A 56,692-nucleotide genomic window follows, 5' to 3' on the forward strand; every position below is an offset into this window, starting at 1 on the left:
GCACGGGTGCCGCCGGCGCCGGCAGCGGCACGGGCGCGGGCGGGCAGGGCAGCGGCGCTGGCGGCGGGGGCACGGGCGCGGGCGGCGGCGGTGTGGCCGTGCGTCCCTCGGTCCGTTCGGGCGAGCTTAACACCGCGGCCGATTTTCCGACCCCGCCGGGCGGGCGGCAGACCCGGTTCGGCAAATCGGTCACCGTATCCTTCACCGTTACCACCGACGGCCGGGCGAAGGATTGCAGCGTCGCGCGCAGCGAAGTCGATGCGGAAGCGACCGCGCGGGTGTGCCCGCTGGTGATGCAGAAGATCCGCTTCAACCCGGCCAAGACCGCAGACGGCACCCCGGTCGAGACGCGCTATGGCTATCGCGTCGATTTCCGGCCCGGCTGATGCGGGCGGGCCGGGTAACCGCTTGGCAAAGCCTCGCTGCTAGGGCCGGCCGGTGACTGATACGCGCATCCATCCGGTGATCCTGTGCGGCGGCAGCGGCACGCGGCTGTGGCCGGCAAGCACGCCGGCGCGGCCCAAGCCGTTCCTGCCGCTGCTGGGCGAGAGCAGCCTGTTCCAACAGACGCTGGCGCGCACGGCAGACCCGGCGCTGTTCGCCCCGCCGTTGGTGGTCGCGGGCGGGGCGCACGTCGGGCTGATCGAAGAGCGGTGGGGAGCGGGGGAAGCGGACGCGCGGATCGCGGTCGAGCCTGCCGCCCGCAACACCGCGCCCGCCATCGCGCTGGCGGCCGCGCTGCTACCGGCCGAAGCAGTCATGCTGGTCTGCCCGAGCGATCACCATATCGCCGACCAGGTCGCCTTTCGCGCCGCGACAATCCGCGCGGCAGGCCTGGCGCGCGAGGGCTGGCTGGTCGCCTTCGGGATAACGCCTGACCGCGCGGAAACCGGTTACGGCTATCTCAAGCGCGGGACGCCGTTGGGGGAAGGCGCTTGGCGGATCGACCAGTTCGTCGAAAAGCCCGACCAGGCCCGCGCCGAGGCCTTTCTGGCCGACGGGCAGTATGACTGGAATGGCGGGCTGTTCGCCTTCACCGCTGGCGCGTTCATGGCAGAACTTGGCCGCCAGCGCCCGGAGATGGCCGCGCTGGTGGCCGAAGCGGTCGCCGCCGGACAGCAGAAGGGGGCGCTGTTCCACCCCGCGCCCGCGCCATTTGCCGCCATCACCGGGGAATCGGTCGATTATGCGGTGATGGAGGGCGCGGGCCACGCCGCGATGGTCCCGGCGGCAATGGGCTGGTCCGACATCGGCAGCTGGCGCGCGCTCCACGAGGCGCGCGGTAGCGACGCAGCGGGGAATTACGTCGCCGGGCGGGCCGATCTGGCCGACAGCCGCAATGTCATGGTCGATAGCGACGGGCCGCGCGTTTCGGTTGTCGGGCTGGACAATGTGATCGTGGTGGTGCGCGGGGGCGAGGTACTGGTCACCTCGGCCGAGGGGGCGCAGGCGGTCGGCCGCTTGCCGGGGGCGCGCGGGGAATGACCGGCGCATTGCTGCTGCCGCCCGACCCCCGCGTCGCGCCATGGGGCCGCACCGCGCCGCCCGCCCCCTTCGTCGCGCCGGTGGGCGAGCGGCTGGGCGAGGTCTGGTTCGCGCCGCCGCCGCCGCTGGATCATCTGCTCGCCAAGCTGCTGTTCACCTCGGAAAAGCTCTCGGTGCAGGTGCATCCGCCCGACCATGCCGCGCCCGCTGGAGAGCGCGGCAAGGACGAATGCTGGCTGGTGCTGGCGGCCGAACCAGGCGCGCGGCTGGGCGTGGGGCTGGTCGACGAGGTCGAGCAGAATACGCTCCGGCAGGCGGCGCTCGACGGCAGTGTCGAACAGCTCCTTGCCTGGCATGAGGCGCAGCCGGGCGATTTCCTGTATCTCCCTGCCGGCACCATCCACGCGATCGGGCCCGGGCTGGTGCTGGCGGAAATCCAGCAAGCGAGCGATGTGACCTATCGCTTCTATGATTATGGGCGCGGGCGGCCGCTGCACCTCGATGCGGCGCTGGGCGTGGCGATCCGCCGACCGCATCCCGCCGCGCTGCGCCGCCACGTCGCCAAGGAAGCCGATCTGCGCCTTGTCGATGGCCCGCACTTCATCCTCGACCATCTGGGCAGCGGAGGGGCGGCGATTGCCGGGCCGGCGCTGGTGATGGTGCTGGCAGGAACGCTGGCGGCGGGCAATATCTGCGCTGCCGCCGGACAGGTGCTAATGCTGCAGGACGGCGCTCTCGCCAAAGCCGGCGCCGAGGCAAGGTTGCTGGTCGTGCGCAGCGCCGCCTGAGGCGCTCAGCTCTTGGTGATGAGCTTTTGACCCTGTTGTTCGATCGCGCCGCGCAGCATCGGTTCGACGAAGGACAGCGCCGGCGGCAGATCGACCTGAAACACCACCTGATTGTCCTCGATATCGACATGACCGCGCACGACCTGGCCCATCGCGTTGATAACCATCGCCATCCGGTCCTCGGTCGGCCAGCTGGTCTGGACATCGGCCATCCCGCCTGGAATGTTATCGGCGATCTTGTGGCTGCGGGTCCGCATCCGCTCGCGCACGGTGTCCTTGTCGAGGTTGTGGGGAATCGGCACGCGCATCAGTGTGTATCCTTGGCAGGGGGCGACAGAGCGGGGGCGCCGTCGCCCCCTTCGCCATAGCGGTAATCGAGATAGCGGCCGCGCACGGCAAGATCGTCCAGCGCGCCATCGGCCAGTTGCCGGGTGACGTGGTCGATCTCGCGCGAAATCTTGCCCAGCCCTTCGGTGATCTGCTGGTCGGGCGAACTGCCCGCACGCGTCTCGCTGCGCAGATGGGCGGGCACCTTGCGGTAGGAATCGATCATCTGCGGAAGGTGCTCGCCCACCAGCGCGCGCACCTCGCGCGCCGCGGGATGGTTCTGGTCGATCGTCTCGAGCTGGAGACCCAGCGCATCTAGCTGCACGCCCATATCGCTGACGATCTTGGCCGCCGGGGCCGGCAGCGCGGGCCGCTGCGCTTCGAGCCACAGTTCGGTGCGGCCGACCATTTGCTGGACGTCGCCTTTGTTGAGGTCGGCGCGCGCGGGCACCTTCATTCGCGGATAGACCGAGAACACCGCGATCGCGAAAATCAGGGTCAGCACGGTCAGTACGATGCCGCCAAAGCCGATCCCGTTCAGCACCGTCCCCGCCACGATCGCGCCGATCAGGATCGCCCCGATAGCCAGCAGGATGCGCTTGAGCTTGGCCGCATAATGGCGTGCCTTCAGCTTGGCGCTCTGGTTGCCGATCGACGTGCCGCGCGCGCGGCGGTGGCGGCCGCCGGCGCGGTTGTCGGCCACCAGCGCGCGCGCCTCGCCGATCACGCGGTCGCTGTCACGGGAGAGGTCGGCCACCGGCTCAGCGGCCTTCGATGGTCAACAGCGCGCTTTCCTCGACTCGCGCCTGTGCCTGCGCCTGCCCTTCGGCGCGGGCGATATAGCCCTTCGACTTCTCGACCTCGGCCGACAGGGTGGTGACCGTCTGCTTCATCGAATCGAGCGCGCGCAGCTTGAAGCTGTCGACCTCGTCCATCGTGTCGTAGATATTCTGGAACGCGCGCTGCAGCGTTTCCAAGGGGATCGTGCTGGCGGCGGCCTGTTCGTGGATCTTGCCGGTCTGGTCGCGCAGCATGGTGCTGGTCGAATCGATGATCCCGGCGGTGGTCGAATTGAGCGCGGTGATCTGGTTCAGCACCAGCCGCTGATTGGTCATCGCCTCGGCCACCGTCACCGCCGTCCGCAGCGCGCCGACCGTGGTGGTGCTGGCGCGGTCCACGCCCTTGACCAGTTCGATATTGTTCTTCTTCACCAGGTCGAGCGCGAGATAGCCCTGCACGCTGACCGCCATCTGCGTCAGCAGATCCTGTGTGCGCTGGCGGACGTAGAACAGCGCGGTTTCGCGGATCGTCTTGGCCTTGGCCGGGTCGGTCGCGTCGAGTTCGAGCGCCTTTTCCTCGAGCTTGGTGTCGAGCGCGCGGCTGATATGGATCATCTGCTCGAGATTACCCATCGCCTCCCACAGCTTCTGCCGCTCGACGTCGATCGCGGCATTGTCCATCAGCAGCTCGTCCTTGCCGCTGGCGAGATTGCCGAGGATCGACTGGATGTGCGTCTGCGCGCTCTGATAGCTGCGGAAGTAGGTGTTGAGCTTGTTGCCGAAGGGGATGATGCCGAGGATCTTGCGCGGCGTAGTGAGCTTGCCGCGCTTGCCCGGGTCGAGGTCTTCGACCACGCGGCGCAGTTCGGAAAGGTTGGCGCCGACGCCCTGATCCTTGTCCATCGCCCGCACCGGCCGGTCGAGAAAGCGGTTCGACATTTGCGAGGCGGCGGCGATTTCCTTGCGCCCCATATGGGTCAGCTGATCGACCTTGCGGCCGAATTCGGGCGAATTGGTATCCTGCGCCAGCAGATCGGCCACGAAACTATCGACCTTCTCGTCGAGCTTGGAGCGGACCTCGTCCGCCACGGGGACCAGCCCGGCGGCCTTTTCGGGCGCGACCGTCGGCACCGGATCGGGCGGGGTCAGCGTCAGTTCCAGGTCGGTCGCGGTGGTCGTCTGCGTGGTGGCCATCAGCTATCCCCTTGCTCGTGAAACTGTATTAGGTGCGCAGGGCACCGCTTTCAAGCGCAACGCGCGGGAGACTTGGCGCGGAGCAGGGGGCGGCGTAAAGGCGCCAGCCGAACGAGGCGAAGGGGCGGCCATGACCAGTGAAAGTACGCGCGGGCCAGTCCCTTTCTCCATTCGCGAGTTGAGCGAATGGTGGCGCACCTCGGTCATCGGGACGGTGAACCAGGAAGGTATCGTCGAACTGCGCCGCGAAGATGCCGATCCGTCGGCACGCTTCGTGTTCATGACGCTGATGTCGGCGGGCATCGCAATCCTTGGCCTCATCCTGTCTTCGCCAGCGGTGGTCATCGGGGCAATGCTGATCGCGCCGTTGATGGGCCCGATCATCGGGCTCGGCTTTGCCATGGCGACGGGCGATTATGTCTGGCTCCGCAAGTGCGCCCGCTCCATCGCCGTCGGGGCGCTGCTTGGGGTCGCGTTCTGTGCGCTGATCGTGTGGCTTTCACCGCTCAAGACGGTCACCAGCGAAATTGCCGCGCGGACCCGGCCAAACCTGTTCGATTTGCTGGTAGCGCTGTTTTCGGGAATGGCGGGTGCATACGCACTGATCCGCGGGCGCGAAGGGGCGGTGGTCGGGGTGGCGATCGCTACGGCGCTGATGCCGCCGCTGGCGGTTGTCGGGTTCGGGCTGGCGACGCTCAACTGGACGGTGTTTTCGGGCGCGCTGCTGCTGTTCGTCACCAACCTTGTGGCGATCGCACTGACCGCGGCGGTGATGGCGCGGCTGTACGGGTTCACGACCGCTCTATCCGAACGGCAGTCGCGCGCGCAGAATGCGCTTATCGTAATTGCACTGCTCGCGCTGGCGGTGCCGCTCGGCATCGCATTGCGCCAGATCGCCTGGGAATCGCAGGCCTCGCGCACGATCGAGAGCACCTTGATGGAGCGGTTCGGTAACAAGTCGCGTCTGTCGGGGTTCGACGTCCAGTACGACACCGATCCGGTCGCCATATCCGCGACCGTGCTGACTCCGCAATTGCAGCCCGGGGCGGAAAGCGAGGCCGAGCAGGGACTGGCGGCAAAGCTGGGCCGGGCGGTCGATCTGTCGCTCACCCAGTATCAGGTGGGAACATCGGCCAGCGCGGCCGAGGCGGCGCAACTGGCCGAGGCACGCAGCACCGAGCGTTCGGCCGCAGATGCACGGCAATTGGCCAAGGCGCTGGCACTCGTCGCCGGGGTGGAGGAGAGCGAGGTGCTGGTCGATCCGGCGCAGCGGCGCGCGGTGGCGCGCGCGCAAGCGATACCCGGCGCGGGGCTGGCGACCTATCGCGCGCTTGAACAGCGGGTGGTGGCGCAACTGGGCGAGCGGGGCGAAGGCTGGCGGATAGAGCTGGTGCCGCCGCCGGCCGCCTTGCCGGCGATCGCATTCGACGGCGCGGAGCCCAGCGAAGCGGGCTCCGAAGCGCTCGCGCTCATAGCTTGGGCCGGTACCCGCACCGGTTTGCCGGTGGTGCTGAGCGGCGGAACCCCGGCGACGCGGCAGCGCGCCCTCGAACGGCTGGGGGAAACGGGCGTGGCCGCCTCAGGCGAGGCCGGTGGGGCGCAAATGCAGGCCCGCTGGGCTACCCCGGCGGCAATGTAGGAAAGCGTCTGTACGGGGCTTGAAACGGCCCTGCTTGCGTTTTGTTGGATAGCGCTCTTGCGCCGCCCTTCAGGCGGCGAGATCGATCGGGACCAGCTCCCCGCCGAGATACATCCGTTTCGCCTTGGCGCGGCTCAGCTTGCCGCTGCTGGTGCGCGGCAGGGTGCGCGGCGGGACCAGTTCGACCACGCAGTTCATCCCGGTGATCGAGCGCACCTTGTCGCGGATCTGTTCGCGCAGTTTTAGCCGCTCCTCGGGGTCGGAAACGCGGCAATGGACCAGCACCGCCGGCGCTTCCTCGCCCGTCTCCGTCTCGACCGAGAAGGCCGCGATATCGCCGTGGTTGAAGCCGGGCAGCTGTTCCACCGCCCATTCGATGTCCTGCGGCCAGTGGTTCTTGCCGTTGATGATGATCATGTCCTTCGCCCGGCCGACGATGAACAGATAGCCCTTGGCCATGTAGCCCATGTCGCCCGTATCGAGCCAGGCTCCCTTGCCGTCTTCACTTGGCACCAGCGCCGCGTCGGTCGCTTCCTGATTGCGGAAATAGGAGTGCATCACGCTGGGCCCGCGGCACCAGACCTTGCCGATCTGGTGGTCGCCGCGCGCGGCGCCGTCCTCGGCCCGGACCTCGACCTCCATGTCCTTGACCGGCTTGCCGCAATTGACGATCGCGCGGTAGCGCGCCGGCCGGCTGAGATCGCGCGGGGTGCCCGACAGGCGCTCTTCCTCGACCAGCTCGGCGCGGATCCCTTCGCCCGGCGGCATCACGGTGACGGCCAGCGTCGCTTCGGCGAGGCCGTAGCTGGGGGTGAAGGCGCGCGCCTTGAATCCCGCATCGGCAAAGGCATTGACGAAGCACTGCATCACGTCGGGGCGGATCATGTCGGCCCCGTTGCCCGCAGTGCGCCAGCGCGACAGGTCGAACCGTTCGGCGACATTGCTCTGGCTCGAAATCCGCCGCGCGCAGATGTCATACCCGAAGGTCGGCGAGTACGAGAGCGTGGCGCCCTGATTGCGGCTGATCAAATCGAGCCAGGCCAGCGGGCGGCGGGCGAAATGTTCGGTCTTGAGATAGTCGACCGACATCTGGTTGGCGATCGGCGACAGGAAGCAGCCGACCAGGCCCATATCGTGATACCAGGGCAGCCAGCTGACCACGCGCTCATTGTCGCCCACATCCATCGCATGGGCATGGCCGGCAAGGTTGTTGAGCAGCGCCTCGTGCGTCACCACCACGCCCGTCGGGAAGCGGGTCGAGCCGCTGGAATATTGCAGGTAGCAGATATCGTCGGGCGCCGGCGCCGGGAATGTGCGCAGCGTCGTCTCGCGCTGGCCGAAGCTTTCCCAATCCACCCCTTCGCAGCCCTGCCGCTCGGCCGCGGCCTGCGCCATCGCGCCGATTTCCGCCGGGTAGATCAGCAGCTTGGGATCAGAACTGGCGAGCTGGACCGCCAATTGGTCGACATAGGAATCCTTGCCGCCAAAGGTGGTCGGCAGCGGCAGCGGCACCGGCCAGATCCCGGCATAGACCGCGCCGCAGAACAGGGCGGCGAATTCGGGGCCGGTCTCGGCCACCAGCGCCAGCCGGTCGCCGCGTTCAAGGCCGGCATCGGTCAGCCGCGCAGCCATTGCCAGCGCATCCTCGCGCAGCCGCGCATAGGGGTAGACCCCCGCTAACTGGCCCCGCGCATCGTTGAAATTGAGCCCTTTTTCCGAGCGCGCGGCATAATCCATCGCTTCGGTGAAGGTGGCGAAATCCGCGCGCCGGCGCGGCAGCGCGCAATCATTCGGCGTCGGCAGCAAATCGGCGTCAGTCATATGGTTGTAGCAAGTTCCGTGCATGATGCGCCGGGCGGCGCATGGCTTGGCTCTCCCCCGGCAGGCGCGCCGGATTATCGGCGCCACCCGCAGAAACTTTCCCATTCGGCAGAGAGTGTGGCACCATTATGGCCGATGACGGGGTACGGCAATAGGGCGCGGCGGCGCGAACGGGGCGAGCGCCGGCCACCAATGCCGCTCGATCAGCGGCGGCTGGAAGAGCTGGCGCTGACCTATGTCGCGCGCTTTGCCACCTCCTCGGGCAAGCTGACCGCCTATCTCGCGCGCAAGCTGCGCGAACGCGGCTGGGCCGAGGATGCCGGCCCGCCGCCCGACCTTGCCGCGCTCGCTGCCCGCTATGCCGAGATCGGCTATCTCGACGATGCCGCTTATGCGCGCAGCAAGGGCGAGGGGCTGCTGCGGCGCGGCTATGGCGCGCGGCGGGTCGATCAGGCGCTGATTGGCGCGGGCATTGGCGAAACCCTGCGCGCCGAAGTGGCGCCTGACGAGGCCGCCCGGCGCTCGGCGGTGGTCGCGCTCGCCCGGCGGCGGCGGTTTGGCCCGTTTGGCGAGCTGGCCAATGATCCGGCGCGGCGCGACAAGCAGCTCGCCGCCATGCTGCGCGCCGGGCATGGCTTTGCCGACGCACGTCATGTATTGGATGCGCCATCGGCCGAGGCGCTCGACGAATGGGTGGGCGAAGGCGCCGAGGATGGGCCGCAGCGCGGGGAGTGGGATTGATGGGGTGGTTGAGGCTAATGATCGCGGGCGCGGCCGGGCTGACGCTCGCCGCCTGCTCGCCGCAAGCAGCGACGCAATCGTCACCAGCGCCGGCAACCAGCTTGGCGGCGACGCACGCCGTCTCGGGCCTGCCGGTCATCCCGCTGACCATAACCAGCGCCGGTGGGCGCGCCCATGCGTTCCGGGTGGAAGTCGCCGCGAGCCCGCAGGAGCAGGCGCGCGGGCTGATGTTCCGCACCGCGCTGGGTCCCGATGAGGGGATGATCTTCCCCTATCGCACGCCGGGCCAGCTCAGCTTCTGGATGAAGAACACCCCGCTCCCGCTCGATATCATCTTCATCGCCGAAGGCGGGCGGATCGCCAATATCGCCGCCATTACCGTGCCCTATTCGCGCGACCCGGTACTGTCCGAAGGCGCGGCCATCGCGGTGCTGGAGATTCCCGGCGGGCGCGCGGCGCAGCTCGGCATTCGCGCGGGCGACCGGGTCGCCTGGTAGCGCGCGGTTTCACGCGTTTCGCGCACTGTGGTTGGCGCTTCGCGCTTGGCGCTGCGCGCGCGATGCGCTAACCGCGCGGCCATGTCATTCCTCGGCAAGATTTTCACCTGGTGGGACGGGGCCACGATCGGCACCCTCCTCCACAGCCGCCGGCACGGCGAGCAGGTCGGCACCGACGCTTCGGGCAACCGCTATTTCCGCAGCCGCAAGCCCGGCCCCGACGGGCGCGAACGGCGCTGGGTGATCTATCAGGGCGCCAACGATGCCAGCCGCGTGCCGGCCGAATGGCATGGCTGGCTGCACGGCGCCGGCACCGATGTGCCCGAGAGCAATCTCCCGCCGCCGCGCATCTGGGAGGTCGATTACACCCCCAACGTCACCGGCACGCCTTCGGCCTATCGCCCGCTAGGCGCGCTCGAACGCGGCGGGCAGCGCGCCCGCGCCACCGGCGATTACGAAGCCTGGTCGCCGGACGCCTGACCATGCGGCGGCGCCCCGCTCTGCTTGCCGGTGCGCTGGCGACGCTGGCCGGTTGTTCGGGCCGCGAGGCGCCCGAACCGCGCCCGACCTCGACCGAGGTGCCCGCGGCTTTGCGCACGGCAGCACCGCGCGCGGCGAGCACGCCCGCCGCCGGAGCGACCGAACAGCCGGGCACCCCGATGGCCGAGCGCGAAGCGGTGCTCGGCCTGCTCAACAAGCGCAACAACCTGTCGCAGGACCTGGTGATCAAGCCGGGTGAACAGCGCCGCGTGGGCGACGTCGTCCTCCGCCTCGCCGCCTGCGAGCGGACCGCGCCGTGGGAGATGCCGCGCGAGACCGGCGCGTTCGTGCAGGTGTTTGTGAGGAAGCCGGGCAGCGCCGAGGACGCCAATTGGCCGCGGGTGTTTTCCGGCTGGCTGTTCAAGAATTCGCCCAGCCTCAACGTGGTCGAACACCCGATTTATGACGTCTGGGTCAAGGACTGCAAAATGCGCTTCCCGGGCGAGGAGGATGCACCAGCGCCGGCAGCATCGGGCGACGCAGGGGATGAGCGAGCTAAGCCATCGCCGCGCCCCGCCAGCTCGCCAAAAGCCTCGGCCAGCGAACAGGCCGGCGGAGCCGAGCGGGCGACGTCCAGCAACGAGACGTAATCAGCCTGCGCCAGCTCGATCGCGCCGAGCGTCGCCAGATGCGCGGTCATGAATTGGCAGTCGAGCAGGGTGAAACCTGCCCGCCGCAGCGCCGCCACGAGCCAGGCGAGCGCGACCTTTGAGGCATTGTCGGCCCGCGCAAACATCGATTCGCCGCAAAATACCCGGTCGAACGCGACACCATAAAGCCCGCCGACCAGCCGCTCGCCGTCCCAGCATTCGACCGAATGGGCGTGCCCGGCGGCGTGCAGCAGGCGATAGGACGCGGCGATGCGCTGGCTGATCCAGCTTTCCGCGTGGTCGGCGCGCGGCGAGGCGCACGCGGCGATGACTCCGTCGAAATCCTCGTCAAGCGTCACGCGGTAGCGATCCTGCCGGATAGCCTTGGCCAGCGAGCGCGAAGGGCGAAAGCGGTCGAGCGGGATGATCGCCCGGCGCTTGGGTTCGACCCAGAAAATGTCGGGGTCGTCGCGCGCGTCGCTCATCGGGAAGATGCCGAGGCGATACGCTTGCAGCAGCAGGTCGGGCGCGATCGGCGGGGGGTGGGAACCGTGCATGGTACCAGCCTGCTAGCACCCGGCGCGCCCGCTGCCGAGCGCCGCGTGCGGTGCAACCGCCTTGCCAAGCGGGCGGTGCGCTTCTAGATGCGCCTTCGCCTGGAGGAGTGTAGCTCAGCTGGTAGAGCATCGGTCTCCAAAACCGAGGGCCGCGGGTTCGAATCCTGCCACTCCTGCCAGGTGCCGCTCTCGGAACATTGCGACGGATTGAGCGTTATCCACGACGGACGGTGATTGCCCCGTTCGTGATGGAGCGTGCCATGTCGAGCTATTCCTTCCGCAGCAGCACACCTGACCGCTGGGCCTCGCCGCGCCCTTATTCCGACCCGTCGCTGCGGATGCGCCAGTTCGGCCGCATTCAGCCGATGGAACAGCAGAACCGCTGGGACCGGCTGGTCGAACGCCTAATCGGCCGGGCCTGAACCTGTCGGTGCCGCCGGGCGGCAAGGCGCCGCGCTACCGCTTGCTTGATTTTGCCGCACTCGCCGCCTAGATGCGGCGCTGTCTTCCGACATCGGAAACCTTATCAGCCCCTCCCGGCCTCGGCCGGGGCGGCGATAGGCCCTATCCGGCAGGCGGCACTGAAGCGATTCGAGCAGGCGAGAGGCACATGGCCGACAGCGATACCAAGACCAGTCCCGGCGAATTCATCCGCCAGGTCCGCAGCGAAGGGCGCAAGGTCGTCTGGCCGACGCGGCAGGAAACGGTCACCACGGCGATCTTCGTCGCCATCCTGATGGTACTGCTGTCCGTCTTTTTCCTTGGCATCGACACGCTGTTCGGCGCGGTCATGCAATGGCTGCTGTCGCTGGCCTGAGCGGCCCTCACCTCACCCGAATACAGGATCATCCATGGCCCGCTGGTACATCATCCACGCCTATTCCGGCTTCGAGAACAAGGTGCGCGATTCGATCATCGCCGAAGCCGAGCGGCTCGGCCTGTCGGATGCGGTCGAAGCGGTCGAAGTGCCGACCGAAACCGTCACCGAGGTCAAGCGCGGCAAAAAGGTGCAGACAGAACGCAAGTTCATGCCCGGCTATGTGCTCGCCAAGCTGACCCTGACCGACGATGTGTATCACCTGGTGAAGAATACCCCCAAGGTCACCGGCTTCCTCGGTTCGGGCCAGAAGCCGCAGCCGATCTCGGAACGCGAGGCCGCGCGGTATTTCGGCGGGGTGGAAGAGGCCAAGGCCGCGCCCAAGAAGCACGTCAATGTCGATTACGAAATCGGCGACAGCGTCAAGGTGCTCGACGGCCCGTTCGCCAGCTTCAACGGGGTGGTCGAAGAGCTCGATTTCGACAAGCAGAAGGTCAAGGTCAGCGTGTCGATCTTCGGCCGTGCAACGCCGGTCGAACTCGATTTCGAACAGGTCGAACTGGTCAAGTAAACGCGCTTATTTAAGCGCACAAAAAAGGCGCCGCCCCCTTTCCGGGAGCGGCGCCTTTTCGTTGCCAGAGCGGTCCTTACAGAGCGACTTCGGCGCGATCTTCCGGGTTTAATTGGCCGGCATCCTTGCCGATCAGCTTGTAGGCCGCCGCCTTCAAAAATCCGCTTGTGTCCGACCGCCACAGATCGGCGCTCTCGGTGTCAAAGCGGATCAGCAGCAGGTTGGGGTCTTCCTTGCCGTCCTTGTAATACATCGCCGCAAAGGGCGACCACAGGCGTTCGATCGTGGCGCGATCGTTATGGGCCACCAGCCGGCCATTGATCGACGCAAAGATCCCATGATCCTTCGACTGGAACGAGGCAATGGCCCGGTCGCTGCCGGCGCCCAGAGCCGCGCCAACGCCCTCGTTCTTCGAAGCGAAGAAATAGATCGTTCCGCCATCGCCCTTGTCGGCCCCGTCGGGCTGATCCACCTGCGCCGTCATCGGGCGGGTCGCGCCATCTTCATGGCCTTGAACGCCGAGCATCAGCGTCCTGTCGGAAATGAGGGCCTTCCAGAAATCGCGCTTCAGTTCGGCGTCATCTTCATGGTGGTCGTGATGGCTCATGCGTTCTCTCCATGTGTGTTACCGAGACAATCGCCCTTGGCGGCCGATGTTCCCCTCGGCGGCGCACAGCTTGCAATTCGTGCCCGTTTCGGTATGGGCCCCGCTTCCCACCGAAAGAGGGAACCCATGCGGGAGGGCGGGGCCAATCGCCTCCGCCCGCCAGACCGCTAACCATGAGCGTGCGTTGCCGGCCTGCCGGCGCGGGCGCGACAGTGAGAAAGGAGGCCAGCAATGGCCAAGAAGATCGACGGCTACATCAAGCTGCAGGTGCCCGCGGGCGCCGCCAATCCGTCACCCCCGATCGGCCCGGCGCTGGGCCAGCGCGGCGTCAACATCATGGAATTCTGCAAGGCGTTCAACGCCGCCACGCAGGACCTTGAAAAGAGCGCGCCGATCCCGACGGTCATCACCGTCTATGCCGACCGTTCGTTCAGCTTTGTCACCAAGACTCCGCCGGCGAGCTTTCTTTTGAAGAAAGCCGCCAAGCTGTCGTCGGGTTCGAAGGAGCCGGGCAAGGTGTCGGCCGGTTCGGTCAGCCGCGCGCAGGTGCGTGAAATCGCCGAAACCAAGATGGCTGATCTCAACGCCAACGACATCGATCAGGCGATGAAGATCATCGAAGGCAGCGCCCGTTCGATGGGCCTCGAAGTGGTGGAGGGCTGACACAATGGCACACGTTTCCAAGAAGGCGAAGGCCCTCAATGAACGGCTCGATGCCGAAGCCTTTTACGGCTTTGACGAGGCGCTGACTTTGTTGCGCGACATCGCCAGCAAGAAGTTCGACGAAACCGTCGAGGTTGCGATGAACTTGGGCGTTGATCCGCGTCATGCCGACCAGATGGTCCGCGGGATGGTTTCGCTGCCGTCGGGCACCGGCAAGACCGCCCGCGTCGCGGTGTTCGCGCGCGGCGACAATGCCGAAAAGGCGCTCGCCGCCGGGGCCGACAAGGTCGGCGCCGAGGACCTGATGGAAGACATGCAGGCCGGCAATCTCGATTACGACCGCGTCATTGCCACGCCCGACATGATGGGCGTCGTCGGCCGGCTGGGCAAGGTGCTCGGCCCCAAGGGGCTGATGCCGAACCCGAAGCTAGGCACGGTGACCCCGAATGTCGAACAGGCGGTCAAGGATGCCAAGGGCGGCCAGGTCGAATTCCGCGTCGAGAAGCAGGGCATCATCCATTCGGGCATCGGCAAGCTGTCGTTCTCGGACGATGCGCTGAAGGCCAATTTCAAGGCGCTGACCGACGCTGTGGTCAAGGCCAAGCCGAGCGGGGCCAAGGGCAAATATGTCCGCAAGATCTCGCTCACCAGCACGATGGGCCCGGGCCTCAAGCTCGACACCGCCGAGGTCGAAGGCGCTTAATCTGGTTGCGCCTCAAACGGACCTGACAGTCCGGTGGGGCGAGTCAAACGCACGGGCCGGGAGGAGCAATCCTTCCGGCCTTTTGCTTATGCCTTATCCGTCCGCCTGATCGGGGTCGTTCGCTTCGTCGGCGCCTTGATCGAGACCGTTTTTCTGCTGCGCCACCACATCGCCGCGATGGCTGGAAAGCGGCGAGATCACGAACAGCGTGATCGCCGTCAGCGCCGCCAGCGTCACCGCCACGTCCAGCGCGCCAAGCCCGACCGCCACGCCGATTGCCCCCGTCACCCACAGGCTCGCCGCCGTGGCCGTGCCGAGGACCGAGGTGCCATGCTTGAGGATCGCCCCGCCGCCAATAAAGCCGACGCCGGTGATGAGGCCCTCGAGCACGCCAGTCATGACCTCGCCCTCGTCCAGGGCGAAACTTTCGGCTGCCTGGACAAAGCCGCAACTGGCCACCGCCACGAGCGGGAAAGTGCGCAGACCTGCACTACGATCTTCGCGTTCACGGTTCCAACCGATCGGCAGTGCGAGCAGAAACGCGATTATCAGCGCGACAAAATGCGGCAGGATATCGAACGCTTGCATCCCGGGTAATTCGATCATCGCGCGTTCCTTCTGCCCGAAGCGGGCGAAGCGCTGTCAGATGCCGCCGGGGGTAAAATCCCAGCCGGCTTCGGCCAGCCCAGCCGATAGACTGTCAACGCAGGCCGCCAGTTCCCCGGCATCGGTCGAACGGATCACAAAATTGGCCCCGACCCGCCCTTCGCGGAAGAACGGATAGGAGCCGATCTGGCATTGTTCGTGCGCCCGCTCGACCGTGCGCAGCAGATCGGCGACTTCGCTTTCAGGGATGAACCCGCCCAGCGTTTCGCTGAGCAGCGGCGCACCGCCTTCAAGCTGGCCGGTCAGCGCGTCGAGCATCCCGGCGGTGATATGCGGCACGCCGGCCATCAGGAACAGATTGCCCAGCCGGATGCCCGGCGCGCCCGACATCCGGTTGGGGATGAGCTCCGCCCCCTCGGGCACCCGCGCCATCCGCAACCGGCCTTCGTTAAGCCCGCCCTTGTCCGCGTAATAGCGCTCGAGGATCGCGCGCGCCTGGGGATGGATGACCACCGGCACGCCCAGCGCCTCGGCCACGGCATCGACGGTGATGTCGTCATGCGTCGGCCCGATCCCGCCGGTGGTGAAAACGTAATCGTTCTCGGCCCGCAGCGCGTCGAGCGCCGCGATGATACGGGCGGCGACATCGGCCACCACGCGCACCTCGGCGAGGCGGATACCCTGCACCTGCAGCCAGCTCGCCACCTGGGCGATGTTCTTGTCATGCGTGCGGCCCGAAAGGATTTCGTCGCCGATGACGATCAGTGCGGCGGTCCAGATGCGCGGAGGGGCGGGGCTGACCATGCGCCGGCGGTAGGGGAAAGCGGACCTGTGGCCAAGCGCCTACTCGGCCGCCTGCAACTCATGGCCCGCCTCGGTCCCGCGCCGCGCATGGCGCAGGTCAAGGATCCCGTCCTCCACCGGGTCATCGGCCATGCGCCGCCGGTCGGCGACATATTCCTGATTGAGCCGCCAGGGATAGTTCACCGCGCTCCTGGGCATGATTGCCTTGGCCCGCTGGATGTAGCCGGAGGAGAAATCAAAGATGTCGTCATCCTCCAAGATCACATCGTCGGGCAGCACGGGCACCGCGATCTCGGCGTGCTGGCGCTCCATCGTGTTGAGCACGCGGCAGACATAGTCCGAATTGATATCGGCGCGCAGCGTCCAGCTGGCATTGAGATAGCCGAACACCACCGCGAGGTTCGGGATGTTCGAGAACATGCAGCCCTTGTAATAATAATGCTGCGTCAGATCGATCGGCTGGCCGCCGCAGGATAGCGCGATCTTGCCCGCCGCCGCCAGCTTGAGGCCGGTAGCGGTGACGATGATATCGGCCGGCAGTATGCTGCCATTGTCGAGTTCGATGCCGTCCTCGACGAACCGGTTGATCTTGGCCGTGACCACGCTCGCTTTGCCGCCGCGGATGGCGCGGAACAGATCGTCATCGGGGACCAGGCACAGCCGCTGGTCCCAAGGGCCATAGGGCGGCGTGAACGCCTGCTGGTCGTATTTGTCACCCAGCGCGCGCTTGATCTTCCTGGTCAGATAATCCGCCACCTTCTGTGGCTGGCTGCGCGCGCGCTTGAAGCTCAAGTCCTGCAGGCGGATATTCTTCCACCGGGTCAGCCGGTAGGCGGTTTCCTCGGGCAATATCTTGCGCAGGAAATTGGCGATCCCGTCTTTGGCCGGGCGCGAGAACATCCAGGTCGGCGTACGCTGCAACATGGTAACGTGCGCGGCCTTGTCGGCCATCGAGGGGACGATCGTCACCGCCGTCGCTCCCGAGCCGATCACCACAACGCGCTTGCCCGCATAGTCGAGATCGTCGGGCCAGAATTGCGGGTGGATCACCTGCCCGGCAAAGCTGCCAAACTCAAAGCCAGGGTCATAGGCCTCGTCATAATCGTAATAGCCTGCGCCCAGATACAACCAGTTGGCGGTCGCCTGATGGCGCGCGCCATCCTCCCCTTCCATTTCGAGATGCCAGCGCGCCACGTCCTCGCGCCAGTCGGCGCTCAGCACCTTGCGGCCGAAGGTGATGTGACGGCGGATATCGCGCTCATCGACGATGCGATTGAGGTAATCCAGAATCGCCGGCGCGTCGGCGATCGATTTTTCATGCTTCCACGGTTCGAAATTGAACCCAAGCGTGTGCATGTCGCTGTCCGAACGGATGCCGGGATAACGGAACAGGTCCCATGTCCCGCCCAGATCGGCGCGGCGTTCGACGATGGCATAGGTCCGGGTCGGGCAATGCATTTCGAGATGCGCGGCCATGCCGATGCCGGAAATCCCGGCGCCAACGATCAGCACGTCGAAATCGGGGGCGGTTGCCAGCATCGCGTCTCTCCTTGCGGGCGAGGCTAAATCATGTGGCGGTCCTTGGCCAGACCCGTTGCAGATCAGGACCGGTTCCCTTGTCGGTGATGGCCCGCTACGGCTGAGCGATGCGCGCCTTGCCAACCATTCTCGGCGGCCTCGCTATGGCTGCAACCCCTTCGCTCGTGGCTGCGCAGGGCGCTCCGTCCCCGGACGAATCGCCGGTAATCGTGGTCACCGGACAGCCGCTGGCTGATCCGCCGGCTGAGCCGGCCTATGGCGTGCAAACCCTCGACCGCGCGCGCATCGTGGCAGCCGCCAGCGGGCGGCTCGAAAACGTTCTGGCCGATGCCGGGGTGACGCAGTTCCGCCGTTCGGACAGTCGCGCGGCCAATCCGACCGCACAAGGGATGAGCCTGCGCGCGCTGGGCGGCAATGCGTCGAGCCGGGCGCTGGTAACGCTCGACGGGGTGCCGATGAACGACCCGTTCTTCGGCCATGTCCCGTTCCCCGCGCTCGACCCGCAGCGGATCGGCACCGTGCGGGTGCGGCGCGGTGGCGGGGCGGGGCCGTTCGGCGCCGGCGCGCTCGCCGGGGTGATCGAGCTTGCCAGCCTGACCCCGCAACAGGCCGGCAGCGCGCGGGCGGCGCTGGCGATCAACGATCGCGGCGAGAGCGAGGCCAGCGGGGGGATCGCCGGCGCCCTGGGCACTGGCTGGGCCGCACTCGACCTGCGGCACGATCGCGGGGACGGGTTCTGGACCACGCCAGCGGCCGAGCGAGTCGCCGCCAGCGTGCCGGCGCGGTTTAGTGCATGGTCTGGGCAGGCGCGGGCGCTGGTGCCGCTCGCGCCCGAGGTGGAATTGCAGGCCCGCATCGCCGCGTTTGACGACCGCCGCACGCTCCGCTTTGCCGGGGCCGACAGCGCCGCGAGCGGGCAGGATGCGAGCTTGCGGCTGGTCGCATCGCGGCGCTGGCAGGTCGAGGCGCTGGCTTATGTTCAGGCGCGCGATTTCGCCAATCGGGTGATCAGCGCCACCCGCTTTACCCCGGTGCTCGATCAGGGGGCGACCCCGGCGACAGGGCTGGGCGGCAAGCTCGAACTGCGCCCGCCACTGGGGGAAAGGCAGATGCTGCGGCTGGGGGTCGATTACCGGCAGGCGAGCGGCTTCGTACGCGAAACGGCCTTCAACGCCGCCACCGGCCGGATCACCGCGCGCCGCCGCGCCGGCGGGCAGGTGGCGGATCTTGGCCTCTACGCCGAGCATGACGCACGCCTTGGCCCGGTGCTGCTGACCGGCGGGGTGCGGCTCGATCGCGGGCGGATCAGCGACGGGTTCTTTGAGGAACGGGCCAGCGACGGGGCAGTGCAGCGCGCCGTGGATTTTGCCGACCGCGCCGACTGGCAGCTGGGCTGGCGCGGCGGGGCCAGATGGCAGGCGGGCCCGGCGCTGGCGCTGCGCGCGGCCGCCTATCGCGGGTTTCGCCAGCCGACGCTCAACGAATTATACCGCCCGTTCGCGGTGTTTCCGGTGCTGACAGAGGCCAATGCGACGCTCGAGAACGAGGTGCTGCGCGGGATCGAGGCCGGGCTTGACTGGCGGCCGGCTGCGGGCGTCGAAATGACGCTGACCGCGTTCGACAGCCGCCTGAACGGCGCGATCGCCAATCTCCCCATTGGCCCCAATCTGCGCCGCCGCGAGAACTTGCCGGCGATCCGCGCGCGCGGCGTGGAAGCGGTGGTAGCGGCTACGCGCGGGGTATGGCGGCTGGACGCGGCCGGATATTACGCCGCCGCTCGAATCGTGGGCGAGGGCGCCTCCGCCGCGCTGGATGGCAATCGCCCGGCTCAGTCACCCCGCTTCACCAGCGCGCTGACGCTGGCCTGGCAGCCCGACGACAGGCGCCGCCTGTCGTTGCGCCTGCACCATGTTTCCGCGCAATACGAGGCCGATGACGAGGCCGACCGTCTGCCGCCCGCCACCCTGCTCGACGCCTTTGCCCGCTGGCCGCTGATGCGCGATCTGGCGCTGGTCGCGCGGGCGGAAAACCTGACCGATGCCCGCATCGTCACTCGCCGGGTCGGCAACAGCACCGATCTGGGCGCACCGCGCACATTCTGGCTCGGCCTCGCTTTCTCCCGCTGAGAGGGGTGCGGCGCACCGCGACCCGCGCCAAAGGCCGGCGGTGACCGCGCTCCGCCAGACCATGCACCGCTATGCCGCCCTGTGGCTGGCGCTGGCGGCGCTTGCGCTTGCGCTTCGCGCGCTGATCCCGGCTGGGATGATGGTCCGCAGCGACAGTCTGACTCTGACGTTGAGCATCTGTTCGGATGCCTCAGGCGGGATGAGGCTGGCGCAGCTGACCATTCCGCGCGAGCACGTCCCCGCCCTGCAGGAGAGCGCGGCGAACGGGCATTGCGCGTTTGCCGGGCTGGGCAGCCCCGCACTAGCCCCGCCGCCCCCGCTGGCGCCCCTGCTGCCTGCTCCCGCGCCGCTCGTTTTGGCGGCCGCCGCACTGCTTGCTTCGCAAGCCCCGGGCGCTCCGGCCCATGCCTGGCCGCCGCCAACCGCACCGCCCCTCGCTGACAGGTAAGCCAAACCCGCCCGCGTGAGCACACGCTCGCGCGGCCCCGCCTGTCTCCTTTGCGAGGGATCGCATCACCATGCCCAAGACCCCGTTCCGCCGCCGCGGCGCGGCGATCATCACTGCCGCCCTGCCAGCCGCTGCGCTGGCCCACCCTGCGCGGGCCGAGCACACCCCGCCGCCCCCCTCCCACGCCGCTCGCCGACACCATCCTCGTCACCGCGCGCCCGGCCGCCGCCACGACCGACACGCTGTCAGCGCCGCGCCCGATTGCATTGCCCGCCGATGCCGCCACGATCGCCGCGCGCGCGCCCGGCGGGGCGGCGGCGATCAACGGGCCGCTCTCGGGCCAACTGTCCTATCGCGGGCTGGCGGGCGAAAGGGTGGCAGGCCGCATCAACGGCCAGAGCTTCGCCACCGGCGGTCCCAACGCGATGGACCCGCCGCTGCATTATGCGCCGGCCGTGCTGGTCGAATCGCTGACCATTGTACGCGGCGTTGCCCCTGTGGCCGATGGGCCGGCGCTCGCCGGAGCGGTCGATGCGCGGCTGCTCCATGCGCGGTTCACCGATAGCAGCGAGGCCGGGGCGCACGGCGCGGCCGCGATCCATGCGCGATCAGCCAACAGCTCCTTTGCCGTGGGCGGGCTCGCCGGCTTGGCGACCAATCGCTGGCGGCTGGGCGTGATCGCCAGCCGCGAGGAGGGCGAGGATTACCGCTTCCCCGGTGGACGCGCCGGCGACACCGCCTACCGCCGGGCGCTGATGGGCGTCGAAGGCGGCTTCCGCGCCGGCCCGGGCGAGGCGTTCATCGAATATCGCCGCAGCGAGACCGACCCCAGTGGCAACCCGCCTTACGCGCTCGACATTGTCTATTTCGATACCGACTTCCTGCAGGCCGGCTTTGGGGGCGAGATCGCACCGGCGGCGCGGCTTGATCTGCGAATGGGCCATGTCGCGGTGCGGCACCTGATGGACGATATCACCGTCCGCCGCCCGGTGGCCACGCCCGCCAGCGCGCGGGCGACCTACGCCGATGCCGACAGCTTCACCGCCGAGGCGCGGCTGCGGCTGGGCACACCAGCGCGGCACCTGCTGGTCGGGGCCGACGCGCAGTGGGCTGACCGCTTCGTGCGCATCACCCACCCCGCCAACGCCGCCTTCTTCATCGATTCGCAGCCCGATATGAATGGCCGCAGGGCGGGCGCCTTTGTGCAGGCCCGCACGGCGCTGGGCGGCTGGGCGGTCGAAGCCGGGCTGCGCCTCGACCGCACCCGCCAGAGCGCCGGCCTGCCGCAGCTGGGGGCAGCCGTGCCGGCCATGCCGCGGATGCTTGCTGCCGCCTACGCAGCCTCGGCGCGCGCGGCCGAGGATACGATATGGGACGCCGTGCTCAAGCTGTGGGCCGAGGACGCGGCCTTTGCGCCGCGCCTGACGCTGGCGCGCAAGACCCGCGTGCCCAGCGTGCTCGAACGCTTCGCCTGGCTGCCGACCGAGGCGAGCTATGGCCTGGCTGATGGCAATATCTATCTCGGCAATCAGGCGCTGCGCCCGGAAACCGCGTGGATCGCGGAGGCCGGGTTCGATTGGACCACGCGGGCCCTCACGCTGCGCCCGACCGCATTCTATCGCCGGGTGGAGGATTACATCCAGGGCACGCCCTATGACGGCACGCCCGGCGTGCTTGACAGCGCGTCCGAACGCGTCGCCGCGATGAGCGGCGATGCCACCCCGCTGATGTTCCGCAACGTCTCGGCCGAGCTGTATGGCCTCGATCTCGATTTCACCGCCCGGCCGCTGGGCGTGCTGGTGGTCGAGGGGACGGCCAGTTTCGTGCGCGGGAAACGGCGCGACATTGATGATGATCTCTACCGCGTCGCCCCGGCCAATCTGCGCGTTGCCGCCGCGCGGGAGGGGCCGCGCTGGGTCGTCGGCGCCGAATTGCTCGCCGCTGCGGCGCAGAACAACGTGTCGGCCACCAATGGCGAAAGCGTCAGCGAAGGCTATGCGGTGCTCGGCCTGTTTGGGCAGCTGTGGCTGACGCGCGGGCTGGAGCTGGCGGGGGGTATCGAGAACCTGACGAACCGGCTCTACCGCCCGCACCTCGCGGGCCGCAACCGGGTGCCCGGATCGGATGTCGCGGTAGGCGAGCGCCTCCCCGGTGCGGCCCGCGGCGGCTGGGTGCGGCTGACGGCGGCGATCTGACGCGCTGTCCTACACCGCGCTGGGCGGGCATGGTGGCGCCATGCCGCAAGCCCGCCCCTATGCGCTCTCATCCACCGGACAGCCGCTCACCATGACCCAGCAACGGAAGGTGACACACGACACCGCAAAACGCGCGAAAGCCCCTACGATACCGCCGGGAAAGCGCTCTTGCAGGAGTTTCGGAATACCCCCGTTTCATTGTCACCTTCTCGGCAGCTTGCAGCGAAGCGTAGGTGTCAGCGATGATCAGGGATGATGGCGGAGACGGAGGGATCCACATTTAACGGGTAACCATCTGAAATCAATTCACTCAACCGCGGCGCATCTCAAAATTTACCCCAAATCATACCCCCAAAAATTCGCTTATGGTTCTTCCCGTCCATCCTACCGATCCGAGCCGTCGCACTTCGTCGCCAGACAATCGCGGCAAGCGTTCAAGGCGGCAATGACCTGTCGCGCCTAGGCTTACAATGTGGCAACCCTCCGGTAGCATTCTCGCAAAAGTAATCTGCGTCCGGTTCTGACGCAGCAGCATCCGAGAAGATGAAGGTCTTTAAATCCGATGGAGCCTGACGGGTGAGGGATAACGAATACAGAGCGTGGCTCGAGACGCAGGAGCTTGCTCCTCGCAGTATCGGCACGAAGATGTCCGACGCACGACGGGTCGACCAAGCTCATGGCGATCTCGACGCGCATTATCGTGATGACCAAATGGCATCGCTGCTTGCGACCTTCGCCTACACGAGCGCAGATGCCGCCTCCGGTAGGCCTAATCCGACGGCCCTGACGATCGACGGCAACATCTACAAGAACCTCGCTTCCTACCGATCTGCGTTGACGACCTATCGTCGGTTTTGCCAGGCGCAGGAGCACCCCAGTGGGCGCTTGTCAGGCCTCGACCGTGCAGCCATTCTGGCCGCAATAGAGGCTTGCGATGCCGCGGGTTCACCCGATGCCTTTGTCGGCGGCATGGAAGATCGCAGGCTGCCGAACAGGTATTGGCTTGTCCACGCGGGTCGGCGCTATCCCAGCAAGGCGATTGTCCATTGGGCTATGCGTGAGCAAGGCATCGATGCACGCGCAGGCGGAAGCCTATGCAAGACCACTTTGGAAGAGCTCGGGTTCGTCGTCATCGACTGGCCTGAACTTCAGCGAGCGCGCGACAATTTCCTACGGCAGATGACCGGCTTCCGATCGTTTCGCGAGACTGTGGGCGCCTATTGGGACATCGAGCGACGCTACAAGAACCAGCTGATCGAGAATGCCCGCGCGATCGCTGCGAGCGGCGATGACGACCGGACGGCGGGTGGGGGTATTTATCGCATCCTCGTTGGCGGCCAGCAGGGCGTGCCGTTGAATTGGCGGACGTTGCCCGAAGTGCAATCAGCCGAGAGAGCATTGACCGATCGGTTCTACAACGCGCTGGGTCAGCTGGTTCGTAGCGAAGCGCCCGCGGAAGAGGCAATCGCCTTCGCCGCCCGCGAACTTGAAGCGCTCCGCGATGCCGGCATCGCCGGCCTGCGACGCGGGGAAGTGCTGTCTATCTCGATCACCGTCTGGGCCACGCTACATCCCGAGGAGGCAAGCTGGTTCAAGATCGCCAAGATCGAGGAGATGGGCAGGCGCTTCTTCGGGCGAAGGCTTTTCCCGCAGAACGATTTTCGCGAAGCCGACCTCGCCGAATGGCTTCAGCTCATGCGCGCGCTGCTCGGCCTGCTCGACAAGGAATTCGGGTGGGAGCCGCAAGACCTGTTCGACGTGGAGGGATTCGTCTGGGTGGCGTTGGGCGGGAATGAACCGAAGTATCCCGATGCAGATACCTGGAGCCATTTTGATTGGCACGAAGGTTTCAAGGTGGCTCGCGCCGGGTGGACTGACCAGGAGTCGCAAGCATTTCGTAATTTTGTCGAACAATGCCATGCACAAGGGCTGGATATCTTCTTCTATGCAACCAGGCCTTATGAATTGGTCATAGGCAGGCGTGAGGCCGCCGAAACACGTGCTTCCGAACGCTTCGGACTTATCCAGCGAAGCCCACCTGTATTTATCCCTGTTGATGGAACTGGACGTGTGTTCAGGTTAACCGAGCCAGACGTTGTTGAGATCGCCGGGCGCTGCAAAATTGAAAATGCCGGTCGCGATGGACACTGGCCAAATGTCTGGCGTGGGCATTCCGATCTTCAGGCGAACAACGAGGAAAGGGCTGAAATGGCACCTGTGAACCTAATCCTCTACGGCCCTCCCGGTACCGGCAAAACATTTCGCACGATGGAAGAAGCGGTGAGACTGTGCGGCGAGCACCCGAGCGCGGTTCGTAGCGAGCTGAGCCAGCAATACGAACGCTTGCGTAAGGACGGACGCATCGAATTTGTCACTTTCCACCAGAATTTCAGTTACGAGGATTTTGTCGAGGGCCTGCGTCCGCCGGTCGCAAGCGAAGACGGGCAGGCGGACACGGATGAGTATCACAAGGGCCTCAGTCTCAGCGTTCATCCCGGCATTTTTCGGGACCTAGCGCAACGCGCTGTGCTCGACCGAGGCAGCAATGCTGGTAGCGCACTCGACCCGAAGCGCTCGGTTTTCAAGATCGCGTTGGGTGAGAAAGGTTCGGAAGAGGATGAAATCCGCCAAGCACTCGACGCCAACGAGATCACGCTGGGTTGGGGTGGCACGATCGACTGGAGCGATCCAAAGTATGACGAGTTCAGCGCCATCCTGAACAGATGGCAGGCCGATGTCGATCCGGACGCAACCGGCAAGGATGCCAATGTAGAGCAGCTTTACGCGCTCCGCGCATGGATGCAGGAAGGTGACTATGTCGTTGTTTCCGACGGACGCGACCGCTTTCGAGCACTTGGCGAAGTTACGAGCCCTTATGAATTCCACGCGGATGCGGAAAGGCATCCCCATCGGCGACGAGTGCGCTGGCTTTGGCGCGACGATTCAGGCGAAGATCGTGGTGCGTTCTATCCGAAGTGGTTTCGGCGCCACTCGGTATACCGGCTCGATCCTGCGGCGATCGATTGGACAGCGCTTGCGCGCCTTGTCAACGAGGCGCCGGATGAGAATGAAACGACATCGAATGCCAAGCCTTACGTCCTGGTCATCGACGAGATAAACCGGGCCAACATCTCCAAGGTATTCGGCGAGCTCATTACCCTAATCGAACCGGACAAGCGGCTCGGCCAGCCCAATGCGCTCAAAGTGCGGCTGCCCTATTCCAAGCGCGAATTCGGGGTGCCGTCCAACCTCCACATCATCGGCACGATGAATACCGCCGACCGCTCGATCGCGCTGCTCGACACCGCGCTGCGCCGCCGGTTCCGGTTCGAGGAAATCGCGCCTGACACCTCCGTGCCCGCTTTCCAGCAAGCTGAGGCGGACAGCGGCTTGCCGCTCGCCAAGGTGCTCGACACCATGAACCAGCGGATCGAATACCTTGTCGATCGCGATCACCTGATCGGGCATGCCTTCTTCATCGGATGCGATACGAAGGCCAAGGTCGATGCGGTCATGCGAGACAAGGTCATCCCGCTGCTGCAGGAATACTTTTTTGACGACTGGAACCGCCTCGCCGCAGTGCTGGGCGAGAAGGACAAGGGCGGCAACTTCCTCGATTGCTCCGAGATCAAGGATCCGATGGGGGAGGGCCAGCCGATTAAGTCCTGGCGCGTGAAACAGGTCTTCGATGAGGGAGCCTACCATCGGCTCGTGTCTGGAAAGGCTATGCTTGCCTCAGTCGAAGCAGCTAGCGACGACGAGGCAATCGGCGAACCTAAATGAGCCACCACACCGTCCGTGAATGGGGTGAGCTCCAGCTGGGGAAGAATGGCTTCACGCGCGACCAGGCGGGCGCGCTCCATGCCGCAGCGTGCGCGCACCCGCTGGCGCATCGCGATGCGACCAACATCCTCGTCTACCGTCATGACCGGATCGTCGCCCGGCAGATGGTCGGTATGGTGGCCGCTCGAGGGTGCAGCCTCGAGATCCTGCCCAAGGTGGATCCGGATGCTCCCGATGAGAGCGCCGCGACAGTGCGTGGTCGCCTGGTCCAGATGCTCGACGTGGCGCTGGGTCTCGATCTTGACACCGGGAATGCCTCCGCGATGCACCGGCAGAGTTCGACCCTGCTCGAAATCCTGATCCGCCAGTTCGCCGACAAGCTCCTCGCAGAGGTTCGGCGGGGGCTCCCTCGGTTGTATCAGCCTTGCGAAGAGGATCTGCCCGCATTGCGCGGTCGGCTCGACGTTGTGCGCCAGTTCACACGCAACGCCGTGCGCTCGGACCGGCTCTCCTGCCGCTACGATCGCCTTGATGCTGACACTCCGCTGATGCGGATCATGGCGAGCGCGGTTGTCTTCCTGGGTAAGCACGCCCGCGCCGCCGACACCCGCCGCACGCTCGGCGAACTGCGCCACGTGCTGGCCGACATCCCTCTGGTGCCCCCAAACCGCCTCGACTGGAAAGGCGTGCGGATCGACCGGACCAATCGGCGTTGGGCAAGCCTCTTCCGACTCGCGCGCCTGCTGCTCGACCGCGAGTGGCAAACAACCCATCACCGCGAGCGCGCGGCTGAGGGCGTCACACTCCTGTTCGCGATGAACGACCTGTTCGAAAGCTATGTCGCCGCGATGCTGCGGCGGGCGCTGGCCGCTAGCGACATCGAGGTGGTCGCGCAGGGCGGGCTGCGGCACTGCCTCGGGCCGTGGGTCGCAAACGAGGACTGCATTGGAAACACCTTTCAGACAAAGCCCGACATCATCCTGCGCCGCGGGAACCGCGTGCTCACGATCGTCGATACGAAGTGGAAGTCGTTGGCGGAACCGTTTGAGGGGAAGGGCGGGGTGAGCCAAGCCGACGTCTACCAGCTCATGGCTTATGCCCGGCTCTATCGATGCGATGACCTCCTGCTGCTGTATCCAACTGCGCCAACGGCAACAGCCGGTGAGCGTATGGCCTTCGGTATGGCGGGAGGACGAGAAAAGCTGCGCATCGCGCAGATCGATATTGCTGCTGACAGGGATACGATCATTCGCGCGCTGAAAGAAGTGCTAGAATTCGGCGACAATTACCGCCGAAATGGGCATACCGTTTCAGAATTACTTGTCTCGGCAGGTATTTGACGCGACAAGCCTCTGCGACAGGTCCGGTCGTTCTCGACTCGGACATGGGGGCGCCGATGACCGATCGAATGGCCAAATCGCGCAGATTGCTGCGCCTCGTCCACCTGCTGGCCGATACGGTCGATGGGCTGACGCTCGACGAGATGGCTGCTGAGCTCGAGGTTAACCGACGCACTGCCGAACGGTTGCGCGATGTGATTCGCGAGACTTTCGATCTCGAGGAACTGGCCGACGATCGGCGCAAGCGTTTCCGCATTCCTGATGGCCTGCGCCGCATCTACACCCGCCCGAACGCTGCCGAGATCGCGGCGCTGCAGACTGAGGTCGCGACCCTGAAGCGCAAGGGCGCGGCTCATGCGCCGCAGCTCGAAAGCCTGCTCGGCAAGGTCAAGGCCGCGTTTGATGATCGCGAGAAGCGGCGGCTCGACCCAGATCTCGACGCGCTGGCGCGGTTGCAGCGCGGGATGGTCGGTCCTGGTCCCGCCGGTGTCGCCGCGCCCGAGACAATCGCCACCATTCAGGGCGCGATCCTCGCTGGCTGCTGTCTCGAATTCGATTACCGGGCAGAAAGCGCGACCAAGCCAGCATGGCGGCGCGTTATACCTTTCGGCCTGATCCACGGCTCGGTCCCCTACTTGGTCGGCCAGATGCCCGATCGCGACGAGCCGCCCATCATGTTTCGCCTCGACCGAATGAGCGAGGTGCGTTCGAGCAATCAGCTCGGCTGCACGCCCGAGGGGTGGGATCTCGACGGATGGCTGGCACAGAGCTTCGGCGTCTGGCGCGAGGACACGCATGACGTGGTGCTACAGGTAGCGGCCACGTCCGCCGATCGCGCGCGGGGCTGGAGCTTCCACCCAACGCAGACGATCGAAGAAACGGGGGACGGCGGCCTGCTCATTCGATTCCGAAGCGGAGGCCTGCGCGAAATGGCCGAACACCTGTTCACGTGGGGCGGTGAGGTGGCGATCGTCGCTCCAGAGGATTTGCGCGATGTCATGCGCGAGCGATTGGAAGCTGGGAAAGCGGCGATTTCAGGCTTGCGACCAGATTTGTCGTGCCAAACATCAACAGGCAGCTCTCGATCCAGGAAGGCGTGAGCAAATGACCAAGTCTGAAAATTACGGGAAAGCGCAACTCCGCTGGCAACCACAAGGCGATGGTTGGGCTGGAACGGTGATCCGCGACGGATCCCGAAGCGAGATCATACGGCATTCGGACGAAGAGCAGCTCCTCGCAGCACTCCGCAATCAGGCAGGCAAATTGGAGCCGAACTACTTTGGATTCGAGGAGGCAATGAAGCGATATCTTCGCTTCAAACCTGGCGGCTTTGCGGGCGATTCCGGTTCGAAAGGGGAGCGTTCCTACAAAGAGGCAGCAGCTGCATCATTGAATGCCGCCCTCTCGCCGCAAGACGCCATCAACGCCAATGACGATGATGCGAAACGGGTCGCGCGCAGCGCTATCTGGATCAACATGCTATCCTCCTTTGAGACTGCGCGCTTGAGGGAGACGCTCCTGAGTGCGGACGGACCAGAGTTCGTCAAATCCGCTGCTCGCTTTCTGCAGGGTGACCGGCAGTTGGGTATTGATGGCATGATCCGTGCGCTGTCGCCACATGGCAGGATCTCGTGGCCACTGATCACCTATCTGCCGTTTTTGTGGAATTTTCGAGCCGAGATGTATTTGAAGCCGACGGTGACACTCGATTTTTCCCAGCGCACCGGTCTTTCTTTTCATCACGACTATGACGCAACTCCCAGTGCTGCCGGCTATGCTGACCTTCTCACACTGGTCGACCAGACACGTTCGGCAATTTCCGATCTGCATCCAAGGGACAACTTGGACATCCAGAGCTTTATCTGGGTCGTCGGTGAGTATCGCGAAGAAGATCTGCCATGAAGCAGCCGGCCACCGTCAAAGCCTTGGAAGACCTCGGCCGAACGCGCCTGTCGAAGAGCTTCTTTCTTCGCAATTTCCTGTTCTCCGACATCGCGGCGATCCACGGTCTCGCCAATGTGCCCGATGATCCGGAACTCGCCATCGCGGCGGGCACGCGGCTGTGCGAGGACCTGCTCGAGCCGCTGCAGGACCGCTTCGGCCGGATCGCCATCCGCTCGGCCTGTCGCAGCTGCGCGGTCAACGCATTCGGCAACGAGCACGGCTACAACTGCGCGCGGAACGAGGCGAATTACGCCGACCACATCTGGGATCGCCGCGATGCCGAGGGCCGGATGGGCGCGACCGCCTGCATCGTCGTCCCCGCGTTCTGGGACACATTCCAGGCCGAGGGCGACTGGCGCAAGCTGGCGTGGTGGATCCACGACCAATTGCCTTATTCGAGCCTCTACTTCTTTCCCAAGATGTGGGCGGTGAACATCCAATGGCGCGAACAACCCGAGCGTCGCATCGACAGCTACACCGTGCCCAAGGGCTGCCTGACGAAACCGGGCATGGCAAACCATGAAGGCAGCCATGAGGACGAATGGCGAGGGATCGAGAAGGCGATGATCAAGTGAGCAGCGAAGCGTTTTTCGAATCCCCGATCCTCAATTCGCCTTATGCCAAGCCGGACCGGCACTGGGCGCTGGGTGACGGAGGCCAACCCACCGGCGTGATCGAGCCGGGTCGTCGGCGAAGTGACCTAACCACACCCATCCCGAAGGCTCGCGCTACCCGCGGCAAGACCGCCACTGCCCAACAGTCGGATTTTCTCCAGGGCGAGGGCGGTCAGGAATACAATCCGACCGAGACGATCAACGGCATCCGCTCGGCAGTCGAGAGCTGGCGACTCCTGCCCGAAAGCCAGTGGCAGGTGACACCGACCACCGCCCGCCTGCTGCGACATTGGCGCACGCACGATTTTGCCAATCAGCGGCCGTTCTTCTGCCAGGTCGAGGCAGTCGAGACGGTCATCTGGCTCACCGAGGTCGCGCCCAAATCGTCCGCACAGGGCCGCCGGTTCTGGACGCACCTCGAAGCCGCCAATGCCGCTTCCAACCCCGACCTGATGCGCCTTGCGCTCAAGCTGGCGACGGGAGCGGGCAAAACGACAGTAATGGCGATGCTGATCGCCTGGCACACGCTGAACGCGGTCCGCCATCCCAACGCCAAAAAGTTCTCGAAAGGGTTCCTCGTCGTGGCGCCAGGGATCACGATCAAGGACCGGTTGCGCGTCCTCCAGCCGAACGACCCGGAAAGCTATTACAAGAGCCGCGAGATCGTGCCGGAGGACATGCTCCGCGATCTCGGACAGGCAAAGATCGTCATCACGAACTACCACGCTTTCAAAAAGAAGGACGAGGTCAGCCTCAACAAGGTGCAGCAGGCGGCGCTCGCCACCTCGACCCGGCCCGAGAGCGACGGCGCGATGCTGCGCCGCGTGGCGGGCGCGCTGATGGGCATGAAGAATATCGTCGTCCTCAACGACGAGGCGCACCACTGCTATCGCGAGCGCCCGCTGACGCCCGAGGAGGAAAAGGCGCTCAAGGGTGACGAGAAGGCCGAGGCGAAGGAAAACAACGAAGCTGCCCGCCTATGGATCAGCGGGCTCGAGGCGGTGAAGCGCACGCTCGGCCTGGCGATGGTCTACGACCTTTCCGCCACCCCGTTCTTTCTCAAGGGCTCCGGCTACCGCGAAGGCTCGCTGTTCGGCTGGGTGATGAGCGACTTCAGCCTGATGGACGCGATCGAGTGCGGGATCGTCAAGCTCCCCCGCGTGCCGATCATGGACAATGTCGAGGGCGGCGACACACCCATGTTCCGCAACCTGTGGGAACACGTCGGCAAGGATCTGCCCAAGAAGGGGCGCTCGGCAGGCAAGGACCTCGACCCGCAGAAGTTGCCCAACGAACTGCTCACCGCGATCGACGCGCTGTATGGTCACTACGTCAAGACGTTCGAGGCGTGGCGCGATGCCGGCATGGCGGTGGAGCCGGTGTTCATCGTGGTGTGCAACAACACCGCGACCAGCAAGCTCGTGCACGATTACATCGCCGGCTACGAAGTGACAGACAGCCACGGCAACACCTCGCTGATGCAGGGCAAATGCGAGCTGTTCCGCAATTTCGACGCTGACCAGGTTGCGCTGCCGAAGATGCGCACGCTGCTGATCGACAGCCAGCAGATCGAGAGCGGCGAGGCGGTCAGTGCCGAATTCAAGGATGCCGCAGCGGCCGAGATCGAGCGGTTCAAGGACGAGCTGATCCAGCGCACCGGCGATCGCGCCGCGGCGGAGAAGGTGTCCGACACCGACATCCTGCGCGAGGTGATGAACACCGTCGGCCGGCCGGGCCAACTGGGCGAGGCGATCCGCTGCGTGGTGTCGGTTTCGATGCTCACCGAGGGGTGGGACGCCAACACCGTTACCCACGTGCTCGGTGTGCGGGCTTTCGGCACGCAGTTATTGTGCGAACAGGTGATCGGCCGTGCTCTGCGCCGCGTTTCCTACCAGCTCAATGCCGAAGACAAGTTCGACGTCGAATATGCCGACATCTTCGGCATCCCCTTCGATTTTACCGCGCAGGCGGTGCAGGCGCCGATCAAGCCGCCCCCGCCGATGGTCCGGGTGGAGGCGATCAGCCCCGACCGCGACGAGGTGGAAATCCGTTTCCCGCGCGTCGAGGGTTATCGCACCGAACTTCCGCGCGACACCTTGCGGGCGGAGTTTACGCCGGACTCAGCGCTCGAGCTGACACCCGACCTCGTCGGCGCGGCGATCACGCTCAATTCGGGCATTGTCGGCGAGACGGCCGAGTTCAACCTCGAACACCTCTCAGAGCAGCGCCAAAGCGCGATCGTCTGGAAGCTGGCCGACCGCATCGTCCGCCGCTTCCTGACGGAGGATGGCGAGGTGCCCAATCCCGCGCTCATAATGGAGATGCGCAAGATCGTCCGTCGCTGGATGAGCGAACACCTCGTCTGCAAGGGCGATACGCAGCCAGCGCAGCTGCTCTATTACGACATCGCGGACCGGGTGGCAGAGCGGATCATGGCCGCGCTCATCCGCGGGACCGAGGGCGGCAACCGCATGCTCGCCATGCTCGATCCCTACAACCGCGAGGGGAGCACGCGGCACGTCGGCTTCAACACCAGCCAGGATCGTTACGAGGCGGGGCCGAAATGCCACTTCAACTACGCCATCGCCGACAGCGACTGGGAGCTTGAGTTCTGCCGCGTGGCCGACGCGCACCCGCGCGTGCTCGCCTGGGTCAAGAACCACAACCTCGGCTTCGAAGTCCCCTACCGGGCCGGCGGCGAGGCACGCCGCTACCGCCCCGACTTCGTTCTGAAGATCGACGACGGAAAGGGGATGGAAGACCCACTCAACCTGGTGGTCGAGATCAAGGGCTTTCGGAACGAGGATGCCAAGGACAAGGCCGAGACGATGCACACCTACTGGGTGCCCGGGGTGAACAACCTCGGCACGATGGGCCGCTGGGCCTTTGCCGAGTTCACAGAGAAGTGGACGATGCAAACCGAGTTCGAGCGGGTGATCCGCGAGTGGATGGATGGGGTGGGTCGAGGAGCTGACGCATGAGTAACGAATTCATCCCGACCCTGACACACGCAACCGAAAGAGACATCGACCTGTTGTTGGTGGAGGAACTGTATTCGTGTCACAACTTTGTCAGTTGGATGGCAGGTCATGCTGGTTGGGACCAGGCCATCAGATCGGCCACAGTGCTTCACAGCAAGCGGCGCACGCGCAATAGACGCGAAATAGACATCTTCTGTGAGATCGATTTTGTGGATGGATCGAACGCGGCCATCCTCATCGAGAACAAACTCGACGCATCGGAGCAGCAGGATCAGGCAGAAAGTTACCGGGAAGAGCTGGCGGTGCTTGCCAACGCATATCAAAGGCGCGCTATGCTAATCGTTTGTCCGGAAACGTACGCCACCCGACACCGCGCATTTGTCGGAAAGTTCGATGCGATCGTTTCCTATGAGGAATTGGCGAAATACTTTCGCGCGAGGGAGGGAGCCGAAAGCGGTGAACCTCGGAGATATCGGTTTCGCGGTAACGTGCTGGAACAGGCGATCGGAAAGTCACGACGGGGCTACGAGCCGGTTCCGAATGAGGTGATCGGAGATTTCAATGCTCGATACTGCGCGTTGGTCGCCGAAACCGCACCTGAGCTCATTCCCGGTCCCAGCATGCGGAAGGCGGCCAATCCGGACGAAAGTGTTTCCATGATTTTCGATGCCGCAACGTCTCTATCGATATTGCCGCCTGAGATAAGGCCACGGCGGTTCGCTCATGAACTCGGCAAAGGGCAGGATAACCGCGCAAACTATGTCGCGGCCACTTTTGCTGGGTGGGGGCCGGCCTTGAAAAACCTTCGCGCCATGTTCGAGAACGATGCTGCCGAAGTCGGTGCGAGCTTTTCCACGAAGCCACCTTCGAAGCGGACCCCGGCGCCCGGCCTTGTCATGTCGCTTCCGACAAAGCCGGCCAACAACCAATCAGATTTTGCCGCTCAAGCGGATGTGCTGCGTGCCGGAATATTCCAGGCGAACAAACTGCGGCGCTGGTTGATCGACAATCAAGCCATTCTCCAGAAATGGAAGAAAGCGGTCGATGTGGAGCTATCAAACTAATGCCCAAGAAACCCCTCACCGTCGACACGCTCACCCACGACGAGGCGACGCGACGGAATGCGCCGACGGCGGAGCTGGAAACGTTCGTGCCGGCGGAGATGAAGCGGCCGATCCAGGTCGCTTACGAGCGGCGCAATCGTGATCTCGATCCGCAGCTGGTGTGGCGGGGGAAGGATGTGGCGGACTGGTCGGACCTCGTGGTCGAGGCGCCGCCGCTGTATATTCAGGAGAAGATCCATCCCAAGGCGCTGATCGAGGATCTGAAGCGCGCCTCCGCCCGCGCCGCAGATGATGCCGCGCCGGACCTGTTCGCCGATTTCAACGGCGTCGATCCCGATGCGCGGACCGAGTTCTACGCGCATGACCAGCACTGGTCGAACCGCATGATCCTGGGCGACGGGCTGAAGTTGATGGCATCGCTGGCCGAGCGCGAGGGGCTGAAGGGCCAGGTGCAGTGCATCTATATCGACCCGCCCTATGGCATCAAGTTCAACTCCAACTTCCAGTGGTCCACCACCTCGCGCGACGTGAAGGACGGCAAGGCCGACCACCTGACGCGCGAGCCCGAGCAGGTGAAGGCCTTCCGCGACACCTGGCGCGACGGCATCCACTCCTACCTCACCTATCTGCGCGACCGCCTGACCGTTGCGCGCGACCTCCTGACCGAGAGCGGCAGCGTCTTCGTCCAGATCGGTGACGAGAACGTGCACCGCGTGCGCGCGCTGATGGACGAGGTGTTTGGGGAGGAGAACGCCGCCGGCCTTATTGCTTTTCAAAAGTCCGGAGGAAAATCCGACCTTACGCTAGAGAATGTCACCGATTATCTTGTTTGGTATGCAAAGGATCGTGAGAACGTAAAAGTCCGGGCGCTGATTAATGACAAGGCTGATGGCGCGAACTTTGACCGCGACTATAAATACCTTGATGATGAGAGCGCCAGCGAAACAATAAAAGTTCCAAGTTCCTTAGCGGAACTTCAGGAGCGCGAGGAAGCCGGATGGAGACGCTACCGTTTGGCTCCTTGCAACTCGCAGGGGGCAAGTTCGACACGGAGCTCACCTCTCGAAATTAAAGGCAAGAAATTCAGTCCCGGCAGCGATCGTCACTGGAGTGTCGCACCCGAAGCATTGGTCAATCTCGCCGCGAAGACTGGTCGGATCACCGCTGCCGGAAACAGCCTGATGTATAAAATGTATTCGGCTGAGTCCCCTGGCGACCGAATTAAAAACGTCTGGATGGACACCGCGATGGCAGGTCTGACAACGGATAAGACCTACGTCGTGCAAACGTCGCCGAAAGTCGTGCAACGCTGCCTCCTGATGACCACCGATCCCGGCGATCTGGTGCTCGATCCAACCTGCGGTTCGGGCACCACCGCCTATGTCGCGGAAGCGTGGGGGCGGCGGTGGATCACGATCGACACGAGCCGGGTCGCGCTCGCGCTCGCCCGGGCGCGGATCATGGGCGCGCGCTATCCCTGGTATCTGCTCGCCGACAGCCGCGAGGGGCAGCTGAAGGAAGGCGAGGTCACCCGCACCCCGCCGCGCGACACCCCGACGCAGGGCCGCATCCGCCAAGGCTTCGTCTACAAGCGCGTGCCGCACATCACCTTGAAGTCCATCGCCAACAACGCCGAGATCGACACGATCTGGGAAGACTACCAGACCCGCCTCGAACCGCTGCGGCAGGCGCTCAATAATGCGCTCGGCACCGAGTGGCAGGAATGGGAAGTGCCGCGCGAAGCGGGCGCCGACTGGCCCGAAGCCGCGCGCTCCGCTCACGCTGACTGGTGGACACAACGCATCGCCCGGCAGAAGGAAATCGACGCCTCGATCGCCGCCAAGGCCGATACCGAATATCTCTACGACCAGCCCTACACCGACAACGCCAAGGTGCGCGTGGCGGGGCCGTTCACGGTCGAGAGCCTTTCGCCCCACCGCGTCCCCGCGGTCGATGTCGACGACAGCCTGTTCGACGAGCTCGAGGCCGCCGAGGGCCGCCGCCAGCCCGGCACCAGCGGGGAAAGCGCCGACTTTGCCCAGATGGTCCTCGCCAATCTCGAAAAGAGCGGCGTCCAGCAGGCGCACAAGGCCGACCGGCTCGTGTTCGAAAGCCTCACGCTGTGGCCCGGCAAGTGGCTCGTCGCCGAAGGCACGGTGCGCCAGAAGTCGCTCACGGAAGCCGAGGCCGAGGGCGACGAATCTGGGACCAGTGCCAAATCCGAAGCCCCCACCCGTCGCGCCGCGATCTTCGTCGGCCCCGAATACGGCACCGTCAGCCGCGCCGACCTGACCGCCGCCGCGCGCGAGGCGATGGACGCCGGCTTCGACCTGCTGATCGCCGCCGCGTTCAACTTCGATGCCCACGCCGGAGAGATGGACCGGATGGGCCCGCTCACCGTGCTGCAAGCGCGGATCAATCCCGACCTCCACATGCCCGACCTCGCCAACACCGGCGCGGGCAACCTGTTCACCGTGTTCGGCGAACCCGACATCGTGGTGCACGACGAGGGCGACGGGATGATCAGCATCGAGGTGCAGGGCGTCGACATGTACAAGGGCGGCCAGATCGAAAGCGGCGATGCCGACGACATCGCCGTGTGGTTCGTCGACACCGACTACAACTACGAAAGCTTCTTCGTCCGCCACGCCTACTTCCCCGGCGCGAACGACCCCTACAAGGCGCTGAAGACCACGCTGAAGGCGGAGGTGGACCAGGAGGCGTGGGATTCGCTCAACCGCACGAGGTCACGCCCGTTCGCGCGGCCGAAGGAGGGGCGGGTGGCGGTGAAGGTGGTGAACCACCTCGGCGACGAGGTGATGAAAGTGCTGGAGGTTTAGATGCATCGGAACTTGAGGATCGCAGACTTCGGGCAGGATGAGGATCTCTTCGAGGACGCGAATGGTCGACCGTTGTTTCAGCCGATTACGATCGATTGGTCCCGGCCAGTCCGCATTGCGCGGGATGGCAGTCTCCCAGTCAAAAACGAGAGTGATATTTACAGGAATGGCTATCTTTACGCGATAGTCCGGAACCATGGTAATCAGACCACGAAGGATCGCATCGCGTATATCGGCATCACCAACGACCTCCAAAAACGCTTCCGTAACCACCCCAAGGTCAATGATATTCGTAGCCAGTATGGCGAAACCAGCATCAGTATCGGGACAATTGCCACGCCTGGACGGAAGCCGAACGGGGAAACCCGCAAGCTAATCCGGGAAGAGATCGAACACATACTGATCTGGGTTCTCCACGGCGACTTGTGGAATGATCGCAAAGTGATGTGTGTGCCCCGACAGGGAACGAACGGAGGACGCGCGCTCGATATCGAAAACACGGGCTTCAAGTTCAGTGGGCGCATGCCTTCACGGATTATATTCCCGTGGGTCGCGGTCGTCCCACGACGAAACAACACAGCGAAGTGACCCTCCACTACGCCTCCACCTTCGCCGACGCGCTCGGCAAGCTCAGCCATGCCGAGCAGAAGCAGGTCAAGATCACCACGGTCGACCTGATGATGGACCCGCGCGGGGCGGGGCTGAGTCTCGAACGGCTCAATGTGGCGGACAAACACATCTGGTCGGCCCGCGTCAGCCAGGACATCCGCATCATTATGCGGCGCGAGGGGGAGGATGTTCTGCTCGCCTATGTCGGGCACCACGACGACGCCTATCGCTGGGCCGAGCGGCGGCGGATCGAACCGCACGAGCGCACCGGGGCCATGCAGATCGTAGAGCTGGTCGAGGTGCAGGAAGGCGCTGCGCCGCAATCCACCTCGCCGAAGACGTCCACCCCTGACAAACCGGTGCAACCGTTCTGGGCGCTGACCGATGACGCCATGCTGGACGTCGGCGTCCCGCGTGACTGGCTGCAGCCCGTGCGCGAGATGGCAGACAGCGACCTCGACACGCTGTTTGATCGCTTGCCCGCCGAGGCAGCCGAGGCGCTCTACGATTTCGCGACAGGGGGGAAGCTCGAAGACCATGTCGTGCGACCTGCGGAGCCGGGCGCCAGTCCCTTCGCACATCCCGATGCCCAGCGCCGCTTCCGCCTGCTCGATAACATAGAAGAACTGCAGGCCGCGCTCGATGCCCCATTCGAGAAGTGGGCGGTCTTCCTCCATCCGGCGCAGCGCGAACTGGCGGAAAAGGCGGCCACTGGTCCGACCCGTGTCACCGGCTCTGCCGGCACGGGCAAGACGATCGTCGCGCTCCACCGCGCGGTTCATCTAGCGAAGGAGGACAACGGGGCAGCGGTGCTGCTCACCACGTTCTCGAAGACGCTGGCTCAGGCTCTCGAACGCAAGCGTGACCTGCTGACCGAAGCGGACCCCCGGCTGCGAGAGCGGATCGTAGTCCGCCCAATCGATCAGGCCGCGACCGAGCTTTATACCAGGATGATCGGCCAGCCGAACCGCGCAACATCATCGCAGGTCAAGGCGTTCATTGCCGAAGCCCTGAAGAACGACCTGGGCGGTGCGCTGACGCCGCAATTCCTGTTCGAGGAATGGGAAGAACTGGTCGATGCCTGGGGCGTCACCGATCCAGAAGCCTACGCCAGCTTGCCCCGCATCGGCCGCCGGACCCGGCTCGGCACGCAGCAGCGCGAAACCGCGTGGGAGGTATTCGCCCATGTGAGGCGCACGCTGGCCGAACGCGGGCTGGTGACGTGGGCGATGATCTATTCCGAGCTGGAGCGGCGGGTGCGGGAGGGAGCGGTTTTGCCGTTCTCGCACATCGTCGTGGACGAGGCGCAGGATCTGACTGTGGCGCAAGTCCGCTTCCTGGCGGCTGCGGGGCACGGCAGACCCGATGCGCTGTTCCTTGCCGGGGATATCGGACAGCGGATCTTCCGCTTGCCGTTCAGCTGGGCGAAGCTGGGCCTCGACGTGCGCGGACGGAGCCACTCGCTCAAGGTCAACTATCGCACCTCGCACCAGATCAGGGCGATGGCCGACAGGCTGCTGCCGCCTGCGATCACCGATATGGACGGGATAGAGGAGGGCCGCCGCGGCACGGTCTCGGTGTTCGACGGTCCGCCGCCTAATGTGAAATTGCTCGCCAGCGAGGCTGCCGAGCGGGACGAAGTCGCGCAATGGCTCAATAGCTGTCAGGCTGAGGGTATTGCGCTTCACGACATCGGAATCCTCGTGCGAGGTGAGGAGCAACTCTCGCGCGCCCGCTCCGCGGTGAAGGCAGGCGGATGCGATCCGCGTGCCGATGATGGTGTTCACATTGCCACCATGCACGGGGCTAAGGGGCTTGAGTTCCGCGCCGTCGCCGTAATGGCATGCGACGAAGACGTGCTGCCAGAGCCTGCCCGCCTCGCTGCGATTGGCGATATCAGCGAGCTGGAAACGGCCTACGAAACCGAACGCCACCTGCTCTACGTCGCCTGCACTCGCGCGCGCGATCGCCTGTTGGTGACCGGAATTGATCCAGGCAGCGAATTCCTCGACGATCTCGTGTCGTCTGCAGGAGCACGATAAGGCCATGCCGCAACGCTACCCGCCCGGCGACCCGCTCCATTGCGAAACACTCAAGGACAAGCAGCGCCAATTGCGCGACGGTTTTCCGCTGCCGCTGACCCTTCGTGTACACCGCGCGCTCAGCTGGCTCCGCCGCGCGGATGCGGAGCAGGATGATCTCGATGTCCGCTTCATCCTGTTGTGGATCGGGTTCAATGCCGCCTATGCGGGCGATCTCGATCGTGCGTTCGACGGGGCGGGCAACGAACGAGCGCGCTTCGACGAATTCTTCGCCGCGCTCGTCCGGATGGATAGCGACAACCGCATCTACGGCGTGATTTGGGATCGCTTCAGCCAGGAAATCCGCCTCCTGCTCGACAACCGCTATGTCTTCGCGCCTTTCTGGAAGCACCACGCAGGCGCAATGGGCGGCGGCGGTTGGGAGATCACCTTCGAAGCCGCCAAGCGCGCCGCGAACCGCGCTTTGGCGCAGCGGGATACTCCTCTCGTTCTCTCGATCCTGTTCGACCGGCTCTACGTGCTCAGGAACCAGCTCGTGCACGGGGGAGCGACCTGGGACAGCAGCGCCAACCGAAATCAGGTCCGTGATGGAGCAGCTTTGCTCGGTTGTCTGTTGCCGGTCTTCATCGACCTGATGATGGATAACCCCGACGAGGAATGGACCATGCCCAATTATCCGGTGGTCGACTGACAGGTCATGGCGGGCGGTGACTGGTCATCGAACGAGATCGACGCAGCAGTCGAGGAATATTTTTCCATGCTGGCTGCCGAGATTGCCGGTATCGCTGTCAACAAGGCCGAGCGGAACCGAGCCTTGCAAGCTACCATCCCCCGCAATCGCGGCTCGATCGAATTCAAGCACCAGAACATCTCGGCAGTAATGCTCGGCCTGGGTCAGCCATGGATTACCGGCTACAAGCCCAAGGCAAAATTTCAGGGCGCGCTGGTGGACGGGGTTCTGCGCTGGCTCGATAGTCATGAGGACTGGTTGAGGCCGCGCTGTTCGTCCAATCGCGTTGCCGATGGAAACAGTGGACAGATGCCGTTCCAAGGTCCGACGCCGGAACGTCTGATCCACTTCGGTGCCGCACCCTCCCAGCGTAACGAACCGCCACTGATCGATCCCGAATTCATGGCCGCCATCGGGCGAAAGTTCGATGTTGCGGCCCGCGATGCGAGGAACCGAGCCTTGGGCATGGCAGGAGAAGAGGCCGTCTTCGCGGAAGAACAGCGTCACCTCCGTGCGGTTGGGCGAGAGGATCTTGCCCGCCGGGCGCGCTGGACGTCGCAGGAGGATGGTGACGGTTTCGGCTACGATATCGCCAGTTTCGAGCCGGATGGACGCGAAAAGCTGATCGAGGTGAAGACCACGAACGGCTGGGAGCGCACGCCCTTTCATCTCAGCGCCAACGAGCTCGCTGTAGCCGATGCACGGCTCGAGGCATGGCAACTCGTCCGGGTCTGGGATTTCGCTCGTCAGCCTTCCGCCTTCGTCCTGCGTCCGCCAATGCAGGCCCATGTCACGCTGACCCCAACCAGCTTTCTGGCGGCGCTGCATTGATGCGACCGGTTCTGTCATGTCGCCGTGAGAATTAATGGGGATGAAACCGACACAGTCTTTCCGGTACGGATTGTCCAAGTCTCGCATCACCTCTTTCGAGCAGTGTCCAAAGAAGCTCTGGCTTTCGGTCCATCGTCGCGATCTGGCGGAACACGATGCCGGTGCCGAAGCGCGGTTTGCATCAGGCAATGCGGTTGGCGACATCGCCTGTGCGCTTCACCCTTCCGGCGTCATGGTCGAGGCCGAGCCAGACCTTGGCGCTGCCGTTGCGGAAACCGCCCGGCTGATCGCCGAAGGTCATCCCGGGCCGATTTTCGAGGCAACGTTCGAGCATGACGGCGTGCTCGTTCGGGTTGACGTGCTCGAGCGCCGCAAGAAGGGTTGGCATGCGGCGGAGGTCAAGAGTTCGACGGGCGTGAAGGATTACCACCGCGGCGACCTCGCCACACAGGCTTGGGTCTTGCAGGCTTGCGGCCTGCCGCTGAAGAGCGCCAGCGTTCGCCATATCGATCGCGATTTCGAACTGACGCGAGAGGGCGACTATGCAGGCCTCTTCGCTGATGCCGAACTGCTACGGCCTCTGAAATCGATCATCGAAGGTCGCGCCGACGTGGTTGCCGCCGCGCGCGAGGTGCTTGCGGGTGAGGAGCCGGTGGTCGAGATCGGCGAGCATTGCTCGTCTCCATTCGAGTGCGAGTTTAGCGCCTGGTGCAGGCGCGACCAGCCGACCGGGCCGGACTGGCCGGTAACGCTGCTGCCGTACGGTGGCGGGAAGAAATGGGCCGAGCAGGGCATCGAGGATTTGCTCGATCTCGACGAGGACGATCTCAATCCGCGCAACGCCCGCATTCTGACTGCCACGCGCGACGACGTGCCGTTCCACGATGCCAAGGGTGCGCGCAAGGCGATGAAGAACTGGGGCTGGCCGCGGGCCTGGCTCGACTTCGAAACCATCGCCGCCGCGGTCCCGCGCTGGATCGGCACGCGGCCATATCAGCAAATCCCGTTCCAGTTCTCGCTTCACCTCGAGGCGAAGGACGGCACGATCACCCATCACGAATTTCTGAGCTGCGACAGCACCGATCCCCGCCGTGCCTGTGCCGAGGCGCTGGTAGAAATGATCCCGCCAGGTGCCTGCGTGATCGCCTACAACGCCAGCTTCGAGAAGCGCGTGCTGCGCGACTTGGCTGGCTGGTTTCCTGACCTTGCCGAGCCGTTGCTCGCACTTGAAGCGGCAACGGTCGACCTGTTGCCGATCGCGCGTGAGCATTGGTATCATCGCGATCAGCGCGGCAGCTGGTCGATCAAGGCCGTCCTGCCGACGATTGCGCCGGAACTCGATTACGCATCGCTGGAGGTGTCGGACGGCGGAAACGCCCAAGAAGCTTGGCTCGAGGCCGCTGCGCCCGAGTGCGATCCTCTGCGCCGCGAGGCACTTGCGGAAGCACTCAAGGCCTATTGCGAGCGGGATACTTGGGCGATGGTGGCGGTGGCGCGAGGACTGATGAGACCGTAGACAGGTGCGCGGATGGCTGTTTCAGAAAGACTTAAATTGGCCTCTTGGCGAGCTGCGAAAGGTATTTCGCGCGTATGGTCGCCGCTTCCCCTCCTTTGCTACCGCCAAAAATGGCGCCTAGATATTGCACGACATTGGGATGGGTCGAGGGTCGATAAATGGATGCCCCATCTCAAACGCCGTTCGAAGATCGCCATAGCCGCGTTACATGGACGGAGGGCGTTGGCCAGCGATCCTAAGCGGCACGTCGATACTTTAAAGCGATGGTTCGGCATTGGCGGAGGCGAGCATGTCTTCGATCAGGCCTGCAGCTTTGAATGGCTTAGTTTGCGTGAAACGCAGATCATGGCGGGTATAGCGTATTATGCGCTGGCTGCGGGTGAAAATGGCGTCTCCGCGCTTTATGCAGCGCTGACCGGTTCGCGGCTGCCATCCGCATCCCGAGCAATAATCGAATGCGAAATGCCGACTTCTATCGGAGGAAATCGGATCGATTTAGTATTGATTGCCGAAGGTGCGAAACGCGGTGTCATAGTCGAAGCCAAATTCGGAAGCTACCTCAAGGATAATCCGCTTAGGGATTACGGTGCATTTTGCGAGGCGAAGTGGCCAACAGTCAGCTGGTCAAAAGTTGTGTTGGACTTCGGCCCTTGCCAAGGAACTGATCATGTTCTCTCCAGCAATCCTGACTGGAAGCTTGTCTCATGGCGATTGTTCACCGCTCGTCTTGAACGACAAATAGCAAGGGCTGAAAACGATTCAGAACAATTCCGCTTTTTTAGGAGGATGCTATGGAAAGAATTATGAGCCATCGTGAAGCTGTCGAACTCATACCGGACAGTGTCCGTCAGTATCTGACCGACTCAAAGATATACTCCGCAGTTAATCATATCACAGGAATTAAGAAGGATGCGCTCGAAACGGGGTTAGAATGGGACGAATTGGGAGACTTTCTGGAAGCTCGTGCGGCAGCCCTGCTCGTGAAAAGCGAATATGCAATAGCCTCATATTCCATATGGAAGACTCTATGGGATGATTTCGCAATAGAAGGCTTTCGGCTCGTAGACCTTGATGACCAAGGAACGAACCTGCAACCGAAAGATGTTTGGGACCAAAATTCGTTTGGTCTGAGCTTGGAAAACTCAAATGACTATGAAATACAGCTATACGTCTCTTTGACATCAAGTTCAACTGAGTTGGCTTTCGATGTGATGAAAAACGAGAAATCTATCACCAAGAATTGGCAACTAAATAACTACAAGTATAATGATGCGGGTTGGGAAGATTTTATGGTGGCTTCGTTGCCCGGTAATCTTGTTGACAAAGACTTTGATTGGCCGCGATTGATCGAAGCCAGAGATGAGGCAATCGCTGCCATCTGCGTTCATTTCGCTTAGCTGGCTCGATATTCGGTTCGATGACAAGTGTCTGCGACCATTCCTGTCGCATACCTGCGTTAGATAGATCACATGACGATCTACTCCGCTCTTCGCCCCCGACGCCGCCGCAGCAGTTCCTACCGTTCCGCCGCCGCCTCATCGACATCCGCCGCGGAGCATCGGGTGTTCCTCCATGCCTGGTGCTCGGCCATCGATCGCATGACCTCGCGCCAGCTGCGCGGGCGTGGCAAGGACATGCTCGAGGTTTGGCACGATCATATCGACGATCCCGACCATGTCATGGACGATCCGGAAGATTTCGATAAGCTGACGACGCAGAACTACGTGCCGCTTCTCCGCAGCCTCGCCGACAAGCACGCTTTACCGAAGAAGCCCGGTCCGGCACCTCTCGATCGCCGCATTTCCTGGCTGGCCGCAACGCTCGGCCTCGATGATGTGGAAAAGGCCATCGTCAGCAGCGTCGCGCGATATGCGCTTTTCGAATGCTGGGAAAACTTCATCGATGCGCTGCCTGGACGCAATTCGAACTGCAGTGTCGGGCGCATTGCCTTCGCCAGTGGACTGTCGCCCTCTCGGGTCGAACAGCGGCTGGCAACCGGTTCGCGGTTGTGGAGCACGGGCCTGATCGAGCAGTCGCACGACGGGTCGATCGGCGCCAACGCCTTGCTAAGTTTCATTGCGGGCGTTCGTTCGGGACCTGCAAGCCTGCCAGGCCTCTTGATGCCGTCCGCCCCGCAGTCTTCGCTGACGTGGAGCGACTTCGATCATCTGGGTCCGCAGCGCGAGCTTGCCGAACGCCTCGTGGCGAGTAACGAAGGCGTGGCGATCCTCCTCTACGGTCCCCCTGGAACGGGCAAGAGCGAGTTCGCCCGCCTGCTTGCTTCCCGGCTTGGCCGCAAGGCAATCTTTGCCGGACTTTCCGACGATCGCGGAAGCGAACCCTCGCGGCGCGAGCGGATCGCTCATCTTTCCGTGCTGCGTGCGCTCACCCTGAATGATGACAGCAGGATCGTCGTGATGGACGAGGCCGACGATATCCTCGTGCTGGAAGAGCCCGGCGACCGCGAGCATCGCTCGAAGCTGTGGCTCAACCGGTTGATCGAGGATGGCAAGCGCCCGACGATCTGGATCGTCAACGAACCGAGGATGCTGGAGGAGTCGATCGTCCGGCGAATGAGCCTTGCGCTCGAATTTCCTCGCCCGCCGCTGCACGTGCGCCGGAACATCGTGGGAAAGCACGCCAAGGCTGTCGGCATCGCAATGTCCGAACAGGACCTCTCCCGCCTTGCCGCATTGCCGGCAGCACCCGCCATCCTCGCCTCCGCCATCCGCGGAGCCGGCAAGGCGCATGGGGACGCCGGGGACGCCCAGGCAATTGGCGAAGGGCTCGTTACGGTCATCCATGGCCGGCCTCCGGAGCCGTTCTCGCTTCCCGTGGCTTACGATCCGAACCTTTCGTCGGCGGACCATGACCTTGCCGGTCTGGCCAAGCGCCTCGCAGCGTCGACGGCCCGCAACTGGTCCATGCTGCTTTCCGGTCCGAGTGGGACAGGGAAGAGCGCCTACGGTCGCCATCTGGCTGAACAGCTCGGCATCGAACTTATCGAAAAGCGGGGCTCCGACCTGCTTGGGATGTTCGTCGGCCAGACGGAAACGCAGATCGCACAGGCTTTTGCGGAAGCCGCGCGAGCCGGGGCACTGCTCCTGATCGACGAGGCAGACGACTTCTTGTCGGATCGCCGCGAAGCCCAGCGCGGGTGGGAGCGGAGCATGGTCAACGAGATGCTGCGCCAGATGGAGGCGCTCAAGGCGCCCTTCGTCGCAACCACGAACCTCGCCGACCGGCTCGATCCCGCGACCCGGCGGCGGTTTACGATGCATGCCGAGTTCCGTGCTCTCGATCCGAAGCGAGCGGCTATGCTGTTTTTGCGCTGGTTCGATGTGCCGCTGCCACGCGGTATCACCTTGCATGGGCAGACCCCCGGTGATTTCGCGGTGATTGATAAGCGGCGCAAGCTACTCGATGAACGCGATCCGATGGTCATCGTCGGATGGCTGCGCGCCGAGGCAGAGGCGCGAGGCGAGGGGCGCAAGCCGATGGGGTTCGGGGCATGAGCGGGGAGAGCAAAGCCATGCTCGACGAACAAATTAGAGACCGAGCGCGCGGCGCATTGCTGGGACTGGCAGTGGGCGACGCGGTGGGCACGACCCTCGAATTCAAGGCGCGCGACAGCTATGAGCCTCTGACCGACATGACCGGCGGCGGGCCATTCCGCCTCGCGCCTGGCGTCTGGACCGACGATACCAGCATGGCCTTGGCGCTCGCCGAAAGCCTCGCCGAGCGCGGCGCACTCGATCCGGCCGATCTGATGGAGCGCTTCGTGCGCTGGTGGCGGGATGGTGAATACAGTCCGACCGGCACCTGCTTCGACATCGGCATGACGACGCGCGCCGCGCTCGCGCGGTTCGAGCAGAGCGGCGATCCGATTGCCGGTTCACGCTCTCCCGACGCTGCCGGCAACGGCTCGTTGATGCGCCTCGCTCCCGTGGCAATTTACGGGTTGTCGGCTGGAGTTACGCCGATGCGCGAAGCGGCGAGGATACAGAGCGCCACTACCCATGCCGCGCGCGCCTGCCTCGATGCGTGCGAGGCGTGGAGCGTTATCGTCCACGCGGCGATCGGCGGCGCGTCGCCAGAGGATGCGATGAAGGCTGCCAGCACCCTCGATCTGACCGAGCCCATCGCAGCGATTGCCGAAGGTTCCTGGCAGGGCAAGCCGCGCGATGCGATCCGCAGCAGCGGCTATGTGGTCCACTCGTTCGAGGCAGCACTTTGGTGCGTGGGGCAGGGCGGCGATTTCCGAGAGGCGATACTGCGCGCGGCGAACCTGGGCGATGATGCCGACACCACCGCGGCGATTACCGGGCAGCTGATCGGCGCGCTGGTCGGTGAAACGGGTATCCCCGTTGAATGGCTGGACCGACTGGCTTGGCGCGAACGCATAAAGTGTGTGGCAGATCGCCTGGTTTCGTTGATGGATGGCAAATGTGAGTCCATCTACAAGACTTGAAGGGCCAGCATTTTGAGATTGAAAGCTTACGCCACCGTCTGCCTAGCGGGGTTCAGATCCTCGTCGATATCATGTCTCTAACCCAAAAATGTGTCCTACCTTCCATAAAAGGCGAATGTCCTCGAACGCCCCTGAAAAAATTCGCCGGCCATTCGGACATTATCAATTCTGGGCGATTTCGCCCAACGATGGCGAACGTCCAGAATCGCGCCATCATACTGATATGGTCATCAGTCAGGTCAATAACCCTGCCAGCTTTTGCCGCTTCTGTTAGCGCACGCTGGATGGCCTTCCTTGCGACCGCGAGCGCTAGCTTTCGGTCCAGCATCAGACTTGCGCCGTCGTGGTTTAAACCGATTGCAGGCGTATCCCACAGTGCGAGAATTGCCGGGTCGAAGTTGTCGATCTGTGCGTAAGTACCCAGTTCCACCATGGTCGAAACGGGAGGCATGAAAGCCTCATCGTAAGGGGGAAGCTGATCGCTAGGCTGGAAATATGTTATGACATCATAGCCAGTCGCCCGTTGGTCGAAGTCAAGCCACATTATCGGTTTTACGCGACAGGTACGATCTTGCTCGGAGACGTCGTCGCTTTCTGCCTGAGCTGATTTCGGACGCATGTCTGGCGATAATAGATGTCCGTGTGCGGGTGCGGCTAGACAGTCGGCTTGTTCAGATGTGTAAGCCGCCTTTGGGTTCGAATTACCCGCGTCCACACCTGGTGACGTGTCGTCTAGATCGGCTGTTTCCGAAGGATTCATCGGGCCCTTGTAGTCGGTCTCTTCCATGTTGAACGGCGGCTCATCAGACGTGCTGTGATCGCACCGATTGTCGCGAAGTTCGTCGGTGTTTGAGGCCATCCCTTCCGCCGTGACTAATGTCTCCCTAAGCGCTTCGAGAACCTCGTCAGCATCCTTTTTCTTACCTTTGCGCGAGGTGCACCACGCCAGAAAATTGTCAACGGAAGGCGCGTCCTCCCGATCTGTTTGAGACCGCAAGAGCTCGTTAAATTCCAGCACGCGAGCTGTCACGGCACGACCCAAATCGAGAGCCTGAAAGGCTGCGTTTCGACGCTCCGTAAGCCCCGCGAAATGCACCAGCAACTCGTTCTCGAGCAGCGTCAGACGTGCGATCTTTGCCTCGTGTTCGGCCCGGATCCTGGCGACCAGGAGCAGCGCTCGTCGGACATAGTTTCGGTCCTCGACGATCGCCGCCATGGCCTTGGAACCGATCCGCATGGTGTCGCGCACAGCGGTGCGTTCGGGCACGTAGGCATGCTCCATGCGGTCGAACTTGCGCTTGTTTTTCTCGACCAACTCCATGGCCAGCGCCACCTGTTCGTCCGGATCCGCCTCGCTCAGGACGCTCGTCATATCGATCCCGGAGGTGAGCAGCCGAGAGAACAGTTTGCGGTCTTCGGGTTCGGTTACACCGAGCGTGTCGAGCCAAGCCTCGCGGCGCTGCTGATCCGCGGCGTATTGCCGTCGTGTCGGGCGACCTGCTTTCGCGCCCTGTCCACTGCCACTTCCTCCTTGCCCTGATCCCTCGTCGAACATATCCGCGGTCCCCGCATTTACGGTCGCGGGGCCACTCCCGCACCTTCCTCAATGCAGTATAGGATGGGACGACGATTTTGGGGCATCGCCCCCATGATCGACGGAATACATTGTGGCCCGAAAAGCGGCCCCATCGCCATTGCAATGCGTGCAGGTGAGAAATGCTGTCGTGCACACGACAAAATCCGCTTAAATGCCGTTTTCTCGCCGTTTCGGGGCCTAAACTCGGCTTTTCGAGCGTTTAACCCCCGATTTCGCGGCTTATTGCATCCATTGCGCTTTGAGCATATGCACACTTTCAAATACCGGCTGTCGGTCTGTAAGATCGGCCCACCCCCAGCCAAGCAAGGTCAATTTAACTTTCGCGCAATTCGTCTAAACTGCCGCACTCTGGTGCAGCAGTTTAGACAGCCACGCTCGCGTGGCTTTTTCCGTCGTGTGCGGATGGGACGAGTTTTTTTACCAGGGCGCTTGTCGTTTCGGACGCTCGGTACAATAAGTTGGGATGAAAGAGCAATCTCATCTCCCGCCCCCTTTCTCGGTCGCCGCTGAACTCCGTGCCCTGGAGGCCAAGGTCAACGCCTACATCGATGCCGGCACGATTGATGCGACCGGTGTCCCCTTGCAGCCAAAGCCGCCTGCGCCATCGACGAAGCTAGGCAAGACAGGCTCGGCGAAGAAGGGCCCGGCTGACGCGGTCCTAGCCCGACGATCCCTACTCGGTATCTTCGAGAGACGGATTGCCGACGGTCTGCCGCGCGACACGTACATCACGGGACAAGTTGGGGGCAAACCCATCATCGCTCGCGCACGAGTTGGTGAGCTCGACTGGACCGACGACGAGATCACGATCGTGCATCAGAAAGGCAACGTTCTGGCGCAGCGCACGCGGCTGCCTGTGCCGATCGTTCGCAACATCAAGGCGGTGTCGACAACCGGCATTGAGACGATCCATTTCAAGGTCACCTGGATCGTCAAACAGCCGAGCCAATCTGGCAAAGACGGCGACGTGGATCAGCGCGCCAGTAGTCACACCATTTACATCGAACGCGAGGGCGCCGTCGTCATCGTCGTCGAGCCCGAAATGGACAAGGTCGATGCAGCCAAGCCCATCGAAAACCAGAGCCAAAACGCCGCACGATCGGCTACCGAAGCCGACCCCTATATCGACCGAGATGAGGTCGTTCCCGTTGCGGTAAACGGACGCAAGCTTCTCTACACGAACATCTCCGATGATCCCCACACACGCGCACTGTTCTGGCGCGCGGTGGAGAAGCACGAACGCGACCCCGGTGTGGACCGGATGACTCTCGACTTGGGCAAGTGCGGCTTGCTCATGAAAAAGGTTGCGCAGGCGCCGGACTGCCCACCCAAGTTCGTCGAAGAATTCTACAAGATTGTCGGCAAGACTGGACCGCAAACGATCGAGACCGGCAGCAATGACATGGTCATCGAGATCATGCGCGCGCACGGCGAGGATGTGGTCCCGGAGTTTCCGAAAAAGGGTGAGCCCAAATTCAAAAAAGAGGACCGCCTCGAGCAGTTCGGCTATTCATTCACGACGCCGCGGCACGGCCGTGTGCAGTACCGGATCGAAGCCGCGCTGCCGTCCGATCTATCGATCGGCCAGATGGAGCAGGTGCTCGCCGAAATGTGCGCCATGCTGGAGAAGATTGACCTGCCATACGTGGCCGTCATCCATAAGCCCGATCACAACAATCACGACGACAACTGGCACATCCACATCCTCTTTCACGATCAGCCCGCCAAGCTTTTCACGGGGCTAGAAACCGATCACCTTGCGCCGCTCCGCGCTAACGCCAGCGAAAAGGAAATTGAAGAGCACGAGCGGCTGCGCAGAGTCCTCAGGGACGCTGCCGACGAGAAGATCAGCGAGCCCCGCTGGGATTTCGAAATCGAGGAGAATTTTTTTGACACGGGTCGACACCCAAGGACGCGCAAACCATTCGCCCAGAACAAGGTGCGCGAGGTAAATCACCCTAGCTACATCACCGAGCTGAGGAAGGCTTATGCCGGCTTCTGCAACGATCAACTGCGCATTGCCGGCAGCCATCGCAAGGTGAGCCATCTGGGCTTTGAGGATCTGAAGATAGACCGCAAGCCCGCCGAGAAACTTTACACTGCGGCAACCCGCCTTGAACGCTTCGGCGTTCCCACGACGAAGGGCATCGAAAACGAGCGACACGAGGCGCAGTATTGCATCACCCAGATTCGCAACGGGCGTGACAAGGCGCTGGTCGATCTCGAGGCAAAGACCGCACGTTGGCGGGCACGATCCTTGTTCGATAACGCGGCCCCATCGCGCGCGAGATACGATGCCACCATTGATACCTTCGAGAACGGCAAGCGTGCCGCCATCGACAAGCGGTTCATGGCCGATTTCATCGAACTTCAGCTGGAGCGCTGCGCCTCGCGCGCGCGCGCCGTCATCGACAACTGCAGCCGCATTCTTCGTGCAATCGCCGATGGTGAGGCCGCACCAAAGGACGTGCGCCAACGGCTCGCCTACCTGAAGCGTCGCACGGAAGCCGAGGCGCATCTCGCGGCCACCGAGAGGCACTTCTCCAGTGAGTACCAGCGCGTCGAAGTTCTGCGCATGGAAGCGAAGCAGGAGGCTCTCGAAACCGACGCGCTCGGGTGGCGTATCGACGATGCACAACAGATCGAGACCGCGATCGATTGCATGGCGTTGGTGGCGACCTCGGCCGTGACGAGATACCCCGATATGCTGGAAGCTGTCGCCAAGCTTCGGAGCATCGATAACGATACCATTCTTCCCGACTTGGGCGATGCGATGGAGCGCTGGACAAGCATCTCGGAATTGATGCGAGAGCGGCGGGAATCCGACGCGGCGCAAGCGCCGCTGCAGGAGCCATCCGCGGCGGTAGCGGAGGAGACACCTAAGCCCGCATTGAAGACAGATATCGCGGTCGATAATGTCGGCAAGGTCGACACCGGACGCAGCGGTGGTCCAGCGGTGTCGGAAGCCCTCTCTGACGTCGAAATGGGATTACCCGCTGTTGAGGCAAGCAGGAGCGCGAGCACCTCCCCGTCGCCGCCAGTTCCCGCTACGCAATCGACCGACACGCAGGAGCCTCAGCCGCCCATCCTTCGCATCAATCCGGCTCCTGCTTCGCGCCCCGCCATGCCGGTGTCTCTGGTATCTCCGGCAGCAGTGAACCCGCCCCAGACGCAGCTTGAGATTGGTGAAGTTGCGCCGAGGCCGGTCCAGCCGAAGGAAGGACCTCTGGCGGTTGAACCGACAGAAACAGAGAGACCGACAACCGCGGCCGCAGTCGGGCGTCCTATCGAACCAGACAGCCGTCCGAACCCTTCACAAACCCAGCGCGCGGAAACTCCTTCAACCGATGCGCCCCATGCGCCGGTCTCAGGAGATGGCCAGGCCATCCCCGCGCCAACCCGGACGACAACATCGCCGCCCGTTGCAGGCGAAGGAGACGAGGCTAAATCGGTCGACGCCGGTACGGCGCCAGACGAGCAGATGTCCGAGAAAAAGGGCAATGTCAGCGACGGTCCGCAAGGGCACGCTCAAGAGATGGCTTCATCGAATACGCGGGCGATAAAGCCGAGGCCCGCTGGCGGGTCGGCTACAGATCGGAACGGCATCGTGTCCACAACACTCGATACTGCGGCCACGGGTCCCACTTCTTCTATCGCGGCCGCGGGTGGTGGACAAGGGGCAGCGACAGCCGCCTCCCAACCAAAGCGCAGATCAAAGCTGTTCGATGCCGTGGCAGCATCGGCCAGGGCAAGGAAAGCAGAACAGGAGAAACTGAAACATCATCGAATGACACAGCAAGTGGAATCAAGTGATCCACCTGCAGCTAGGGACCCTTCTTCTCCGCCATCGGCGGGCATGGGAGAAGCTATGCCGGCTGCTCCTTCAGATTTGCGGGATCCCAATCGCCAGCGGTCAGTCCCGGACACGGCATCGCCACAGCTTGGCATGCCCGGCTTGGGCGATGAGGTCTCGCCTGAGCCGTTACACGTGCCTCCATCCAAGGGCCTGACAGCTTTGGAAGAGGTTGACGAGCACACGACCAATCACCCGGCTCCGCGGGATGAGGCATTCGATAAAGAGGCTGAGCGAGTCCGCATTGCGAATACTCGCCTCGGAAGTCGTGGAAAATACATTGAGCGAAAGTGGGGTCTGAACGACTTTATCGACGCATGGATAGACGCGGACATTGACGGTGACGATGCAGCCTTGCTGCAAGCTCTTGCGGACGTGCGAGCAGACCCCGCAGCCCATGAGATAGCCGCACAGTTCGTGCCCTATCACTTGAAGCAGTTCGATTGGCTGGACGCTGTCAAGAACGCTGAGCAATCGAGTGGGCAGCAGGCGGGTGATAACGGACGCCGCGCCGATCTCTCGCGTGACCGGGGCCGGGATATCACAGACACATAGCGGGCTCTCTGCCGCAGGAGGGTGGCGGCGCGCTGGCCACTCCGCTGCCGCTCGCATGCAGCTCGCCCGGGAAAAGCGCAGCATCGCCGCGCTCGGGAGCAGGAGAAGGAAGGCCCGGCAATGCCGGAAGAAGGTGACCGGAAGGGTTGAAAGGAAAAGAGGTTTGTCCTCGGCCTTCGCCTCGTCCGGTCGCCAATTCCCATTGCTGGAGACCTCAAATGCCAAGACTACGATCGCCGCACGCGGACCTCACGGCCGCGGCTGAGATGCTGCGCGCGAGCAGCGACTATCGCGTGCTGCAGCGCCTGCCGCGCCCCTATGATGACCTGCCCGACGAGCTGCCCGATGGCGGACGGCGGGTCGCCATCGTCGATGTCGAGACGACCGGGCTCGATCCCCAGGTCGACAAGATCATCGAGCTTGCCGTCATGCACGTCGCCCTCGCCGCGGACGGCGCCGTTCTGGGCCATTCAAAGCCAGTGAGCTGGCGTGAGGATCCCGGCGAGCCGCTGTCCGAACAGATCACCCGGCTCACCGGGCTGACCGACGAGGATGTCGCGGGCCAAAGCATCGACGAAAAGGCCGTCATGGGCATCCTGTCGCGCTGCGACCTCGTCGTCGCTCACAACGCGGTTTTCGATATTAAGTTCGCGGACAAGCGCCTGCGGCAGACCGTCAGCCTCCCGTGGGCCTGCAGCCTGGCAGAGCTCGACTGGACTAGCCTCGGCTATCCGTGTCGCAAGCTCGAGCACCTGCTTCTCGAACATGGCGCGTTCTACGACGCACACCGGGCCGTGGGCGACGTTTGGGCGCTCTTCCAGCTGCTGCAGTCCAAGGTGCGTACCAGCGGCGAGGAAGCGGTCGGCGCCGCGACCGGGACCTACTTCGGCGCCTTGCTGCGGAGCAGTGATGCCGGCTGTGTCCGTATCCGAGCCCATGGCCTGCCCTTCGATGACAGGGACTGGGCCAAGGCGCGTGGCTATACCTGGGATGCGATGAAGAGGGTCTGGTGGCGCGATGTGCCCATGGCCGACTACGCCACTGAAAAAGCAGCCTTTCGCGAGGTCGGGCACCCCGAGCCGGTAGCGACCGCGCTGAATGCCCACCAGCGCTACCGCCACTGATCACTCTAACGCTGCAGCCGAGACGGCTGCGAGCGGCTTTACAGAAAGACCCTACAATGACCGACCTCGACCTGCTCGAGGCGCGGCTGCTTGCCGACGCCTCCGCCATTTTCAATCGTGCCCAGAATAGCCGGCGCTTCCTCGTTTTCGATATCGAGTACCTCTACGATCGCGAAGGCCAGCACCGGGCTGATCGCCACGCCGCGGATCCGCGAAAAATCGCGTGCGATCAAGCGGCTGATCGGGTGAGCAGCGCCAACGAGAATGATAAGCTTGAGGTCAAATGGCCGTTCCACCGTATCGGCTGCATCTCCGCCATGACCCTTGCCGTGGTTCCCACCAGCGGGATTGCGGTCGAGAGCTTCGAGACGTGGTCGCGGCCCGAAATGACCGAGTCAGATGTCGTACGCGGTTTTGCCAGCTTCGTCGAAGCCAGCGGCGAGGCCATGCCGGTCACGTGGGGCGGGGAGTTCAAGGATATCCCTGCACTTCTGGCCGTCGCGATGCGCGAAGGCTTGGCGCTGCCATCTTCGCTCTCTGGCGGGCACTGGCAGCATGCCCGCCTGGACCTGAGCGACCAGCTGCGCTCGAAGGCAAAGGCGCCGCATTTGAACGAGTATTCCCACGCGCAGGGCCTGCCGGCAAAACTCATGGCGCCGTGGGAGCTCGGTGAAGCCGCCGAGCGCGGCAAATGGACCGCGATCCGCGAGCACTGCGAATGCGACGTGACGGTTACCGCCATGCTGCTGGCGCGATGGCTGCTGGCGACCGGGATCATCAGGGCCAATCGCGCGGCGATCGACACACGCATCGCCGACGCTGTCGCCGCGGCTCGTCCTTACAGGCCGGCGCTGCTGCAAGCCCGCTCCGGGTTCGTCAGCGCGCCAGTCGCCAAAGCCGCCTGACCCTTCGTCCAGAGGAGACCAAGCCATGAAGCCACCCTGATACCCTACGGCTCAGCCGCATTCCCATCAACCAATCCAGCCACCTGCGCACATCCGCGCCGGTGGCTTTTTCCGTATCTGAAGGAACTCTATCATGGCCAAGAAGCCAACCAAGACCCGCGCCAAGGCGCTCACCGTCAGCACCTTGCCGCCCGCCGTCATCCCTGGCACGAATGTCGTGCCTGAGGCGGCCTATCGCAACGACCACCATCCGATCGGCAGCGGTCCGTGGAAGGGCGAGCCCGACAAGTTCGCCTGGACCGACAAGGCGACGGGCTACCCCTGCGTTGTCGTGCGTGAATACACCGGCGAGTATGGCGCGCACGTAGGTGTGCCGCCCACTCACTCGCTCAGCGGATACAAGGCGAAGGCCGTGCCCGGCGAGATCAGCGAGGGCCTGCACCGGCCGATCTCCAGCGCCGAGCCCTGTCAGCGCAACGCACCCGAACCGGTGAGCATCTGCCAGATCTCCGCGCGCATGGCCCAGGGCCAGCGGATGGCGGCGATGAACCCGCCGCAGGAAGACGACGCCTGGTGGCTGGGTATAACGTTTGACGGGCCGCGCGATCTCGTTCCGGCGGGTGGCAAGCGCAACCTCTCGGCAGAGCGCGGCGAGACCTACCGCGATGCGAGGTTCGCATTTGAGCAGGCAACCCTGCTCGCCCGCAAGCTCTTCGAGTGGGAGAATGGGGTGTCGTCGGATCCGACGCTCGACCTCGGCCTGTCCGGATTGCTTGGCCCCGACAAGGAGGGCTCGCGATGACCCGGTTCGATGACATTCCCTACGAGGACCGCCGCAACCCGAACCTGCCCTGGGGCTACTGGATCTACATCGACGACGAGGTCCGCAGCCTGCCCCCGCTGGTCGACGAGTATGGCCATCGGTGGAGGTCGCTGCGCGAGGCGCTGTGGATCGACCGGCTCGGCATGACCGGCAACTACCAGTTCGGTCATGTCGACGAGGAACAGGTCGAATTCCTTCTCGCCGTGCTCGCCATGATCGACCGCAGGGTGGTGTGCGTCGAAGGGGTGGTTACCGACGTGTTCGGGGACGGATGGCATGCAACCGCGCATTACGCTGCGTGGCTGTCCGGCGAACGGCTGATCGAGCCCACCTGCACGCTCGCCAATGCCAAGCTCACGCCGGAAGGCCAGGCAATCTTGGTCATGCTCGCGAGCACCAGACCGGCGGACCGTGNGTCGAAGGGGTGGTTACCGACGTGTTCGGGGACGGATGGCATGCAACCGCGCATTACGCTGCGTGGCTGTCCGGCGAACGGCTGATCGAGCCCACCTGCACGCTCGCCAATGCCAAGCTCACGCCGGAAGGCCAGGCAATCTTGGTCATGCTCGCGAGCACCAGACCGGCGGACCGTGCGGCAATGCCGATCGGGCCTTCCGGTCTCCACCCCTTCGCGCAGCTTCGGCCAGAGCCCGACCGGGTCGCGATGGAAGCGGCCATCCGCAAAGCGGAAGTGGCTCTGCCCAAGGACACTGTCAGGTTCATGCGCAAGGATACTTCGGGCCGACCGACGATCGTCCTCCTGGGAGCGGCCAATGCGAGGCTGCCCATGGCAGAAACGCACTGGTCGATCTCGTTCAAGCGGGCGCATCATCGGGACCATCTCTACGCCTGGCTCCTCGCTCAGCCCGACTGGTGGCAGGGCTGGTACAGGATCGCTCGCGAGCAGCGCGCAGGCGCGCTCACCGAGCACCTGCTCACGCTGTTCATAGGGCAGGACTGCGAAGAGCAGGGGATCTGAACACTGCAGACTGAAAGGGGGCCGCCGCCGGCCCCCTTTATGGATGGCCCGCCC

At 64.1% G+C, this 56,692-nt stretch carries 47 protein-coding genes, 1 tRNA gene and 1 pseudogene; 39 read left to right on the top strand and 10 right to left on the bottom strand.

The features are described 5' to 3' along the window. The 3 genes from ILT46_RS11130 to ILT46_RS11140 all read left to right on the top strand — a co-directional run. A partial coding sequence (locus ILT46_RS11130; RefSeq protein WP_199504724.1) for a TonB family protein occupies positions 1 to 386 on the top strand: 386 nt, incomplete at its 5' end. Positions 387 to 438: 52 nt separating this feature from the next. Beyond that, positions 439 to 1,485, top strand: a complete 1,047-nt coding sequence (locus ILT46_RS11135; protein ID WP_199504725.1) for a mannose-1-phosphate guanylyltransferase — start codon at positions 439 to 441, stop codon at positions 1,483 to 1,485. Continuing rightward, positions 1,482 to 2,273, top strand: coding sequence for a class I mannose-6-phosphate isomerase (locus ILT46_RS11140; protein ID WP_199504726.1), 792 nt, complete (start codon positions 1,482 to 1,484; stop codon positions 2,271 to 2,273). The genes ILT46_RS11135 and ILT46_RS11140 overlap by 4 nt, the downstream gene beginning before the upstream one ends. A 5-nt stretch (positions 2,274 to 2,278) precedes the next feature. Here ILT46_RS11140 and ILT46_RS11145 read toward each other — a convergent pair whose 3' ends face one another. The 3 genes from ILT46_RS11145 to ILT46_RS11155 are packed head-to-tail and all read right to left on the bottom strand — an operon-like array spanning position 2,279 to position 4,573. Further along, positions 2,279 to 2,581, bottom strand: a complete 303-nt coding sequence (locus ILT46_RS11145; protein ID WP_199504727.1) for a polyhydroxyalkanoic acid system family protein — start codon at positions 2,579 to 2,581, stop codon at positions 2,279 to 2,281. Continuing rightward, positions 2,581 to 3,357 (bottom strand): hypothetical protein, encoded by a 777-nt coding sequence (locus ILT46_RS11150; RefSeq protein WP_199504728.1) that lies wholly within the window; start codon positions 3,355 to 3,357, stop codon positions 2,581 to 2,583. Before ILT46_RS11150 ends, ILT46_RS11145 begins: the two co-directional genes overlap by 1 nt. 4 nt (positions 3,358 to 3,361) lie before the next feature. Continuing rightward, positions 3,362 to 4,573 (bottom strand): toxic anion resistance protein, encoded by a 1,212-nt coding sequence (locus ILT46_RS11155; protein ID WP_199504729.1) that lies wholly within the window; start codon positions 4,571 to 4,573, stop codon positions 3,362 to 3,364. A 130-nt stretch (positions 4,574 to 4,703) separates the two neighbouring features. Between ILT46_RS11155 and ILT46_RS11160 the strand changes: the two genes are divergently transcribed. Continuing rightward, positions 4,704 to 6,212, top strand: coding sequence for a TIGR00341 family protein (locus ILT46_RS11160; protein ID WP_199504730.1), 1,509 nt, complete (start codon positions 4,704 to 4,706; stop codon positions 6,210 to 6,212). Positions 6,213 to 6,281: 69 nt separating this feature from the next. Here the strand turns inward: ILT46_RS11160 and ILT46_RS11165 are convergent, their stop codons facing one another. After that, positions 6,282 to 8,033 (bottom strand): fatty acyl-AMP ligase, encoded by a 1,752-nt coding sequence (locus tag ILT46_RS11165; RefSeq protein WP_199504731.1) that lies wholly within the window; start codon positions 8,031 to 8,033, stop codon positions 6,282 to 6,284. A gap of 192 nt (positions 8,034 to 8,225) precedes the next feature. Between ILT46_RS11165 and ILT46_RS11170 the strand changes: the two genes are divergently transcribed. From ILT46_RS11170 to ILT46_RS12195, 4 genes and pseudogenes are all read left to right on the top strand, one after another. Further along, positions 8,226 to 8,774, top strand: coding sequence for a regulatory protein RecX (locus tag ILT46_RS11170; protein WP_233397214.1), 549 nt, complete (start codon positions 8,226 to 8,228; stop codon positions 8,772 to 8,774). Then, positions 8,774 to 9,271 carry a DUF192 domain-containing protein gene (locus ILT46_RS11175; protein ID WP_199504733.1) on the top strand — a complete coding sequence of 166 codons (498 nt, stop codon included), beginning with the start codon at positions 8,774 to 8,776 and terminating at the stop codon, positions 9,269 to 9,271. Before ILT46_RS11170 ends, ILT46_RS11175 begins: the two co-directional genes overlap by 1 nt. 81 nt (positions 9,272 to 9,352) lie before the next feature. Beyond that, positions 9,353 to 9,751 (top strand): NADH:ubiquinone oxidoreductase subunit NDUFA12, encoded by a 399-nt coding sequence (locus tag ILT46_RS11180; RefSeq protein ID WP_199504734.1) that lies wholly within the window; start codon positions 9,353 to 9,355, stop codon positions 9,749 to 9,751. Between the two features lie 179 nt (positions 9,752 to 9,930). Next, a pseudogene (locus ILT46_RS12195) lies at positions 9,931 to 10,176 on the top strand (DUF2155 domain-containing protein); the annotation flags it as partial. Positions 10,177 to 10,211: 35 nt separating this feature from the next. Here the strand turns inward: ILT46_RS12195 and aat are convergent. Beyond that, the gene (gene aat / locus ILT46_RS11190; RefSeq protein ID WP_199504735.1) at positions 10,212 to 10,958 is read right to left on the bottom strand and encodes a leucyl/phenylalanyl-tRNA--protein transferase; all 747 of its coding nucleotides are present in this window, start codon (positions 10,956 to 10,958) and stop codon (positions 10,212 to 10,214) included. Between the two features lie 103 nt (positions 10,959 to 11,061). Here aat and ILT46_RS11195 point away from each other — a divergent pair. The 4 genes from ILT46_RS11195 (at position 11,062) to nusG (ending at position 12,346) form a co-directional block, all read left to right on the top strand. Continuing rightward, positions 11,062 to 11,137: transfer RNA gene (locus ILT46_RS11195), tRNA-Trp, on the top strand. 51 nt (positions 11,138 to 11,188) lie between these two features. Continuing rightward, positions 11,189 to 11,380, top strand: a complete 192-nt coding sequence (locus tag ILT46_RS11200) for a hypothetical protein (RefSeq protein WP_199504771.1) — start codon at positions 11,189 to 11,191, stop codon at positions 11,378 to 11,380. A gap of 188 nt (positions 11,381 to 11,568) precedes the next feature. Then, positions 11,569 to 11,775 (top strand): preprotein translocase subunit SecE, encoded by a 207-nt coding sequence (secE, locus tag ILT46_RS11205; protein ID WP_199504736.1) that lies wholly within the window; start codon positions 11,569 to 11,571, stop codon positions 11,773 to 11,775. 34 nt (positions 11,776 to 11,809) lie between these two features. After that, positions 11,810 to 12,346 carry a transcription termination/antitermination protein NusG gene (gene nusG / locus ILT46_RS11210; RefSeq protein WP_199504737.1) on the top strand — a complete coding sequence of 179 codons (537 nt, stop codon included), beginning with the start codon at positions 11,810 to 11,812 and terminating at the stop codon, positions 12,344 to 12,346. Positions 12,347 to 12,422: 76 nt separating this feature from the next. Here the strand turns inward: nusG and ILT46_RS11215 are convergent, their stop codons facing one another. After that, a complete protein-coding gene (locus ILT46_RS11215; protein WP_199504738.1) occupies positions 12,423 to 12,953 on the bottom strand; it encodes a pyridoxamine 5'-phosphate oxidase family protein in 531 nt (176 codons plus the stop codon). A gap of 231 nt (positions 12,954 to 13,184) precedes the next feature. Between ILT46_RS11215 and rplK the strand changes: the two genes are divergently transcribed. Both rplK and rplA read left to right on the top strand, forming a co-directional pair. Further along, complete coding sequence (rplK, locus tag ILT46_RS11220) at positions 13,185 to 13,616, top strand: 50S ribosomal protein L11 (protein WP_199504739.1); 432 nt, start codon at positions 13,185 to 13,187, stop codon at positions 13,614 to 13,616. 4 nt (positions 13,617 to 13,620) lie between these two features. After that, positions 13,621 to 14,319, top strand: coding sequence for a 50S ribosomal protein L1 (gene rplA, locus ILT46_RS11225; protein WP_199504740.1), 699 nt, complete (start codon positions 13,621 to 13,623; stop codon positions 14,317 to 14,319). 93 nt (positions 14,320 to 14,412) lie between these two features. Here the strand turns inward: rplA and ILT46_RS11230 are convergent, their stop codons facing one another. From ILT46_RS11230 to ILT46_RS11240, 3 genes are read right to left on the bottom strand one after another with little or no spacing between them, the layout of a single operon-like run. After that, on the bottom strand, positions 14,413 to 14,925 hold the full coding sequence (locus ILT46_RS11230) for an MgtC/SapB family protein (RefSeq protein WP_233397215.1): 513 nt from the start codon (positions 14,923 to 14,925) through the stop codon (positions 14,413 to 14,415). Between the two features lie 36 nt (positions 14,926 to 14,961). Beyond that, positions 14,962 to 15,729 (bottom strand): competence/damage-inducible protein A, encoded by a 768-nt coding sequence (locus ILT46_RS11235; protein WP_199504741.1) that lies wholly within the window; start codon positions 15,727 to 15,729, stop codon positions 14,962 to 14,964. A gap of 39 nt (positions 15,730 to 15,768) precedes the next feature. Continuing rightward, positions 15,769 to 17,268 (bottom strand): flavin-containing monooxygenase, encoded by a 1,500-nt coding sequence (locus ILT46_RS11240; protein ID WP_199504742.1) that lies wholly within the window; start codon positions 17,266 to 17,268, stop codon positions 15,769 to 15,771. A 143-nt stretch (positions 17,269 to 17,411) separates the two neighbouring features. Here ILT46_RS11240 and ILT46_RS11245 point away from each other — a divergent pair, with 143 nt between their 5' ends. From ILT46_RS11245 to ILT46_RS11340, 20 genes are all read left to right on the top strand, one after another. After that, entirely contained in the window at positions 17,412 to 19,394 is a 1,983-nt protein-coding gene (locus tag ILT46_RS11245; RefSeq protein ID WP_233397216.1) for a TonB-dependent receptor, read from the top strand. 40 nt (positions 19,395 to 19,434) lie between these two features. Further along, positions 19,435 to 19,842 (top strand): hypothetical protein, encoded by a 408-nt coding sequence (locus tag ILT46_RS11250; RefSeq protein ID WP_199504744.1) that lies wholly within the window; start codon positions 19,435 to 19,437, stop codon positions 19,840 to 19,842. A gap of 266 nt (positions 19,843 to 20,108) precedes the next feature. Then, on the top strand, positions 20,109 to 22,037 hold the full coding sequence (locus tag ILT46_RS11255) for a TonB-dependent receptor domain-containing protein (protein WP_199504745.1): 1,929 nt from the start codon (positions 20,109 to 20,111) through the stop codon (positions 22,035 to 22,037). Positions 22,038 to 22,613: 576 nt separating this feature from the next. Further along, complete coding sequence (locus ILT46_RS12435; RefSeq protein WP_370592429.1) at positions 22,614 to 25,820, top strand: AAA family ATPase; 3,207 nt, start codon at positions 22,614 to 22,616, stop codon at positions 25,818 to 25,820. Beyond that, the gene (locus tag ILT46_RS11265; RefSeq protein ID WP_199504746.1) at positions 25,817 to 27,160 is read left to right on the top strand and encodes an McrC family protein; all 1,344 of its coding nucleotides are present in this window, start codon (positions 25,817 to 25,819) and stop codon (positions 27,158 to 27,160) included. The genes ILT46_RS12435 and ILT46_RS11265 overlap by 4 nt, the downstream gene beginning before the upstream one ends. A gap of 56 nt (positions 27,161 to 27,216) precedes the next feature. After that, positions 27,217 to 28,260, top strand: a complete 1,044-nt coding sequence (locus ILT46_RS11270; protein ID WP_199504747.1) for a helix-turn-helix transcriptional regulator — start codon at positions 27,217 to 27,219, stop codon at positions 28,258 to 28,260. A gap of 4 nt (positions 28,261 to 28,264) precedes the next feature. Next, positions 28,265 to 29,062 carry a hypothetical protein gene (locus tag ILT46_RS11275; protein ID WP_199504748.1) on the top strand — a complete coding sequence of 266 codons (798 nt, stop codon included), beginning with the start codon at positions 28,265 to 28,267 and terminating at the stop codon, positions 29,060 to 29,062. After that, entirely contained in the window at positions 29,059 to 29,679 is a 621-nt protein-coding gene (locus tag ILT46_RS11280) for a hypothetical protein (protein WP_199504749.1), read from the top strand. The genes ILT46_RS11275 and ILT46_RS11280 overlap by 4 nt, the downstream gene beginning before the upstream one ends. Further along, positions 29,676 to 32,699 (top strand): BPTD_3080 family restriction endonuclease, encoded by a 3,024-nt coding sequence (locus ILT46_RS11285; protein WP_370592430.1) that lies wholly within the window; start codon positions 29,676 to 29,678, stop codon positions 32,697 to 32,699. Before ILT46_RS11280 ends, ILT46_RS11285 begins: the two co-directional genes overlap by 4 nt. Further along, complete coding sequence (locus tag ILT46_RS11290) at positions 32,696 to 33,763, top strand: PD-(D/E)XK nuclease family protein (protein ID WP_199504750.1); 1,068 nt, start codon at positions 32,696 to 32,698, stop codon at positions 33,761 to 33,763. The genes ILT46_RS11285 and ILT46_RS11290 overlap by 4 nt, the downstream gene beginning before the upstream one ends. Beyond that, entirely contained in the window at positions 33,763 to 36,603 is a 2,841-nt protein-coding gene (locus tag ILT46_RS11295; protein WP_199504751.1) for a site-specific DNA-methyltransferase, read from the top strand. The genes ILT46_RS11290 and ILT46_RS11295 overlap by 1 nt, the downstream gene beginning before the upstream one ends. 12 nt (positions 36,604 to 36,615) lie before the next feature. Continuing rightward, a complete protein-coding gene (locus ILT46_RS11300; RefSeq protein ID WP_199504752.1) occupies positions 36,616 to 37,191 on the top strand; it encodes a GIY-YIG nuclease family protein in 576 nt (191 codons plus the stop codon). Continuing rightward, entirely contained in the window at positions 37,188 to 39,254 is a 2,067-nt protein-coding gene (locus tag ILT46_RS11305; protein ID WP_199504753.1) for a 3'-5' exonuclease, read from the top strand. Before ILT46_RS11300 ends, ILT46_RS11305 begins: the two co-directional genes overlap by 4 nt. Before the next feature lie 4 nt (positions 39,255 to 39,258). Next, positions 39,259 to 39,945 (top strand): HEPN domain-containing protein, encoded by a 687-nt coding sequence (locus ILT46_RS11310; protein WP_199504754.1) that lies wholly within the window; start codon positions 39,259 to 39,261, stop codon positions 39,943 to 39,945. 6 nt (positions 39,946 to 39,951) lie between these two features. Further along, positions 39,952 to 40,815 (top strand): DUF3883 domain-containing protein, encoded by an 864-nt coding sequence (locus ILT46_RS11315; RefSeq protein ID WP_199504755.1) that lies wholly within the window; start codon positions 39,952 to 39,954, stop codon positions 40,813 to 40,815. 40 nt (positions 40,816 to 40,855) lie between these two features. Further along, positions 40,856 to 42,331 carry a DUF2779 domain-containing protein gene (locus ILT46_RS11320; RefSeq protein WP_199504756.1) on the top strand — a complete coding sequence of 492 codons (1,476 nt, stop codon included), beginning with the start codon at positions 40,856 to 40,858 and terminating at the stop codon, positions 42,329 to 42,331. Between the two features lie 12 nt (positions 42,332 to 42,343). Beyond that, positions 42,344 to 43,138: a PD-(D/E)XK nuclease family protein gene (locus ILT46_RS11325; RefSeq protein WP_233397217.1), complete on the top strand. Its 795-nt coding sequence runs from the start codon at positions 42,344 to 42,346 to the stop codon at positions 43,136 to 43,138. After that, positions 43,123 to 43,728, top strand: a complete 606-nt coding sequence (locus tag ILT46_RS11330) for a hypothetical protein (RefSeq protein ID WP_199504758.1) — start codon at positions 43,123 to 43,125, stop codon at positions 43,726 to 43,728. The genes ILT46_RS11325 and ILT46_RS11330 overlap by 16 nt, the downstream gene beginning before the upstream one ends. 201 nt (positions 43,729 to 43,929) lie before the next feature. Beyond that, positions 43,930 to 45,846, top strand: a complete 1,917-nt coding sequence (locus ILT46_RS11335; protein WP_199504759.1) for an AAA family ATPase — start codon at positions 43,930 to 43,932, stop codon at positions 45,844 to 45,846. Further along, the gene (locus ILT46_RS11340) at positions 45,843 to 46,802 is read left to right on the top strand and encodes an ADP-ribosylglycohydrolase family protein (protein ID WP_233397218.1); all 960 of its coding nucleotides are present in this window, start codon (positions 45,843 to 45,845) and stop codon (positions 46,800 to 46,802) included. The genes ILT46_RS11335 and ILT46_RS11340 overlap by 4 nt, the downstream gene beginning before the upstream one ends. 52 nt (positions 46,803 to 46,854) lie before the next feature. Here ILT46_RS11340 and ILT46_RS11345 read toward each other — a convergent pair whose 3' ends face one another. Next, the gene (locus tag ILT46_RS11345; RefSeq protein ID WP_199504761.1) at positions 46,855 to 48,357 is read right to left on the bottom strand and encodes a hypothetical protein; all 1,503 of its coding nucleotides are present in this window, start codon (positions 48,355 to 48,357) and stop codon (positions 46,855 to 46,857) included. A 505-nt stretch (positions 48,358 to 48,862) separates the two neighbouring features. Between ILT46_RS11345 and ILT46_RS11350 the strand changes: the two genes are divergently transcribed. From ILT46_RS11350 to ILT46_RS11375, 5 genes are all read left to right on the top strand, one after another. Then, positions 48,863 to 52,807 (top strand): MobA/MobL family protein, encoded by a 3,945-nt coding sequence (locus ILT46_RS11350; RefSeq protein WP_199504762.1) that lies wholly within the window; start codon positions 48,863 to 48,865, stop codon positions 52,805 to 52,807. Between the two features lie 218 nt (positions 52,808 to 53,025). Further along, a complete protein-coding gene (locus tag ILT46_RS11355; RefSeq protein ID WP_255528389.1) occupies positions 53,026 to 53,931 on the top strand; it encodes a 3'-5' exonuclease in 906 nt (301 codons plus the stop codon). A gap of 56 nt (positions 53,932 to 53,987) precedes the next feature. Next, positions 53,988 to 54,836, top strand: a complete 849-nt coding sequence (locus ILT46_RS11360) for a hypothetical protein (RefSeq protein WP_199504764.1) — start codon at positions 53,988 to 53,990, stop codon at positions 54,834 to 54,836. A 133-nt stretch (positions 54,837 to 54,969) separates the two neighbouring features. After that, on the top strand, positions 54,970 to 55,638 hold the full coding sequence (locus ILT46_RS11365) for a hypothetical protein (RefSeq protein WP_199504765.1): 669 nt from the start codon (positions 54,970 to 54,972) through the stop codon (positions 55,636 to 55,638). A 445-nt stretch (positions 55,639 to 56,083) separates the two neighbouring features. Next, positions 56,084 to 56,638 (top strand): hypothetical protein, encoded by a 555-nt coding sequence (locus ILT46_RS11375; RefSeq protein WP_199504767.1) that lies wholly within the window; start codon positions 56,084 to 56,086, stop codon positions 56,636 to 56,638. The last annotated feature ends 54 nt before the right edge of the window (positions 56,639 to 56,692 follow it).

The sequence above is a fragment of the Qipengyuania sp. YIM B01966 genome (genome assembly GCF_016461955.1).
Taxonomy (GTDB): Bacteria; Pseudomonadota; Alphaproteobacteria; order Sphingomonadales; family Sphingomonadaceae; genus QFOP01.

Bases quoted from the DNA above. Each gene is read 5' to 3' on its own strand.
- ILT46_RS11140 (WP_199504726.1), top strand. From the start codon at position 1,482: ATGACCGGCGCATTGCTGCTGCCGCCCGACCCCCGCGTCGCGCCATGG.
- ILT46_RS11145 (WP_199504727.1), bottom strand. From the start codon at position 2,581: ATGCGCGTGCCGATTCCCCACAACCTCGACAAGGACACCGTGCGCGAG.
- ILT46_RS11155 (WP_199504729.1), bottom strand. From the start codon at position 4,573: ATGGCCACCACGCAGACGACCACCGCGACCGACCTGGAACTGACGCTG.
- ILT46_RS11160 (WP_199504730.1), top strand. From the start codon at position 4,704: ATGACCAGTGAAAGTACGCGCGGGCCAGTCCCTTTCTCCATTCGCGAG.
- ILT46_RS11165 (WP_199504731.1), bottom strand. From the start codon at position 8,033: ATGACTGACGCCGATTTGCTGCCGACGCCGAATGATTGCGCGCTGCCG.
- ILT46_RS11170 (WP_233397214.1), top strand. From the start codon at position 8,226: ATGCCGCTCGATCAGCGGCGGCTGGAAGAGCTGGCGCTGACCTATGTC.
- ILT46_RS11175 (WP_199504733.1), top strand. From the start codon at position 8,774: ATGGGGTGGTTGAGGCTAATGATCGCGGGCGCGGCCGGGCTGACGCTC.
- ILT46_RS11180 (WP_199504734.1), top strand. From the start codon at position 9,353: ATGTCATTCCTCGGCAAGATTTTCACCTGGTGGGACGGGGCCACGATC.
- aat (WP_199504735.1), bottom strand. From the start codon at position 10,958: ATGCACGGTTCCCACCCCCCGCCGATCGCGCCCGACCTGCTGCTGCAA.
- secE (WP_199504736.1), top strand. From the start codon at position 11,569: ATGGCCGACAGCGATACCAAGACCAGTCCCGGCGAATTCATCCGCCAG.
- nusG (WP_199504737.1), top strand. From the start codon at position 11,810: ATGGCCCGCTGGTACATCATCCACGCCTATTCCGGCTTCGAGAACAAG.
- ILT46_RS11215 (WP_199504738.1), bottom strand. From the start codon at position 12,953: ATGAGCCATCACGACCACCATGAAGATGACGCCGAACTGAAGCGCGAT.
- rplK (WP_199504739.1), top strand. From the start codon at position 13,185: ATGGCCAAGAAGATCGACGGCTACATCAAGCTGCAGGTGCCCGCGGGC.
- rplA (WP_199504740.1), top strand. From the start codon at position 13,621: ATGGCACACGTTTCCAAGAAGGCGAAGGCCCTCAATGAACGGCTCGAT.
- ILT46_RS11230 (WP_233397215.1), bottom strand. From the start codon at position 14,925: ATGATCGAATTACCCGGGATGCAAGCGTTCGATATCCTGCCGCATTTT.
- ILT46_RS11235 (WP_199504741.1), bottom strand. From the start codon at position 15,729: ATGGTCAGCCCCGCCCCTCCGCGCATCTGGACCGCCGCACTGATCGTC.
- ILT46_RS11240 (WP_199504742.1), bottom strand. From the start codon at position 17,268: ATGCTGGCAACCGCCCCCGATTTCGACGTGCTGATCGTTGGCGCCGGG.
- ILT46_RS11245 (WP_233397216.1), top strand. From the start codon at position 17,412: ATGGCTGCAACCCCTTCGCTCGTGGCTGCGCAGGGCGCTCCGTCCCCG.
- ILT46_RS11265 (WP_199504746.1), top strand. From the start codon at position 25,817: ATGAGCCACCACACCGTCCGTGAATGGGGTGAGCTCCAGCTGGGGAAG.
- ILT46_RS11270 (WP_199504747.1), top strand. From the start codon at position 27,217: ATGACCGATCGAATGGCCAAATCGCGCAGATTGCTGCGCCTCGTCCAC.
- ILT46_RS11275 (WP_199504748.1), top strand. From the start codon at position 28,265: ATGACCAAGTCTGAAAATTACGGGAAAGCGCAACTCCGCTGGCAACCA.
- ILT46_RS11280 (WP_199504749.1), top strand. From the start codon at position 29,059: ATGAAGCAGCCGGCCACCGTCAAAGCCTTGGAAGACCTCGGCCGAACG.
- ILT46_RS11290 (WP_199504750.1), top strand. From the start codon at position 32,696: ATGAGTAACGAATTCATCCCGACCCTGACACACGCAACCGAAAGAGAC.
- ILT46_RS11295 (WP_199504751.1), top strand. From the start codon at position 33,763: ATGCCCAAGAAACCCCTCACCGTCGACACGCTCACCCACGACGAGGCG.
- ILT46_RS11310 (WP_199504754.1), top strand. From the start codon at position 39,259: ATGCCGCAACGCTACCCGCCCGGCGACCCGCTCCATTGCGAAACACTC.
- ILT46_RS11315 (WP_199504755.1), top strand. From the start codon at position 39,952: ATGGCGGGCGGTGACTGGTCATCGAACGAGATCGACGCAGCAGTCGAG.
- ILT46_RS11320 (WP_199504756.1), top strand. From the start codon at position 40,856: ATGAAACCGACACAGTCTTTCCGGTACGGATTGTCCAAGTCTCGCATC.
- ILT46_RS11325 (WP_233397217.1), top strand. From the start codon at position 42,344: ATGGCTGTTTCAGAAAGACTTAAATTGGCCTCTTGGCGAGCTGCGAAA.
- ILT46_RS11330 (WP_199504758.1), top strand. From the start codon at position 43,123: ATGGAAAGAATTATGAGCCATCGTGAAGCTGTCGAACTCATACCGGAC.
- ILT46_RS11335 (WP_199504759.1), top strand. From the start codon at position 43,930: ATGACCTCGCGCCAGCTGCGCGGGCGTGGCAAGGACATGCTCGAGGTT.
- ILT46_RS11340 (WP_233397218.1), top strand. From the start codon at position 45,843: ATGAGCGGGGAGAGCAAAGCCATGCTCGACGAACAAATTAGAGACCGA.
- ILT46_RS11345 (WP_199504761.1), bottom strand. From the start codon at position 48,357: ATGTTCGACGAGGGATCAGGGCAAGGAGGAAGTGGCAGTGGACAGGGC.
- ILT46_RS11350 (WP_199504762.1), top strand. From the start codon at position 48,863: ATGAAAGAGCAATCTCATCTCCCGCCCCCTTTCTCGGTCGCCGCTGAA.
- ILT46_RS11355 (WP_255528389.1), top strand. From the start codon at position 53,026: ATGCCAAGACTACGATCGCCGCACGCGGACCTCACGGCCGCGGCTGAG.
- ILT46_RS11360 (WP_199504764.1), top strand. From the start codon at position 53,988: ATGACCGACCTCGACCTGCTCGAGGCGCGGCTGCTTGCCGACGCCTCC.
- ILT46_RS11365 (WP_199504765.1), top strand. From the start codon at position 54,970: ATGGCCAAGAAGCCAACCAAGACCCGCGCCAAGGCGCTCACCGTCAGC.